This window comes from Chryseobacterium caseinilyticum (assembly GCF_014837145.1).
Classification (GTDB): Bacteria; Bacteroidota; Bacteroidia; order Flavobacteriales; family Weeksellaceae; genus Chryseobacterium; species Chryseobacterium caseinilyticum.
Map to the genome: position 1 here is coordinate 115,344 of NZ_JACYFS010000004.1, position 57,671 is coordinate 173,014.

Here is a 57,671-nt window from a genome sequence, read left to right on the forward strand (position 1 = left end):
CTGTACCGTCTTCCTATAAGAAAATTGAAATCAAATGATCAAAAGAATCAGTCTCATTCTGAGCATTCTCATCTTCGGATTTGTAAGTGCACAGAAAAGCAAGGAACAACTGCAGAAAGAAAGTGCAGATCTGAAGAAGCAGATTGCTCAGATCAATTCACAACTGGCAAAAACCAGAAATGAATCTAGACTATCTGTATCTTATCTTACCAATGTAAACCAAAAATTAGCACTTAGAGAAAAGGTCTATAATAATACTCAAAAGGAAAAAAAATTTATCGAGAACGAAATTTATCTGCGTCAGCTTGAAATCAACCGCCAAAACAAAGAGTTGGCTGTTTTGAGGTCAAATTATGCTGAAGTTTTGGTAAAAGCTTACAAAAATAAAGGTGTTCAGAATAAAGTGACATTTATTTTATCCTCAAAAAGCATAGGTGAGGCGTTGAGAAGAGTTCAGTATTTAAAGCAATATGCGGATTATCAGGATAAGAAAGCGGCCGAAATTACAAACGCAGCTGTAGAACTTAAAAAGTCTGTTGAATCGAAAAAGAGATCGGCTGATGCCAAAGAGAATCTTTTGGTCAACCAAAAGAAAGATCTTTCAACGATTGAAGTAGAAAGAAGACAAAAAGAGCAACTGGTATCTGAATTTAAAAAAAATGAAGGTGTTCTCAGTGCCGAGCTAAAGCAGAAACAGACCCGTTCTAAAGCATTGGAAGGTCAGATCAGATCTATTATTGCTGAAGAAATCAGAATCGCAAAAGCAGAGGAAGAATCACGTAGAAAAGCAGAAGCTGAAAAAATACGTCTTGCTAAAATAGCAGCAGAAAGAGAAAAAGCAAGGATCGAAGCAGAAAATAAAGCAAGAGCTGAGGCATTAGAACGAGAAAGAAAAATAGCAGAAGCAGAAGCAAAAAAAGCAAATGAGCTCGCCGCAAAAAGAGAAGAAGAAGAAAGAAAACGTACCGCTGATGCTGCAAAAGTCGCTGCAAATGCAAGAGATGAGGAAAGAAGAGTGGCCGCTAAAAAAGCATCAGATGAAGCTAACGAAAAAGCGAGGGAAGCTGCAAATAAATTAAAAGTTGCAAGAGATGCCGAAGCCGCATTAGACAAGAAAAAAGAAGACGAAAAGAAAGTTGCTGAAACAAAAGCTTACACCAATTTCGGAGTTTCATCTGGTATCGCAGGAAATAATTTTGCTGAAAACAGAGGGAAAATAGGTTTTCCTGTAGACAAAGGTCAGATTACCCACAGATTTGGAATTCAGCAGCATCCTGTTTTTAAAAATATTAAAGAAGAAAACAGCGGAATTAAAATTTCAGTTCCTGCAGGTTCAAGAGCAAAAGCTGTCTTTCCTGGAAGTGTAAATTCTGTAATTGCCAATAATGATGGTACTAAAACAGTGATTGTGAAGCACGGAGCATACTTTACCATCTATTCGAATCTTTCGAGTGTGAGTGTGTCAAAAGGTCAACAAGTATCAGCGGGATCCTCGGTAGGAGCAGTTGGTCAGGATTTTGATGGAGCTTATACACTTGACTTCCAGGTTTGGAACGGTACAACTCCGGTGGATCCTTTAGGTTGGATTTCATATTAAAAGATTAACTTTGTAAAAATTATACTATGTACGCATTAACAATATTAACTCCATTTGCTGCTTGGCATTGGATTATAGTAATCTTAGTAGTTTTACTACTATTTGGAGGAAAAAAAATTCCAGAACTAATGAGAGGTTTAGGATCTGGAATTAAAGAGTTTAAAGATTCTGTAAAAGAAGAAGATAAAACTGAGGTTAAAAAAGAAAATCCTACTACTAACAGCAGTAATACTACTGTTAACTAAATAGTTTTTTTTACATGAATTTTACCGAGACTGCTTGGAAAGTCTTCAATCAAAGTATTGAAGACTATCATGTTTTAGATAACGTTGATACTCCAATAAACAACCCTTACGAGCTCAACAGTTTGGAACGTATTTTGTATGCAAAGAATTGGATTGATACCGTTCAGTGGCATTTTGAAGACATCGTAAGAGATGAAAATATTGACCCTGCCGAAGCCCTAAAACTCAAAAGAAGAATTGATGCTTCAAATCAGCAGCGTACTGACCTTGTAGAATTTATAGACAGTTGGTTTTTAGACAAATACATAGATATTTCTCCGAAAACAGATGCGAAAATTAATACTGAAACTCCCGCTTGGGCTGTAGACAGATTATCTATTTTGGCACTTAAAGTTTATCACATGGCTTTGGAAGCAAACAGAGATACTGCATCCGAAGAGCATCGTGCAAACTGTCAGATAAAATTAGATGTACTTCTTACTCAGAAAGTAGATCTTTCAGTTTCAATAGATCAGCTTCTTTCAGATATTGAGAACGGGAATGTTAAGATGAAAGTGTACAAACAAATGAAAATGTACAACGATGAGAGTCTTAACCCAATCCTTTATCAAAAGGAGCAAAAATGAAAACGACTTTTCTATCTGTATCAATAATATTTATTTTGTGGTCCTGTGCTACTGAAAAAAGTAATACTTCACCAGTTCCGGCGGGCATCAGCTCAGAAAAAAAATCTGATGAGACCGGAGATATTTCTTTAAAAATTTCTGAAAATGCCAATGCTGCAGAAGTAAGTAATCTTTTATCTACATTTCCTGTTTTTTCTAAAAAAGAAGTAAATGAAGAAATTTCTGTCCTGAAATACAGTCTTCAGAATTACCTCTATGCATTGGATGCCGGAAACTCAAATGCCAAAAACAAACAGTTGAAAAGCATGCAGAAATCATACAGAAAGATACAGAAACTCAGAAAATCTCTTACCACAGACGAAAACGATATTCTCAACAGATATCTCGTGCGAATTAAAACAAATGTTGCCGTTATCGAAAATTCGGTAAATGGTAACAAAAAATAATAAATTCTATTAATGATTACAATTCAGGCGGAAGCTAATGTACCTACAGAGCATGGTACTTTCCGGATGATTGCATTTGCCGAAAATGCTGAAGACTGGATGCCACACATGGCGATAGTCGCTGAAAATACTGATTTTACTCAACCTATAAACGTTAGATTTCATTCTGAATGCATTACAGGCGAAGTTTTTCATTCTCAAAAATGTGAATGCGGGCAGCAACTTGACGCTGCAATGAAATATATGCACGAAAATGGGGGCATTGTAGTTTATCTCCGTCAGGAAGGTAGAAATATCGGAATCATTAATAAACTCCGTGCATACTCTCTTCAGGAAAAAGGATTGGATACGGTGCAGGCCAATTTAGAATTAGGACTTCCCGCAGACGACAGAAACTTTGGAGTGGCTATCGACATATTAAATAATCTCGGAGTAAAAAAAATTAATCTTTTAACAAACAATCCTGAGAAGGTAAGATTTGTACAGGAAAGCAACATAGAACTTAATTCAAGAGTTCCGCTCCAGATTCCGGCTAACGACAACAGCCGGGGATATCTTCAGACAAAAAAAGATTTCTTTGGTCATCTTCTTGATGGCAACGACATATAAAACAAAAGCTTCGGAAAAATTTCCCGAAGCTTTTTAATTATAAAAAATTGAAAAGATATTTTTCTTTTACTTTGGCTCTGTCAAACCATAGTATTTTACAACAGCGTTGTAATCATTAAAGTCAGGCTTGTTTGCATTTTTTGCAGGGTCTGCAGGAATTAAAACAATTCTGAAGGTCTGGTTGGTTTTAAACTCAGCAGCTTCAGCAGGTGACATTGTTGCAAGATCAAAATTTCCTTCGGAATAAATCTCCACGTTTGTAGGATCGAAAAGAAAATTAAATTCTAAAATTCTTCCGCTAGACAGGTAAAACGTTTTTGGCAACAGTTGCCATACGGGTGTTGTATTAGGTAAATTTGAATTGAAATTTCTATATACTAAGACAACATCGCTACTTAAGATGTTAATTCCTGTATTAATCGAATATGTATTTGCAGCTGTCAGTGTACCAGTCACATCACGCATCCTTGCGATATCTGTAGCTACTGGCTCTTGCACAACCACATCATCATTATTATCACAGCTCACTACGAAAATGCTTAGTAAAGCGAACATGAAAATTGGAAATAGTTTTTTCATTGTAAAAATTTTATATATTTTAATCATTCAAGGCAAATCAAATCTGAAACCAAAAAATTTAAAAACTTTGTTAATGCTTATTATTTAGTTGTATTTTTGTCTTAATTCTATTTAAATATGAAAAAATTAGCAAACGTAGCACTCATCGTTTTATTAATTTTAAATGTAAATCTTCATGCTCAGTATCAGCCAAAAAACTGGCCGAAAGCCGACATCAAAAAAGCTGAAAAATGGGTAGATGATAAATATAATTCTCTCTCCCAAAATGAAAAACTGGGACAGCTCTTCATCGTTGCGCTTTATACCAACAAAGGTGAAAATCACATAGATGAGATCAGAAATATCGTGAATAAAGAGCAGATTGGCGGTCTGATTCTGATGCAGGATGATGCGGCTAGAGAAATCAATCTCGTTAATGAATTTCAGCAAAAATCGAAGACACCAATGATGATTGGGATGGATGCAGAATGGGGATTGTACCAGAGAATTGCAACGGCTCACAAATATCCGTGGGCAATGACGTTAGGCGCTATTCAGGACAAAGATCTGATTGAAAAAATGTCTGCCAAAATTGCAGAGGACTGTCACAGAATGGGGATCAACTGGGACTTTGCACCCGTTGTAGATGTCAATACCAACCCTAATAATCCAATCATCGGGAACAGAAGTTTTGGTTCAGAGGTGAAGAATGTGACTAAATCTGCCCTCGCCTATTCAAACGGGCTCCAAAATAACAACATTCTTGCTGCTATCAAACATTTCCCGGGTCACGGCGATACCAGCACAGATTCTCACCTTGACCTTCCCGTAGTTTCACATAAAATTGAGAGGCTTAATGAAGTTGAAATTGCTCCTTTCAAAGCTTTAATGAATAAAAACATCGGCGGTGTGATGGTGGCTCACCTTTACGTTCCCGCTTTAGAATCAGGAAAAGGAATTCCGGCATCTGTTTCCAAAAATATTGTAACAAGATTACTTAAAGAAAAATTAGGCTACAAAGGTTTAATTATCACCGATGCTTTAAACATGGGCGCTGTAGCCAATAAATATAAACCGGGCGAACTGGATGCGATGGCATTCAGGGCAGGAAATGACGTCATGCTTTTTTCCCAAGGTGTGGCGGAAGGAAAAAGACTCATTCAGAAAGCGATTGACAGTGGAGAAATTACTCAGGCCCGCGTTGAGGAGAGCGTGAAGAAAATTTTGCTGACTAAATATTTCTTAGGTTTAAACCAATACACTCCCAAAAATCCACAAAACATTAATACTGATCTGAACAATGCTTCACACACGGCAATAGTTCAGGAAATGTATGCGAATGCTTTGACGTTAATTAAAGACGAGAAGAAACTTTTACCTTTAAAGGAAAACACATATTACGTACCTCTGGAAGAAGCATCATACCAGACTTTTGTCAATGAAATGGAAAGTTCTGTGATTTTCAAAAAAGCAAATGAAATTAAAACGATTCCAGCCGGCTCAACGGTTTTGGTTGGTTTTCATAAAGATAATTCTACGGCTTACAAACCTTACAAAATATCTGCAGAATCCAAAAGAATTCTGAATGAACTTTCAAAAAAGCACAACGTTATTTTAAATATTTTCGGAAGTCCGTATGCTTTGAAAGATATTGATTTGTCGAAAATTTCAACGGTTTTGGTGTCTTATGAAAACAACGAAGACTCAATGACAGCAACAGCAAATGCTTTGAAAGGAAAGTCGAAAATTCACGGCAGACTGCCTGTATTAGTCAATGACAACCTGAAGCCGGGATTGGGAATTGACCTTAAGGCAAAATCAAATTAAGTAACCCAAACTATAAATTAATAAGTAAAAATGAAAATAGGCATACTTTGCTATCCTACCTACGGGGGAAGCGGAATTGTAGCAACAGAGCTCGGAATGTCTCTCGCCAACAAAGGCTACGAGGTACATTTCATCAGTTCTGCACTGCCTGCAAGATTAGATATTACCAATCCAAATATATTCTTTCACAAGGTAAATGTTCAGACTTATCCGCTTTTCCAGTATCAGCCTTATGATATTGCATTGAGCTCGATGATTTACAGAGTTGTCAATCTTTACAAGCTGGATTTGCTTCATGCTCATTACGCAATTCCTTATGCTTATGCTGCGTTTACGGCAAAACAAATGCTGAAGGAAGACAACAATGATATTCCTTTGGTAACAACACTTCACGGAACCGATATCACTTTGGTAGGTCAGCACCCGAGCTATAAGCACGCGGTGGAGTTTTCTATTAACCAGTCGGATGCGATCACTTCGGTTTCGGAAAGTTTAAAGAAAGACACGCTTCAGTTTTTCAGAATTAAAAAAGAAATTCAGGTAATAACCAATTTCATAGACAACTCTGAATTTGATGAATGCAACGAATGCCAACGAACCCAGTTTGCCAATCCGGATGAAAAAATTCTCATTCACGTTTCCAATCTAAGACCGGTAAAACGTGTGGAAGAGGTATTGCAGATCTTCAAAAGTGTGGAGAAAAAAGTAAAATCTAAACTTATCATCATTGGTGAAGGTCCTGATATGGAAAAAGTGAATCAGTTTCTGGAGCACAATCCTGAACTGATTTCAAAGATCAGACTTTTGGGTAAGGTAAATGATCTTTACAGAATTCTTCAGCTTTCGGATGTCTTTCTTCTGCCTTCTGAGCAGGAAAGTTTCGGTCTTGCCGCTCTTGAAGCAATGGCCGCTAACACACCTGTCATCAGCTCCAATGCGGGCGGAATTCCTGAGGTAAACATTCAGGGGGAAACAGGTTTCCTTGCTGAGATCGGAAATGTAGAAGCGATGAGCAATTACTGCATCAAGCTTCTGAGCAACGAGGAACTTTTAGCCCAGATGAAAATTAACGCCAAGCAACAGGCCATAAAGTTTGATCTGAAAAACATTCTCCCGATTTACGAAGAAATGTACAAAACGACGATTGAGAATTTCAGGGGTGAACTGACGAAAGTGTAAAATAAGAAAGGGCGGAAACGCTCTTTTTTTGTTTTCATTTAAAATTAAATTAACCGTATTTCTATTATTCAGAAAAGCATCGATGCAAGAGTTTCAAACCAATATTTGAATATCTCTAATGAGCAAAGGCTTTTTTCCGGCAAACCTGACGCGGGGGTGCAGGAGACTTTCAAGCCTTCCGGCAAGTTCGTTGCTAGGGTGCGACAGGCTTTCCCGAAGCTCCGCAAGTCTGTTGCTAGGGTGTTTGAAGCTTGCGGAAGTTCCGCAAACCTGTTGCAGGGGTGCAGGAAGTCCTTGGAGTATGGATTTTTCAATTGTAGCAGCATTTATCATTCTAATCATTTATCAATGGCAGTTTATTTCGGTTTTTCTTTTTTAAGATTAAAATAATTAAGTTATCTAAATTTTTTCTAATTTTAATAAAGTAAAAACACACAAGCGATGACCGAAAAACTGCTTCAATACCTTTGGAACTTCCGGGTCTTTACTAATTTCGACTTTAAAGACACCGAAGGAAATCCTGTAGAGATCATCGATTTCGGACGATGGAATACAGATTCCGGACCCGATTTTCTGATGTCGAAAATAAAGATTAACGGAGTGACCTTAGCCGGAAACATTGAGCTCCACGTACGATCATCAGACTGGATTTTTCATCAGCACGCCAAAGATCCCAACTATGACAATATTATCCTGCACGTGGTTTACCAGAATGACGCAGACATCGAAGAATTTAGATTTAAAAATATTCCGACGCTTGAGCTGATCAGCCATATCGACAGATCTGTTTTTGCGAAATATGAAAAACTGGAAAAAGAAAGTCAGTTTATTGCTTGTGAAGATTTGTTTGATCCTAAAAGAATTCCCGTTCATTTCTACGAAGAAAGCCTGCTGAAAAAACTGGAAGAAAAATCGGTTGAAATTGAAGAAGATCTGAAGAGATTTAAAAATAATTATGAAGCAGTACTCTTTCATAGCATCGCCTACTCTTTCGGTTTGAAAGTAAATGCCCAGATTTTTAAACAGATTGCTGAAAGCATTGATTTTACGGTCTTCAATAAAATCAGGCAAAACAAAACGCAGCTCGAGGCCTTACTTTTCGGAATTTCGGGCTGGCTCGAAAAACCCGAAGACGCACAAATGCAGATTTGGAAAAGAGAGTTTGATTTCTTAAAAACTAAATTCGGTTTATCAGACCTCATCATCCGACCGAAATTCCTGAGATTGCGACCACCCAACTTCCCTACATTGCGGCTTTCACAATTGGCTGATCTCTACAACAGACATCAAAATCTGTTTTCGAAGATTATTGATGCCAGAAAAACGGATGAACTGATTGCGGTTTTTCAAGATATCAGGGCGTCAGACTATTGGGACAATCATTTTAATTTCAGAAAAATATCTCCGGTAAACCAGCCAAAAGTTTTAACTAAAGATTTAATTGACCTGATTATTCTGAATACAGTTTTGCCTCTGAGATACACCTATCACAAATATCAAAATGAAGAAATTGCTGATGAGATTCTGGCATTTTACAAGGATATTGTTTCAGAGAAAAACTCCATTTTAGACGGCTGGAAAAATTTAGGTTTAAAAATAAAAAATGCTTTACAGAGTCAGGGTTTGATTTATCACTATAAAAACTACTGCACAGCAAAAAATTGCCTAAATTGCGCTATCGGTTTTAAAATATTAAAAGAGCAGTAAAATGTTGAACAACTTACGTCACAAAATGGAAAGAGAATGGTTTGGAGTACTCACAAGAATGGGTGCCAAGCTGGGAATTCCGGTTTCTAAACTCCGGGTTTTCTTTATCTACTCTACTTTTGCCACGGCAGGTTTCTTCTTTTTAATTTATCTCGGACTCGCCTTTACGCTTTGGATAAAAGATATTTTTATAACGCGCCGACCGAGCGTTTTTGATCTTTAAAAATGGAATTCAATCATATTACTTCACCCGACGATTACAGAATCAAACAGATTTACAGTTCGTACACCTCCTCTTTTCCGGAAGATGAAAAACGCGACTGGATAAAGTTTGTACAGCTTTTCACTCAACCCAACGTGAAGTTTTTTTCAGTTTTTAATGAAAGTGAAAACATCGGTTATGTTATTATCTGGGAACTTTCAGATTTTATTTTTGTAGAACATTTTGAAGTGTTTGCTGAGTTTAGAAATCAAAAAGCAGGTTCAAAAATTATTGATCTTTTAAAAGAAAATCATCCAAGAATTATTCTGGAGATTGAGCCGGAAAACTTGAATGAAGATTCCAAACGAAGATTTTCGTTTTATCAGAAAAACGGATTCAGCTTAATTGACGAAATGTACATTCAGCCAAGCTACGGCAACGGAAAAAAGAAACTTAACCTGTGGCTTTTAGCTAATTTCCAGCCTACAAATTTAGGTGAGACAACAAACGAAATTCATGATGTAGTTTATCATTAATATTCGAGACTATTAGTCTTTCTATATTCGCCAAATGCTGACATCAGATCATTGGAGATCCTTACCTTGTCAAACTTTTTCCGATACTTTTTTGAGAGCATAAAAATGTCTTCTGCATACAGAAGAAAGCGGTCAATTCCCTCATCTCCCATCCCGAATTTCCTGTAATAACTGAGATCAATTTCAGACTTCAATCTGGCGAGAAAATCTCTGGTTTCATAATAATTGGCCTTCGTAGTTTTTTTGCTGAGGAGTTTTCCGATGGCATCAGCAACTCCGATAAGATTCACCTGTCCTTCCTTAAAATCGTGCGGCTGAAAAGATTTTGGCGTTGCATTTTCCGGTATGGCTTCGGTCATGGGCGATTTCATATACTCATCCATTTTCGAGTTTAATGCAGCAACTCTTTTGGAAACTCCAACATTTTGAGCATCTTTCTCAAGATTACCAGTTGGCTGGAATTTCAGTTCTACTTCGGGAATGAGAATTTCGACGTGCCTGATTATCACGCTGTTTTTCTCTGAGAAAGATTCTGCAGTTACTTTAAAGTCATACCGATAAAACCCATCTTTCACAAACCGAATTTCGTCGCTGACATCGGCTGTGATTGAGAAAAATCCATTTGCATCTGAAAAAACAGACTGGCTTTTATTAAAATTAAAAACCAAAACCTGACCCTGCAAAGTTCCGTTTTCATCCGAAACAGTTCCTGAAACTGTATTTTGAGCAGACAAAAACGCAGAAATAGAGACAAAAATCAGCAGTAATTTTATTTTCATTTGGCAGTCGTTAGTGGAGTTTTATAAGAAGTAATTCTCAGCAAAACGGCACTTTTAAATCTGTTCAGATCCGCGTCGCTGGCGTACCCGTACTTTAAAATACGTTTTCTCTCAAAGCCGCTGTTGAAAATATAATAAATGAAATGCTGAGTTTGAGAATTTTCAATCTTGAGTTCAGTGAAATAGTCATTTCCCAGAGCCTGAATCAAATAATTCATAAAATCGACATCATCCCATTTATCCTTGATTTTTCCAAAACTGAAAGTTCCTTTTGTTACGGGCTGTACAAATTCCCCGGGTTTTGCTGCCAGAACTCTCGGATCAGATTTTTGACTCATGTATTTTCCTAAGTCCGATTTTAATTTCTGAACCTTTGTTGGGGGATTATAATTTTTTACATCAATTGCGAGATCACCCGTCAGCCTTTTCTTCAGTACAACCTCCTCAATGGCCACAGCACTTTTTTGGAGGGTAACATTTAAGGGAGATTTTAATGTTTCCGCCGTTACCTTCGTCTGGAAACGTTCGTAGCCCAAGATTATAAAACGAAGATTGTCGCCTTGCCTTCCGGATATCATAAAGTGTCCGTCAGCATTCGTCATCACTCTTTCGTCTGTACGGATGTTGATTACGGTGACGTTGGGCATTTCAGCATTTTCTTCAGAAACTGTTCTCCCAAAAATATATTCCTGAGCATGGAAACTGAGGGAAAGGAGAAACGAAAAGAAAAAAAGTAATTTACATTTCACAGGCCATTGTTTTATTCAGCAAATCTAAAATATATTTAGGTTTAAAAATAAACTTTAACCTGCGTTAACACGTTTTATCAAAACTTACCAATTTTTGATTCAGAATTGTTAAAATACCAGTGCCGACTGTTAAAAATCAAGCAGAAAATATATTAACTTGCAGTTTTAATTCTCTTCAAAAAATGCAAAATTCATATACGGTAATCAATGCTTCCGCAGGTTCGGGGAAAACTTATGCTCTTGTGCAGAGGCTTCTGATGATCTGTTTGCGCTATCCCAATCAGCAGCAATCAATAAGAAACATTCTGGCTTTGACTTTTACCAACAAAGCGGCCAACGAGATGAAAGAAAGAATTCTTTCCTGGTTAGGAAGATTCACTGAAGACAATTATGCAGAGAATTCAGATTTAAAAAATATTCAAACTGCTTTTGAAGCTGATGGTTTGAAAATCGACATTCATGAACTTCATTACCGCTCCAAAAAGCTTTTGGATTACGTTTTACACAATTATTCAACGCTGAATATCGGAACGATTGACCGTTTTAACTCCCGTCTTGTTCGTAGTTTTTCCTACGAATTGGGTTTGGCTAAAAATTTTAATCTTGAAATTGATCCTGAACCTTTTTTAATTGAAGCTGTCGACAAAATGCTCGATCAGATCGGGGAAAACGACGTGATTTCAAATTCATTTATGGATTACGTGGATTACAGTCTTGAAAATAATGAAAGAATTAATCTCAATAAAAATCTGTACGATTCTGCAAAGGAATTCGTGAAAGACATTCATTATGAGAATCTTCAGAAAAATAAAGATTTTGATAATGAAAAATACGAAGACATTAAAAATACGCTTCGAAAAGAAATTTCAACCAATAAAAAGAAGTCGCTTGAACTTGCTTTAAATTCTATTCAGCTTTTCAAAGAAAGAGCAATTGAACTTGAAGATTTTGCTCAGGGAAAAAATGGTTTGGGTGGATTTTTTGTGAAAGTTGCAGATTATTATCAGAAAAACAGAAAAGATTTTCCTTTTCCAACCAATGAAGAATCTGCAAGAAATACTTTCGCAAAAGGCGCTGCAGCAAAATCGAAGCATAAAGAACAGGATATTCTGGAAATTCTGGATCAGCTTTTGGAAAACCGTCTTCAGCTCATTAAAATCTTTATTGAAACCCAGAAAAAAGAAAAGATTCTTTCTGCACTTCTGCCTTTAAAAGTAAATAAAGACATTCAGGATGAACTGAAAAAAATTGAGGAAGAAAACGATCTTGTTTTGCTTTCAAAATTTAATATTTTAATCAATGAAAATCTCAAAAGTGAGCCTTCAGCATTCATTTATGAAAAGGTCGGATCGCAGTTTCACCATTATTTCTTTGATGAATTTCAGGATACTTCCGAATTGCAGTGGCAGAATTTTCTTCCGTTGAGAGATCACGCCGTTTCGAGTGACAACACTTCTTTTACTCTGGTTGGCGATCCTAAACAAAGCATTTACCGTTTTCGTGGTGGTGAAAGTCAGTTGATGCTCGACATTATCAGCAAAAAAGAAATCACACCGAAAGAAGCATCACTTTTAGTTTTAAAAGACAACTGGCGGAGTGCAAAAAACATTGTTAATTTTAATAATGATCTGTACCGGTTTCATTCTGAAAATCTGAATGAAGAACATCAGAATATATTTGGAACTGATGGCGAACAAAACCCGAAATCATCTTTGGAAGGCCGCGTAAAAATAAACCTCATCGAAAATCTTACGAATGATGATTTTTACAGCGATACTTCCGAAAAAATGCAGAAAGACATTCAGGAAAGTCTGGATAACGGGTTTTCTTTTTCTGATATTACCATTCTGTGCCGTGGCAACTTTGATATTTTCAGTTATTCTCAAAAGCTGGGAAATCTTACGGTGAATTACAAAGGCGAAACTACGAATATCAAAACCATTTCTGATAAAGGACTGACTCTTGATCTTTCGAATACGCTGAAAGCGGTAATCGAATTTTTGAGATGGCAGAGCAACAGAAAAAACAAGACGAGCCTGATTATGATGATGTATTTTCTGAGAAAATCGGGAAGAATTGTGATGGATGATTTCACTGTAGGCATGCAGGAAATCCTCAATATTTCTGACCAGGATCTTATCGCGGAGCAAATCTACAAAAAGTATGGCGTCAAACTTCACCAGGATGATTTTCCGAAATTCAATCTCTATAATTTTGTTGAGTTTTACATCAATGAATTTTCGGTGGAAAATAAGGAAACCGATTTTCTTTTAAATTTCCTTGAAATGTTATTTAATTTTACTCAAAATGCCGGAGCCAGTACAAAAGAATTTCTGAAATACTGGGATGAGGAAGCTTCGAAACACACCATTCAGGCTTCGGATAATATTGATGCAATTCAGATTATGACAATCCACAAAGCCAAAGGTCTTGAATTTCCGATTGTTTTTATTCCGATGATCAATAAAAACCGGGATGCGGAATTTACCAATTGGTTTGATACCGGAGATCTGGACGTTTTACAGTCAGTTAACATCAGCCAGTTCAGCAAAAATCTGGAAGTGTATGATGAAGAAATCGGGATTTTTAATCAGGAAAATTCGTACAAAAATTTCGTCGACAGACTTTGCTTACAATATGTTGCAACCACAAGGCCTGTTGAGCAGTTGTTTTTTTACATTCAGAAAGCGAATAAAACATCCAATAATCTTGAAATCCTGGATTTTGTACAGTCGAAAAATGCTGAGAATGCTGACGAATTTGACCTTTATCCTGCTGAATCTGAAATGCTGAAGAAAAAGGTTTTTCATAAAAAATCGACATTTAAAACTAAAAATATTTCAGAACTTAAAAATCTTGGTGAGAAAACAACTTCTATAAAAGTTGCGACGCCATCAAAAAATTATCAGACAAGAATTGAGAAAGTAAGGATCGGACTTTTTGTGCACGAACTTCTGTCGAAAATTAATACCAAAAAAGATATTTCAAAAGTGCTTGAGAAGTATATTCTTGAAGGGCAAATTACGCTGGAGGAGAAAATTGATATCGAAAAAAATCTTCTTCAAATTATAGAAAAACATCAGGAATTTTTTGATGAAAAATGGGAAGTAATCAACGAAAAAGACATTATGATCACTGAAAACGGTATTACAAAAATTTACCGCCCTGACCGGATTTTGAAACACGGCAATGATTACGTAATCATTGATTTTAAAACCGGAGAAGAAAGCGAAAAGAACGATGCTCAGATAGAAAACTATAAAACCGTTTTGGAAAGTTTAGGACGAAATGTTGTGAAAACACAGTTGATTTATATTTGATTTTAAACATTTGCAAGCTTATATTTAAAAAAGAAATTCCGGTTGGAAATAACGCCTCCCAACGGAATCTCAAAACTAAATATGAAAAAAAAACTATTATTGTAGATCATTAACATTTTTCATTAAACGCTCTAAATAAGTAAAAATGTCTTCACCTTCTTTTGCTGGTAAAGTTTCGAAAGCAAGAGCGAAGTCATCAGTGAGGCGGTTATAAATCTGAAATTGTTTTTTCATTTTTTCCTCGTCATTGGTTTCCCAATAACCGCTTTCATCACTCAATTCAAAATCATCAAAATACTTATTACTTAAATATCTGAAAAACAAAATGATAACCTGATGAGTTTGTATTCCTGCATATTGAGTTTTGACAGAATTTGAATAAATATAACTCTGCTCTTCACTGTTTTCAGAAGAAGCAAAAAAGTGAATTCTTGCGGGACAAACCATTTTACCATTAGAAAGAAATACAATTGAAATTGTTTCGCAGTTCTGAGGTGTAAAGTTTATTCCGTAAAGTTTATCATAAACCGTTTCCTTACTGAAAGTATTGTCCGGAAAAGCAGAGTTGAAGACATGGAATTTCCAATGATGCGCTTCTGCAACATCAACTATTTCTTCAGTTAAATCTGTCAATAAATCTGCTTGTTTCAGCTTTCCGCTGTTCATCTTATTCAACAAATATAATTATTTAATATTTTTTTAAAATCCTGTTTGAATGGATACAAATGCATCTGGAAATCATGCTATTGATCATGTCAAAATATTTCCATACTAAAAAACCCTCTTCAAATGGAGAGGGTTTTAAGGTGAAACTATTCTGTAGGTCTAAAAACCAAACCTGTCTCTTCAAAATAATCCAAGGTAATTCTGTCGCCGTCATTTACGGTTCCTGCGAGGATTTCTTTTGATAATTTATTTAAAACTTCCTGCTGAATCACTCTTTTCAAAGGTCTTGCTCCAAAAACCGGATCGTAGCCTTTGTTGGTTAAATAATTCAAAGCGTCCTGTGTTGCAGTCATCATAATATTTCTCTTTGCAAGCATGTCATTGAAACCTCTCAACTGATACTGAACGATTTTTCCGATTTCTTTTTTTCGTAAAGGCTGGAACAACACCGTTTCATCAATCCTGTTAAGAAATTCCGGACGAAGCGTCTGTTTCAACAAATCAAAAACCTGAATTTTTGTTTTATCAACAATTTCATCCTGATTTTCCTCGGTAATATTTTCAAAATTCTCCTGAATAATATGCGAACCGAGATTCGAAGTCATAATTATAATTGCGTTCTTGAAATTCACCACACGACCTTTGTTATCGGTCAATCTTCCGTCATCCAAAACCTGCAGTAAGGTGTTGAAAACATCCGGATGCGCTTTCTCAATTTCATCCAAAAGCACGACTGAGTAAGGTCTTCTTCTCACTGCTTCCGTCAGTTGCCCACCTTCATCGTAACCCACATATCCCGGAGGCGCGCCAACCAGACGAGAAACCGAATGTCTTTCCTGATATTCACCCATATCAATTCTCGTCATATTGTTTTCATCATCGAATAAAAACTCAGCTAAAGCCTTTGCCAGCTCAGTTTTACCAACTCCGGTTGTTCCCAAAAATAAGAAACTCCCAATCGGTTTTTTCTCGTCGCTCAATCCTGCTCTGTTTCTTCTGATGGCGTCTGCAACCGCTTCGATGGCTTCTTCCTGACCTACAACTCTGTGATGAAGTTCAGTTTCAAGATGCAGTAATTTTTCTCTCTCAGACTGAAGAAGTTTGGTCACAGGAATTCCTGTCCATTTTCCAATCACCTCTGAGATATTATCAGCTGTAACTTCTTCCTTAATCAATTCATTCTGATGATTTTGCATCTCCAGTTCGAGTTTCTGCAAAGCATCTTCTTTTTCTTTTATTTTCCCGTACTGAATTTCGGCAACTTTGGCGTAATCTCCTGCTCTGGAAGCTCTTTCTGCTTCGAGTTTCAGGGACTCAATATCTTTTTTAATGGAGGTTAAATCCTCAGACTTTTGTTTCTCTTTAAGCCATTTGGCGTTGATTTCGTTTCTTTCTTCTGAAATTTTCGAAATATCTTCTTTTAAATGGTCGATTTTCGTCTGATTGCCTTCTCTCGAAATAGCCGCCAATTCGATTTCCATCTGCATCAGTTTTCTGTCGAGAACGTCCAGCTCTTCAGGCTTCGAATTGATTTCCATTCTCAATTTCGCAGAAGCTTCATCAATCAAATCAATCGCCTTGTCCGGTAAAAACCGGTCTGAAATATATCGCTGAGACATTTCTACCGCCGCAATAATCGCTTCATCTTTTATTCTTACTTTGTGGTGTGCTTCGTATTTATCTTTAATTCCTCGAAGAATTGAAATCGCCGATTCGGTATCCGGCTCTTCCACCATCACTTTCTGGAAACGTCTTTCTAAGGCTTTATCTTTTTCAAAATATTTTTGATATTCATTCAAAGTGGTGGCACCGATGGCTCTCAGCTCTCCTCTTGCCAAAGCGGGTTTCAGGATATTTGCTGCATCCATTGCGCCTTCACCACCGCCGGCTCCCACCAAAGTGTGGATTTCATCGATGAAAAGAATGATTTGTCCGTCTGATTTGATGACTTCATTCACAACAGATTTCAATCTTTCCTCAAACTCACCTTTGTATTTGGCTCCGGCAATCAAAGCACCCATATCCAAAGAGTACAAAGTTTTATCCTGCAAATTTTCAGGAATGTCTCCGCTGATAATTCTGTGTGCAATTCCTTCAGCAATCGCCGTTTTACCTACGCCTGGCTCACCAATCAGAATTGGATTGTTTTTTGTTCTTCTCGAAAGAATCTGCAAAACTCTTCTGATTTCTTCATCACGGCCAATGACCGGATCCAATTTTCCTTCTGCAGCGAGTTCGTTGAAGTTTTTAGCATATTTGTTTAAGGATTGATACGTCTCTTCTGAACTTGCAGAAGTCGCTTTCGAGCCTTTTCTTAATTCTTTTATTCCACCTTCCAAAAGACTTTTGGTTACGCCCATATCTTTCAGCGTTTTCGAAACTTCAGAACTGGTTTCCAAAAGTGACAACCAAAGATGTTCGATGGTCACGAATTCATCGGCCATTTTTTTGGCAATATTCGGTGCATCCAACAAAACTTTGTTTGCTGAATTTGAAAGATAAATATTCCCTCCCTGTACTTTCGGAAGTCTTTCTAAATTTTCTCTGTTTCGCTCTCTTACCAAAGTGGCATCTGCTTCAGATTTCTTCAGTAAAAAAGGCGATATGTTTTCATCTACCTGAAAGATTCCTTCCAATAAATGTTGCGGTTCGATCTGCTGATTGCCGAATTCCATTGCCACTTGCTGAGCGGCCTGGATGGCTTCCTGTGATTTTACGGTATATTGATTTAGATTCATACTATTTATAATTGATGGTTAATAATTGATTTTAAAATTGTATCAAATTTTGTTCAACTTTAAAACTGAATTAAATGAATTTGTCTTTAAAAAACATTAAGAAGTTAAATTTTTAAGGTTTAAATTCTTAATGTTCGGTCAATCATTTAATTCTACAAACCATTATCGCAAAAAGTATTCAATTGTTGATTTTATAAAAAATATGGTCAAAATTTCCGAATTTAACATTTTTATCAATTTTAGAGAAGACAATATTTCCGTTTTTGATTAAATTTGATAGATTTAATTATGAAAATTAGTCAGTCAACGGTTTTTAAATTTTATTTGAAAACGTAAAAGTTCACCGTTTGAAAATCATTCATCAAAAAGAATAGATTTAAATTCAGAATATTTACTTTTGTAACCAATCATGGAATTGAGAGAAAAACAACAGAAAATACTGGAAGTAGCCATTGAACTTTTCAAGGAAAAAGGGTATCCGGCGAGCTCTGTACGGGATTTAGCAACAAAACTGAACATCAAGGCGGCGTCTCTGTACGCCCACATCCGTTCGAAAGAAGAAATTCTGGAGTGGATCTGTTTCGGGGTGGCTCAGGAATTCTTTGATGAACTGCAAGTTATAAAAACCACCGATCTTCCACCAAAAGAAAAACTCAATCTGTTTATAGACAAACATCTTTCAATTGTCCTCAAAAACCGCGACGTAACGCACATTTACTCCAATGAATGGAAGCATCTGGAAGAACGGTTAAGCGAATTTGTCGCTCTCAGAAAAAATTATCAGCAGGAAGTTGAACAGTTGATTTCTGAAATCTACACCGCCGAAAACTGGGAACTGAAGTCTCCGACTTTCACCACGAGATTTATTCTGCACACTTTGAACAATTCTTATTTCTGGTTTAAAAGAAATATAGAATCCACCGATGAAATCAACGCAGAAATTAAGGAAAAACTGCTGTACGGCTTGCTTGGCAGAAACAGATAAGTTATTTTTTCGCCTTTCCACTCATATAAAATGTCAGTTTCCCACCATTCATAATATCTGAATGTTTTAAAGTAAAGTTTTTAATTTCCTTTCCGTTAAGAAGAATTTTCTGCACAAAAACATTTTTCGGACTTTGATTGATGGCTTCTATTTCAAAAGTTTTCCCGTTTTCTAAATTTAGAATTGCATTTTCGACAGCCGGACTTCCAATTGCATAATCTTCAGAGCCCGGAGCGACGGCATAAAAACCCAGCGAACTTAAAATATACCATGCACTCATCTGCCCCGCATCATCATTTCCGCCCAATCCATCGGGAGTTGCCTTGTACTGCATTTCCAGAATCTTTCTGATCTGTGCCTGAGTTTTCCAAGGCTGACCAGCCCAATTGTATAGATAGGCAACATGATGCGCCGGCTCGTTGCCGTGAACATAGCCACCGATAATTCCTTCTCTCGTAATATCTTCGGTATCGGCGAAAAACTCGTCCGGCAAATGCATAGTGAACAGCTGATCCAATTTTGAAGCGAATTTTTGCTTTCCACCCATCACATTGATCAATTCATCCGGATTTTGAGGAACGAAAAAACTGTAATTCCATGAGTTTCCTTCGATGAAGCCTTGCCCGTGCGTACTCAGTTCATTAAAATCTTTTTTGAAACTTCCATCTGCCAGTCGGGGACGCATAAATCCTATAGTTTTGTCGTAATTATTTTTCCAGTTTTCTGAACGTTTGATAAACCGGTTATAAATTTCCGTTTCGCCCAAATGCTTTGCCAACTGCGCAATTGCCCAGTCGTCATAGGCATACTCCAAAGTGTTTGATATTGAAGTTCCGCTTTTTTCTGCAGGAATGTAACCTTTGTCGATATAAAAACCAATTCCTTCGTAATCCCGCTTATTGGCAGTTTCCACGCAGGCCATCAACGCGGCTTTTGCATCGCCATCATAATTCCCTTTGATAACCGCATCTGCAACCACGCTTACACTGTGATAACCACTCATGCACCAGTTGTCGTTGGCATAATGCGACCAGATCGGCAACATCTTCATTGAAAACTGATTATAATGTGCCATCATCGATTTCACCATATCATTATTCCGTTTGGGTTGAATGATGTTGAAAAACGGATGCAGCGCACGGTAAGTATCCCAAATTGAGAACGTTGTGTAATTGATAAAACCTTCTGCCTTGTGAATATTTTGGTCTAAACCTCTGTACTCTCCATTGAAATCGGTATACGTCGTCGGGCTGATGAAGGTGTGATACATTGCTGTATAAAAGTTTGTTTTATCGGTTTCAGAAGCTTCAACGATTATTTTATTTAATTCTTCATTCCAGATTTCCTGAGTTTGTGTTTTGATTTGATCGAAAGATAAATTTCCGGTTTCTTTTTCTAAATTTTCTAAGGCATTGCTCTGACTTACGGGAGAAATTGCGAGTTTTAATTCGATCGCTTCATTTTCAGCGGTGTCAAAATCGAAATACATTTTCAGATTTTTTCCAGCGATTTCGGGGAAGTTTTTTGTCTGGTCAAATTTTCTCCAAAAACCATTGTAAACCTGCTTGCCATCGTAATTTTTCTGACCGTAAGATTTAAAAGACTTCGAAAATTTCATTGCAAAATATACTGTCCGCGTTCTTGCCCAACCGTTGGTCTGGCGGTAGCCTGTGATTGTATTGCCATTTTCAACACGCACATAAGTCCAGACATTTTTTCCGTCGTAATTGTAAATTCCGGCCATTAAATCTAAAATAATATGCGACTGATCAGACTTAGGAAAAGTGTACCGGTGAACGCCGACTCTTGTGGTAGCCGTCAGTTCAGCTAAAATATTGTGATCATCGAGTTTTACTTTGTAATATCCAGCCTCAGCCTTTTCATTTTTATGTGAAAATCTGCTTCTGTAGCCATTTTCAGGTTCAGCAGCAGTTCCGGGATTGAGCTGTAATTTTCCAACCGTAGGCATTACCAGAAAGTCTCCAAGATCAGAATGTCCTGTTCCGCTGAAATGGGTCGAACTGAATCCCACAATTGTTTTGTCTTCATATCTGTAGCCAGCGCAGTATTTGTAGACTTCTCCGTTATATTTTCCATTTAAAGCATAAGAAATCGTATCGGTTTCCGGACTCAGCTGTACCGCTCCAAAAGGTGCGGTTGCTCCGGGATAGGTATGGCCCATTTTCTCAGTTCCGATGAGCGGATTCACGTACTGAATTAACTTTTCAGTTTTTTGAGCATTCAGATTTAAACTAAAAATTAAAACGAAGATCAAAAAAGAAATTTCCGGCTTTTTCATGAAGTTTTATTAGGATCGTAAATTTAAATAAAAATCAGCCGTAAAATATTATGGATTAAATTTAAGTAAAATCAAATTTCAATTAAATTACTTTTCAGAAAAACGAAATCCGATTCCATGAATATTTTCAATTGTAAGATGCTCTTCATCAGCCAAAACCTTTCGCAGTCTTGAGATAAAAACATCCAGACTTCTTCCCATAAAATAATCATCATCGCCCCAGATTGCTTTCAGAATATCCTGTCTTTTGAGCACAGTATTTTTGTTTCGGATGAAGAAAAAAAGAAGTTCAGATTCACGCTGGGTAAGTGTAACAATATTTGAACCGTCATTTAATGTATAATTTTTAGGATCAAAACTGTATTTTCCGACCGTGAAATTCTGTGGAAGAGTTTCTGTTTTTTTGGAACGTTTCAGGAAAACTTCAATTTTCAGAATCAATTCTTCAATACTGAAGGGCTTTACCAGATAATCATCGGCACCGATCTTTAAACCTTTGATGCGGTCTTCCTTTAAAGCTTTCGCTGATGTAAAAATGATAGGAACCTCGGAATTTTTTTCACGGATCTTTTCGGCAAGGTCAAAACCATTCATCTCAGGCATCATGATATCCAGCAGACAAATATCAAACTGCTCATTATGAAAGGCATCAAGAGCGGTTTTCCCGTTTGAAAAACGTTTTATTTCATAAAAATTTTCAAGGCTGTCCTGAATGAGAAAAGCAATAGTCTCATCATCTTCAGCGTATAAAATTTTAGATTTCTCCATTGCTCAAATTAATTAAAAGGGATGAATATTGTAGTTGTGATTCCGCTGTCGTGATTATTTTCAACTGAAATCTTCCAGTGATGCTGCTGCACTACTTTTTTCACATAAAACAATCCCAAACCAAAACCATTGACCTCATCACTCTTTTTGGAATTTACCCTGTAAAATTTATCAAAAATGTGAGGCATATTTTTCTGTGGAATTCCCATCCCGTTATCCTGAAACTTTAAATATAAGCCTTTTGAATCTTTTACGGAAAAAATTCTGATCTCCGGAATTCCATCGCAGTATTTCAGAGAGTTGTCCAGAAGATTGTACACCACATTACTGAAGTGAAATTCATCGGCTTCAACAGTCAGATCATGATCAATTTTCAGCTCAGTTTTTATATTCTCATTCTTCTGTTTTATAACCATAAGAATATCTTCAATAAAACTGTAAAGATTTATTTTCGAAAGCTTTAAGTCAAATCCTGATGCATCGTGTTTGGCAATATTGAGAATTTTTTCAACGTGACTGTTCAGTTTTAATCCCTGACTGGTAATAATCGAAGTATAGGTCTGAAGTTTCGGATTTTCTGCTACAGACTGCTGCTTATTTAATGCTTCTGTTGCCAAAAGTATTGAAGACAGAGGCGTTTTGAACTCATGCGTCATATTGTTGATGAAATCCCGCTGCAGTTCTGAGAATTTTTTCTGCTGAATAATCGTGTAAATCGAATAAACGTAGACCAACAGTATAATGATCAGGGCAAAAGTCAGTAAATACCAAAACCTCAGCGAGCTGATGAGATAGGTTGTTTTATCCGGAAAACGGATCGAAAAATAATAGGTAAGATTGTCATGTTTTGGAAAACTGATTTTCTTATGTTCCGAAGATTTCGTTTCAGGGCTGATGTATTTTCCGTACAACATTTTGTCGCTGTGACAATTGTAGACAGCATAAACATAATTAGTATTAATTTGAAGGCGTGTAAACTCTGTTTTCAGATAATATTCCAGAACATCCGGATGAAATTCGTTGTTGATGTTTACCACGTAGTAATCATTGGCAATATTCTGGATTGGGCTTTTGGTAAAAGACGCTTCAGCTCCTGAAAGCTTTTCTACAACTTCCAGAAGAGCAATATTTACGGTTTGATTAAACTTTTTATTCTCAAGATTGTACGCCTGCCTGGTCCATAAAAGTTGGGCAATCAGAATACCTACAATGGCAACCAGACCAAGGCTGATGATGATATTTAGTTTCTTTATTTCCATTTACAGAAGCAATATTATCCAAAAATATCTATTTAATATTTATCATTAACAACTCATTAACAAAACTTTGAAAGTGATTAACAATAATTACCAAAATGTGTAGTAAATTTGTTACATCAAAAGTTTGAATCACATTCTTTAAATTTAATATTAACAATAAATATAATTTTATGAAAAAATTGAAAATCTCCGCTTTATTGGCAGTTTTAGCATTCTCAACTTTCTATGCTGAAGTTCTGCCTGTTGCAAACAATGCAATAGTGAACGTAATCGCTGACGCTGTAAAATGGAAAGCAGAAACGATTGACGTAGGAAATATTCCTCAGGGAACTCCAAAATTGATCAAATTTGAATTTACAAATACTTCAAAAGCACCGATCATCATTGAGAATGTTGCACCATCTTGCGGATGTACTACTGCCGATTACACTAAAACTCCAATTGCACCAGGCAAAAAAGGATTTGTAGCAGCAAATTACAATGCAGCCAGCCCCGGAGCTTTTATTAAAACGGTAACCGTTACAACCAGCGACAGCAAAACTCCTAAAACTCTTTCTTTCAAAGGAACTGTTGTAGCAAAATAAAAAATGTTCTATATATAAAAGTGTTGACAGCTCTGTAATCTTTACAGGGCTGTCTTTGCATCTGCCGGTGAAATCCGGCAACAGCTATTCACCACATTATTTATCTGAAATTTTTAAACTTCATCCGCTCAATATTTATTATTTTTAAGAAAAATAAATTTATGAATCAATATACACAGCCGATGCTGCGCGAAGGTGCCCTGAAAGATAAAGTCGCCATCGTTACCGGCGGAGGCAGCGGTCTTGGCAAAGCAATGACCAAATATTTCCTTGAATTGGGAGCCAAAGTAGTGATTACCTCAAGAAATCTGGAAAAACTGCAGGTGACAGCAAAAGAATTGGAAGAGCAAACTGGCGGAAAGGTTCTCTGTGTTGCCTGCGACGTTAGAAACTGGGATGAAGTGGAAGCGATGAAAGATGCGGCATTAAAAGAATTTGGTAAAATTGATATTCTTCTAAACAACGCAGCCGGAAACTTTATTTCGCCCACCGAAAGACTCACTCATTCCGCATTTGATTCTATTTTGGATATTGTTTTAAAAGGAACAAAAAACTGTACGCTGTCAGTCGGAAAACACTGGATTGATTCCAAAACTTCCGGAACAGTTTTAAATATTGTAACCACTTATGCCTGGACAGGTTCTGCCTACGTAGTACCGTCTGCCTGTGCCAAAGCAGGCGTTCTCGCAATGACCAGAAGTTTAGCCGTTGAATGGGCTAAATATGGAATCCGGTTTAATGCTATTGCTCCGGGACCTTTCCCTACCAAAGGCGCTTGGGACAGGTTGCTGCCTGGTGATTTACAGGAAAAATTTGATATGAGAAAAAAAGTTCCGTTGAGAAGAGTTGGTGAGCATCAGGAACTCGCGAATCTTGCGGCTTATCTGGTTTCGGATTATTCGGCTTACATGAATGGTGAAGTGGTAACCATTGACGGCGGAGAATGGCTTCAGGGCGCAGGGGAATTCAATATGCTGGAAGATATTCCTCAGGAAATGTGGGATGCATTGGAAGCCATGATTAAATCTAAAAAATCAAACTAAAACTATTTGCAGCTATTTGTTCCGGGATCTGTAACGATTCCGGGATTTTTTTTACTTATCATTTTAAATTAAACCTTTCCAGATGAATTTTAAATTCCCTACAAAAATTTTTGTTGCTGCTGTTTTTGCAGTTTCAGCTCAGTTTTCGGCTCAGGAAACACCAAAAGAATCTCCAAAATATGATTTCGTTGAAGCTTTTAAACCATTTTTCTATCCGCAAACCGGAACAGAAACGAGGTCAGCGAGCGGCCAGCCTGGTCATGCCTACTGGCAAAACTCTGCGGACTACAAACTTGACATCAGCCTTGATGAAAAGAAAAATGAACTTACCGGAAGTGCAGAAATCACTTATACCAATAACAGTCCGGATCAGTTAAGTTTTCTTTGGCTTCAGCTTGATCAGAATTTATTCGCTAAAGATTCGAGAGGAAATTCTGTTGTGCCTTTATCGGGAAGCAGAAACGGTGCTAAAGGAGAAGTTTTTGAGGGTGGATATAAAATCAAATCTGTCACTTACGATGGCAAACCTGTAAAATATACAGTTACTGATACAAGAATGCAGATTGATCTTGCGCAACACCTTGCAGCTAAAGGAGGAAAAGCAAAAATTAAAGTTGAATATTCTTTCGTTTCTCCAAAATACGGTTCAGACAGAATGGGAATTGAAGAAACCAAAAACGGAAACATTTATACAATCGCTCAATGGTATCCGAGAATGTGCGTTTATGATGACGTGATGGGCTGGAACACACTTCCTTACCTCGGAGCTTCAGAATTTTATCTTGAATATGGTGACATTACAGCCAATATTACCGTTCCTTCAAATCATTATGTTGTAGCTTCCGGAGAGCTTTTAAATTCGAAAGATGTTTATTCTAAAGAAGAAAATGACCGTTGGGACAAGGCAAGAAACTCTGATAAAACAGTGATGATCAGAACTGAATCTGATATCAAAAAAAATCAGGCTTCAGGAACCAAGACCTGGAAATTTAAAATCAGTCAGACGAGAGATTTCGCATGGGCATCTTCTGCAGCATTTGTTTTGGATGCGGCAAAAATCAATCTTCCAAGTGGTAAAAAATCGATAGCAATCTCTGCTTACCCTGCAGAAAGTGCCGGTGATAAAGCCTGGGGAAGATCTACAGAATACACCAAAGCTTCCATAGAACATTATTCTAAAAAATGGTATGAATACACCTATCCTGCAGCTACCAACGTTGCCGGAAATGAAGGTGGAATGGAATATCCCGGAATCGTTTTCTGCCACATGGATTCTAAAGGTGAAGATCTGTGGGGCGTTACAGACCACGAGTTTGGGCACAACTGGTTCCCGATGATTGTAGGTTCCAATGAAAGATTATTTGCATGGATGGATGAAGGTTTCAATACATTCATCAACGAACTTTCTACGGAAGCATTCAACAAAGGCGAATATTATCAAAAGAAAAATATTGCACAGATGGGCGCATTTCTGACGAGTGATAATATTGAACCGATTATGGTCGGTCCTGATAACATGAAAGAAAGAAACATCGGAACTCTGGCTTACTACAAACCGGGAATGGGGCTTGGGATTTTGCGTGAATCTGTTTTAGGCCCGGAAAAATTTGATAAGGCTTTCAGAACCTATATCGAAAGATGGGCATTCAAACACCCTACTCCATGGGATTTCTTCCATACGATGGAAAATGTATCGGGTGAGGAGCTGAACTGGTTCTGGAGAGGCTGGTTTATCAACAAATGGAAAGTTGATCAGGCAATTAAAACTGTTAAATATGTAAACGGAGACTTTAAAAACGGTGCACAGGTTACCGTTGAAAACTTAGGACAATTACCGATGCCTACAACAGTTCAGCTTAAATTTAAAGATGGCACAACCGATATGGTAAAACTTCCGGTTGAAGTTTGGAAGAGAAATAACGAATGGACTTTCAAAGTGAATTCCACAAAGGAAATCAGCGAGGTGAAACTTGATCCTAATGGTGAAATTCCTGACGTCAACTCAAAAAACAATACGTGGAGCTCCGCTCAGGCAGCACCGGTAGAGAAAATCAATCCTAAAGATTTTGTCGGTACTTTCAGCAATAAACAGGTTCCGGTTAAAATAGTTCTAACCGAAAAAGACGGACAGCTTTTTGCTCAGGCAACAGGTCAACAGGCTTTTCCATTGGAATATTTGGGCGACAACAAGTTTTCTTTTGAGATGGCTCAGATCGAAATTGTTTTCAGCAAAGACAAAAAATCTTTCAACATTGCACAAGGCGGTACAGATGTGAAATTTACAAAAGAGTAACAGCACATTCGTATGATCATATATAACTCCGGAAATTTCCGGAGTTTTTATTTTTACAACTTTTAATCTTTCTAAATATTAGTTGTAAGTATGTTTTGATTAGAACAACCGAATTTCTTTTTCTAAACGTCAGTATCTTTCTGTCAAAACGTCCGTATCTTTTCACTAAAACATCCGTATCTTTCTAACAAAACGCACGGACGTTTTTTACACATTGTAAAAGGCCTTTAATCCAAAAGGATGAAGGATGATTTAATTATTTAATAATATATTTTAAAAGTCGGATTTCGATGCTAAGTTTTATTTTTGTTTTAAATTTAAAATATGAAGAAATTAATAATGCTGTTCTCCGTTCTGAGTTTTTCAATGGCATTTTGTCAGGATTTAAAAGTAATGTCATTTAATATCAGACTGAATGTTGAATCTGATCAGGACAATGCGTGGCCGAAAAGAAAAGAGGAAGCGCTGGCACTTCTAGAATATTATCACCCAGATGTTCTGGGCGTTCAGGAAGCCTTACCTGAACAGATGAAAGATATGAAAACAGGTTTAAAAAACTATGATTTTGTAGGAGTCGGTCGCGATGACGGTAAGGAAAAAGGAGAATTTTCAGCAATATTTTTTGATACGCAAAAACTTCAGATTGTAAAATCAGGAACTTTCTGGCTTTCTGAAACTCCGGAGAAACCGTCAAAAGGCTGGGACGCTGCACTCAACAGAATCTGTACTTACGCCATCTTTAAAGATTTAAAATCTAAAAAAGAATTTCTGGCGATGAACATTCATTTTGATCATGTAGGAAATTTGGCAAGAGTAAAATCTTCAGAATTGATCTTGAAAAAGGCTGAAGAATTGAATCCCGAAAACCTTCCTTTGGTTCTGACTGGAGATTTCAATTTAACCGAAGATACTGAGCCTGTAAAAATATTATCTCAAAATCTGAAAGACACTTTTTACCATTCAGAAAAGAAACATTACGGTCCGAAGGGTACGTTTACCGGTTTTAATGTCAGTGAAGTTCCGAAAGACAGAATTGACTATATTTTTGTGAAAGGATTTAAAATTAAATCTCACCGTCACATCAATGACAGACGTGAAAATCTGCTGTATCCGTCAGATCACTTTCCGGTTTTGTCTGAACTGAGTTTTTAAATAAAAAAAAAGTTGCTTTCTTTGAGCAACTTTTTTTATGTTTCGGCAAAACCGTTTTTTATCGCAAATATGGCGAGGCCAACGCGGGTTTTCAGATCAAATTTTTCACAAAGTGCATCGCGGTAACTCTCAACAGTTCTCGGACTGCAGCCCATTTCGATAGCAATTTCTTTGTAACTCAATTCTGTAGCAGCATAACTCAGAAATTCCTTTTCACGCTCTGAAATTTTTGTTCCTTTGATGCTTTTCGTTTGACCTTTAGCATTTGAAAATATAATTTTCGAAGCCCAGTCAGGATAATAAAATCCTTCTTTCACAAGCTCTGAAAGTGCATTTTCGAGATCTTTAGGATGTGAGTTTTTCAGAAGATAACCTTTGGCTCCGTTCTTAATCATTCTGATAACACTCTGGTCATCATCCTGCATACTGAGCGCCATCACCTTTATTTCAGGATGATTTTCTGTAAGCCAAAGTGCGGTTTCAAAGCCATCCATGACCGGCATACTGATGTCAAGAAGGATGATCTCGGGAATTCTCCGGTTAACAGCAAATTTATCGATGAGATCCTGCCCGTTTTCAGCACAGTAAATGACTTCAAAATCTGCGAAGTGATCGATAATTCCTTCCAGCGCTTTTGCGATCAGAGTATGATCGTCTACAAGAACAATTGTTTTTTTCATGGTTATTTGTTTAAAACAATTTTAAGCGAAGTTCCAATATTTTTTTCACTTGTCAAAGTAAAATCAGCACCAATGATTTTTGCACGGTTTTTCATATTGGTAAGTCCAATTCCATTGGATTTAATCTCGTCGGTATCGAAGCCTTTTCCGTCATCTTTTATTGAAAGTTCCCACTCTGTTTCTTCATCAGATTTTAGATTGATAAAAACATTTTTGCATTCAGAATGCTTCATACTGTTTTGGATAAACTCCTGAATAATTCTTAATACGACGCTTTTATGTTCAAAATTCAAATCTGAATCCTCAAAATTATGCTCAAATGAAACTTTGCATTTTTTCACAGCATTGGCAACGCTCACCTCATCCCGAATCAGATCAGTAATTTTGATGCGACTGATTTTATTATCGGTAAGTGATTTGGAAAGACTCCTGAGCTCATCAATCGACTGGTTCACAATCTCTGAAACCTGCTCAATTCTTTCGTTCACATCAGGAACTTTATTCTCGTGCAGAAGCTGTTGGGTGTAAAGACTGACAAGGGTGAGTTTCTGCCCGATATTGTCATGCAGCTCACGCCCGATCTGACTCATGGTAGACTGCTGAATTTCAAGCTGGGTAGCCAGAAGTTCTTTCTGATGAATTTCATTTTTAATCTGAATTTCTGCGAGATACTCCTTCTTTCTCTGTTTGTATTTTCTGATGTAGACCATTATTGCTATAATAAATCCTAAAAAGAAAAAATTAAAAAGTATAACGGTGATTAAGAGCTCTGTTTTTTCCATACCTCAGCATTTTCTTTTCCTAAAATAAATGAAACCGCAAATAAAGTGTACATCACAATACCTGAAATCTGAAAGTAAATATAGTAAATACTGAATAAATCTTTAAGCTGAGCAAACACGCTCCAGAAAGAAAACAGAGGCAATGTTCCGATATAAAAAACAGTCACTCCCCAGTTGATATAAAAGAATCGGTTATCACTGAAATTCAGGATATTTGATGAATTTACCTGCCGGTAATATTCAAGAATGACGAGGTAAAGCAAAAACAGCGAGCCTAAAGTATAATTGAGGGAAAATACAATCTTCTTTGAATTGAACAGGATTTCATGTGGTATAAACGAAAGAATATATAAAACTGAAAATGTATAAAAAAGTTTCGGCCTTTTAAATAATTTTGCGGCATATAGCCAGTAGAAAAAAAGGAACTGTGCAGGAATCACAAGATAATTGTAAAACTGAACTTTACCATCTCTTGAAAATATATTTTGCTCTGCCAAGGTCTCGCTGAGGAAGATAAAGACAAGATATATGGCAAAATATTTCCAATACGTATTTTTCAACCTTGGAAGATACAGTAATGCCACCAAAGCTGCCAAGCCCTCGCTTCCGTAAAAAACATAATCTAAAATATGCCGAAAAAATTCCATGTACTGTTAATTTTAATATGATTCTCCATCACAATTATCTGGAGGCGCAAGACTGCCGTGATTTTGAGCCATTGCATTCACTGTAGCTAAAGCAAGTCTCCTTTCGTCAGTGCTTTCTAATGGGTTAAAATCTCTGTGAATTGTCTGCCCAGATGAACTGTCTTTTTTGGTCGGAATCATAATGAGGGTATGGCATTTGTGATACTCTTTTTTAATATCTGCATCCTCACAATTCTCAGGATAAGCTGCGTAATACATTCTTATTCCCAGATCTGCATCCGTAACCGATGAATCTGAACTTCCTGCCAAATTTTCTATATCAGCTATAAATTTTTTGAGCTTTGGCAGATCAAACCAAATCGAATGAGCATCTTTTACTCCCAGATGATCAGCTGTACATTGCAGCTGATTGGTTCTGTACTGTTCTACTGCGGCTTTGATAAATTCTGCACTCAGGCTGTTTGCACCGCCTCTTTCTCTTCTGTCAAATTCTTGTCCCATGATGTTAATTAGTTTTCTACAAAAATGAAGAAAATTCAGTTACTAAAAAACAGTATTTTCCCTATTTCACTACCGTATTTTTACGGATATCATTTTTAATTTAAATCCAGATAAAGAAAAACCCCGAAAAATGAATTTTCAGGGTTTAGAATATTTAATTTTAAAATTTTACGCTTTTGTGTCCGGAACAAATTTTCTTGTTGCCAGCTCCTGGTCAAAAAGGTATAAAGCTGAAGGGTTGTCGCAAACCATTTTGATTTTGGTCACATATTGTGAAGCACTTGCTTCCTCTTCTACCTGCTCGTTGATGAACCACTGAAGGAAAGATGTTGTAGCAAAATCTCCTTCGTCATTGGCATTTTTCACGATATTGAAAATACTTCTTGTTACTTTCTTTTCGTGCTCCAAAGCTTTTTCGAAGATATCTGTAGCATTAAGAAACTCGTGAGGAGGTTTTGCAATTTCCCCGATGATGATTTCTCCGCCTACGTCATTTAAATAGTCAAACATTTTGTCTGCGTGCATCAGTTCTTCTTTGCTCTGAACTCTGAAGTAATTGGCAATTCCGTCAAGATCTCTTGCAGAAAACCATGCAGACATTGAAAGATAATATTGAGCAGCATATTGCTCGTGTGCTATTTGTTCGTTTATAAGTTGTGCAATTTTTTCGCTTACCATAATTTTTAATTTATCCTCAAATTTACGGAATATAAGGCGGTTGGTAAAACGATGAAAGAAATTTAATTTTAGATTAGATAAAAACTAGGGTTCAGATTTTCCTTCATCCTACTTTCTGATTTGAGTAAAAAAAAAGAGCGGAAAATAAATTTTCCGCTCAAACCACACATTAAAAAATCAAATTATGAACTCACTATTTGGTAGGCTCCACTGCCGGTTTCATTGGCTTATGGTGAGGTCTGTCGCCTTTTTTTCTGTCTTTCATTGCCATTTTTCGCTGTTCCATCTTTGCGTTTCTGTCGGCTTCCCATTTTTTGTACTGTTCAGGATTCAGAATGCTTTTCATTTCGTTATCCATTTGTGCTCTTTTGTCTTTCATCTCCTTCATCTTCGCCATTCTCATGTCTTTATTTTTATCGAATTCAGCCTTTCTTTCTGCTCTTTTCTTATCATGAAGTGCCTGAACTTTGGCTACCTGATCTTTAGATAAATTCAGATCTTTCTGCATTTTATCCAAATGATCCTTTTCTCTCTGTTGCATCTTCTGCTGCATTTCAGCTCTTTTAGCTTCTCTCTGCTCAGGTGTAGGTGCTTGCTGAGCCATTGCCAAACTTCCGAATCCTACTAATGCGATTGATAATATTAATTTTTTCATTTTATTAAAGGTTTAATTAATTGTTTTGTATTGGTTTGATATAGATTTTATTTAAAAGTTAAAAATTAATTTCATAAAAAATGTTAAATTTAATTATTAATAATTCACCCATAATTAAAAATAAAAAGAGAGTAGGCAACAAAACCCACTCTCTACACCACTCAAATATAATATATGAAAACTAATTTCCTGCTAAACGGGTTCTGAACCCTCCACTTCTTTCTCCACCACCGGAATTTCCTCTTCCAGAAGGACTTTCACTTCTCTGTGGCTTCGATTCTCCTCCATTTCTAAAACCTCCACCTGATCTAGGTGCACTACTCTCGTTTCTTGGCGCACGGGTTTCATTTCTGAATCCTCCACTTCTCGGTGTGCTGCTTTCAGTTCTCGGCTGACTGCTCTCATTTCTGAAACCACCACCTCTCGGCTGGCTGTTCTCTGATCTTGGCTGACTGCTTTCATTTCTAAAACCGCCGTTGCTGCGTGGTTGCGATGTTGTATTATCTCTGAAACCACCGTTACCTGGTCTCGTTCCCGAGTTACTGTTGTCTCTGAAACCGCCGTTCGGATTTCTTGTCCCTCCGTTTCCTGCATTTCCTCTAAAACCTGATTCGCTATTATTTCTGAAGCCAGAACCTCTCACCACATTTAGTGTTGGATTTGCTGTTCTTCTGAATTCTGTTCTGTTGACTTTATAAATATTGATATTTACATTTCGGTATCGAGGCATCACTCTGAATCTTGGCGCATAATAACTTCTTCTGTAATTCTGGAAGTAGACGATCGGCGCGTTTCCTCTGTAATAGTTATTCTGGAAAACCACAAAAACTCTCGGTCCCATAATTCTTTCTAAAGCGTAGAATCTGTCGTAATACCACCTGTCCGGATTGTAGCTGTAGAAATTATTCCATGTTGCAAAATTACTGTAGAGGCTGTTCAGATATAAAATCTGGTCGATTTGCCATCTCGTTAATCTGTTTTGTCTGAAAAACACATTCCAGTTGATATTGGTAACCGAGTTTCTGTAATCGTTGTAATAGCTCTGATAATAATCCTGTGGATAGTAATCCTGCGGATAATTGTAGTAATAATCATCAGGGAAATAATTCTGATCGTCTTCATCACTGTAATATCCGTCAGAGTAACCATTATCTCCGTATCCGTAATTTGGATATTGCTGAGCCATCGACAAAGTCGCAAATCCCAAAGCAAATCCCAAAAGTATTTTTTTCATTTCTATAATCATTAATTGTTTATAATGTTTTGAATCTCTCAATTCTATCTTTTGGATATAGGAAAAAAAAAGAAGTTAAATCTTACGATAAAACTTCTTTTAATTTAAATTTAAATAACTGATAATCAGTTGTTAAATTTATAATCTTCCACTGTCTTCAATCCAGTTTTTAATCTTTGAATTGAAGTTTTCTTCTTTATTGAGTTCTTCAAGACCCACATGCATTCTGTATCTCCAGTAGTGCGGGAAAACAGCAGGATTATTAATTCTTTCATTATCAATCTTTGGATTTGAAAGTGATTCCTCCGTCGCCAAAAACTCCTGAATCGGAAATATCGCCAACATAGAATCATTGTAAAGATGCTGCTTCATAATGATTTCAGCCAAGTAGGGTTCTAAGCTGTCGGGAGCCTTTCCGTATTGGTTGAGCTGCTCATTGTAGTACTTTTGTGTAAGTTCCGAATCCTCTTTCCACCACTGTCTCAGGGTAGAACTGTCGTGTGATGACGCTGTTACCACATTCATATAATCCGCACGCTTGGGATTGTAAAAAGGCACATTGTCTGAAGGCATTCTCTGTACTTTTAAAGCCACTATTGCCAGCTCATCCATCACCACAGGCACACAGTCCGGAACAAGACCAAGATCTTCACCGCAGATAAGCATTTCTGTAGCATTCAGAATTACAGGAAGTTTTTCCATCGCTTTTTCGTACCATAAACCATCCTGTCTTTTGAAGAAATAATCGTTATAAAGATGGTAGATCGTCCGTTTTTCCCAATCAGATAAATACTGGTAAGACTCTGTTTTATATACATTAAATCTTGGATGGTAAACCGTTTCTCCATCTTTTTCTTCCGTTAAAAAAAGAACATTTGCCGCCAGAGAAATTAACTGCTCACTGATATCTTCATTAGGTTTCTTCTTAAAATGATCTGACAGCTTTCTTTGAGTATCAAATTCAGGTTTAAAAGTGTACGTACCGTCAGGATTATGATTCAGATACTCCAAAGCTTTCGTGTGGTTGTCACCAAAATATTTCCAGAGCATATGATCGTTAATATACGGTTTGCAGTAACGGTCAAAATCAAACGGCAGATGAAGATTTCTGAATTCTTCTCCAGTCACAGGAACCGCAGGATAAAAATACCCCAAAATCCCCTGTGTAGCTGAAATCGGCATTCTCCAGATTCTGAAAAATCCGAGAATATGATCAATTCTCATCGCATCAAAATACTGTTCCAAGGCTTTGAATCTGTTTTTCCACCACTGGTAGCCATCATTTTTCATCGCTTCCCAATTGTAAGTTGGGAATTCCCAGTTTTGACCTAAATCTGTAAACTGATCCGGCGGTGCTCCGGCCTGAAAATCCATCCCGAATAATTCAGGTTCAGTCCACGCTTCCACGGAATAACGGTAAATTCCGATCGGCAGATCTCCTTTAATGGAAATCCCCAGACCGTGCATGTAATCAACCGCATCTTTCAACTGTTTATGAAGCTGAAACTGCACCCATGAATGAAGCATAACCGCCTCGTAATCTTTATTTTTAGCTGTAAAAAGCTGAGAAATTTTTCCTGCGATATACTTTTTATGCGTTTTCCACTCTCCGAAATTCGGGGTTTTGTATTTGTCTCTTAAGACACAAAACGAGGCATAAGGCACAAGCCAGCTTTCATTATCTTTAATGAAATTTTTAAAATTTCTGTCCTTAAAAATCTTTTCTTTCTGCTCCTCAAAAACCGCTTTTATAAATTTCCATTTCCCGGAAATCATTTTTTCGTAATCGATGAGTTCGAGGGAATTTAATTCTTCTTTCTGAACACTGTATTCTTTAACTAAATCCTTCGGCAGAGCATAATCAAGCTTTTCTAGAGAAAGATATTGTGGATGCAGAGCGTAAACCGACACCGCCGCGTAAGGATAAGAATCTGTCCACGTGTAATTTGCCGTCGTATCGTTAATCGGTAAAATCTGAATAATGCCTAAACCTGTTTCATTGTTCCAGTCAGCAAGTTTTTTCAAGTCCGGGAATTCACCTACACCGAAACCATCTTCTGTTCTCAGCGAAAAAACGGGTACCGCAACACCGGCGTCGTGATACATCTGATAAGATTTAAACTTAAAATAATGATCTGAAACGATGTGCAGAACATCCTTGTTTGAATTTGGGTAAACCAATCTGTTAGCACCCGATTCTACATCGATGATTTTATTCTGCTCACTGTCAAAAATGCAGTATTTATACTCTACAGGATAATGTTCTGAAATTTCTACCGAAGCTTCCCAAACACCAAAATCGGTCTGAGAAAAAACGACTGCCCTGTTGTAATCCCAATTTCCAAGTGATTCTGAGCTACCGAAAAGTGCTATCTTCCAGTTAGCATGATAAACCGGTGCAGCTATTTTGAAAAGATGGGTATGTTTTTTTAGAATGCTGTTTTTTTCAGGTTTAAAACCTGTCAGCTTGTTTTTTAAAATCTTGTTGGTAAGATAATTTTCCGGAAAGTTTTTTTTATTCCAGAAATCAGAGATCACAAACTCTTTGTATGTGTGCGGAAATGATAGTTCATGATTAACCCCCTCTTCAGAAATAACGTTGCCCTGTTCATCTTTAACGCAATATTTGTATGAGATGTTTTTAGAAAAAAAGTCAACTTCCGTTTTCCAGACATCAAATTCGGTTGTCTGCATCTGGTGATCGTGCTTCCCCTGATCATCGGAATTGATTGAAACAAATAAATTTTCTCCCTGTTTTGTAATATATCTTATACTAAAATATAATTTCATCTATCTATTTTTGGATAAAAATAGTGTTTTATTACGTAAAACAACTGATTTTCTGCATCAATTATTTATTAAAAAGCCCCTCAAATTAAAATTTGAGAGGCACACATATAAATGGCAAAATTGAAGCTATTTAGTTTTCAGAACTTTTTTCGAAGCAATTACTTTTCCTGAATTATCAAAAATACTTACGAGATAAGCACCCTGAGAAAGATTGGACAATTCAATTTTTTCATTGAGATTTCCGTCTTTCACAGAGATTTTTCTGCTCAGAACATTTTTACCAGAAAGATCAAAAATGTCAACTTTTATATTTCCCTTGATTTTTGTCTGATTTAAATTGACGTAAATGAAATTCTCATCTACTCTTGTCGGATAGATTTCAGCATTGATTATCGGAGTAGTTTCCACTGCTTTTCTGTCATTCAGAAAATATTTGCTCGCCAGATCATAAATATGAAGATTGGTTTCTCCAGCCAGTTGATTTGCTTCCAGACTTTCGAAATTCACTTCAAATAAAGCATTACCTTTAGCACTTGCCACCACAATTTTTCCTTTAGAATTTACTGCAGCACCATTAACTGAATAATTTTCAGGAAGACCGGAGATTTTACCTAAAAAGTAAGCTTCCAGATTTTTAGGAGACACTTTAAACACGTTTCCTGAAGCAGCAAAAACATATAAATTACCTTCTGCATCCGAAATCATATCCCCACCAAAACCAGTCTCCATTGCTGTAAACGAGTTTTTACCATTGGAAGCGGCATCTTTCACAATACCTAAATCTAAAACAGAAAACTGTCCGTTTTTCTTTGAAATCTGCAGCAATTGTGTTCCGGCATTATTCAGTGCATAAACAGCTCCATCGTAGCCCAAAGTCATTCTTGTAATGTGAGAATTAATGTCGCAAGATGTTACTTTTGCTACACCATTTTCAACCAAAGTAATTTGCTTTGTTTTCTGATTCAAAACATAAATATTTGAAGAAAACATAGGCATATAAATCAGATTTTCCTGTGATAAATCTGTAGCGAGTGCAGCCAGATTCATCGCCTGCGAATTTCCGTACGAAGTTTTATCTTCAGCAACTTTGGTTCTGGAATTTTGCGAAAACACTTCAGATTGAGAAACAGATGTAAAAATCTGTGTACCGGAACTGCCATCCGTATTCATCGCGCGGATATCACTGAATTCAATTCTTGGAGAATCTTTACCTGCCAGTGCAAAAAAGTCCTGCTGTGCATTGACTGTATTTCCGAGTAGCAACAGAACAATAGGGAATAAAAGTTTTTTCATATTTTCAATATTTAAATTGTAATTGTTTTAGTCTTACTAAGTTAAACATTTTTTGAATTGGAAAGAATTTTTTTTTAGGTTGAGGTTGAGGTTGAGGCCATGATTGAGAATATTTCATTTGTTAATGGCACAAAAAATCCCGCAGATTTTAGAGCTCAGGCAACAAATTACTTTTTTAAATCTGCTGCATGCATAAAATCTGCGGGAGATGTATTTAGGAGAAATCCTTTTAATTTAAAACATATGAAGTTCCGTCTCTTCCATCTTTCAGTTCAATTCCTTCAGCCAAAAGTTTATCTCTGATCTGATCTGAAAGTTCAAAGTTTTTAGATTTTCTGGCCTGATTTCTCAGTTCGATTAAAACCTGTAACGTCTGGTCGAGTTTTTCATTATTATTTTCTTCAATTGCCTGAAGACCCAGAACATCGAATATCAAAGCATTTAAAGTTGATTTTAAATCTGCTAAATCGTCAGTAGAAACTGTTTCTTTTTCCTCTTTTAATGCAAAGATAAATTTCACGGCTTCAAATAAATGTGCAATCAAAACCGGTGAGTTGAAATCGTCTGTCAGAGCATCATACGCTTTGGTTTTCCATTCTTTGAGATTAAAACCAGATTCTTTCTGATCATTTGGTGTAATTGAATTTAAAACTTTTACCGCTTCCATCATTCTTGTAAAACCTTTTTCACTGGCCAGCATTGCGTCATTGGAGATATCCAAAACACTTCTGTAATGCGCCTGAAGAAAGCAGAAACGAACGATTGTAGGATGAAAAGGTTTTTCGAAGAAATCGTTTTCACCTGAAACCAACTGTTTAGGTAAAATATAATTTCCGGTCGACTTGCTCATACGCTGTGAATTCATGGTCAGCATGTTGGCGTGCATCCAGTAGTTTACCGGTTCTACGTCGTTACAAGCTTTTCCCTGTGCGATTTCACACTCGTGGTGAGGGAATTTTAAATCCATTCCACCTCCGTGGATATCGAATTTGTCGCCCAAATATTTTGTACTCATCGCAGTACATTCGAGGTGCCATCCCGGAAAACCTTCTCCCCAGGGAGAATTCCAACGCATGATGTGTGCGGGAGAAGCTTTTTTCCACAAGGCAAAATCCTGTGGGTTTTTCTTTTCGCCCTGTCCGTCAAGATCTCTGGTGTTGGCAAAAAGTTCTTCTATATTTCGTTTTGAAAGTTCACCGTAATTCAAACCTCTTTTGTTGTATTCCAAAACATCAAAATAAACTGAACCGTTGCTTTCGTAAGCAAAACCTTTTTCGATTAATTTTTGAGTCAGTTCGATCTGTTCAACGATGTGACCGGTTGCTGTCGGCTCAATATTTGGCGGCAGAAGATTGAACATTTCAAGAACTTTATGAAAATCGACTGTATATTTTTGTACGATTTCCATGGGCTCTAATTTTTCCAGACGGGTCTGCTTCACGAAACGGTCGTTGTTGACGTCTCCATCGTCAGTTAAATGTCCAGCATCAGTAATATTTCTTACATATCTTACTTTATATCCCAAATGCATTAAGCTTCGGTAAATAAAATCGAAAGAAAGAAAGGTACGCACATTTCCCAAGTGCACGTTGCTGTAAACCGTCGGTCCACAAACGTACATCCCGACATTATTTTCGTGGATTGGTGTGAATATTTCTTTTTCCGCTGTGAGCGAATTGTATATTTTTAGTTGCATTATTTGATTTGAAATTTGAGGTTTGAAATTTGAAATTTGAAATTAATTCATTACAAATTAGCCACAACAAATAATGGTTGTGATGAAAATCTGGCTTGAAACTTTTCTAAATTTTATCATTGCTTATATTTATTACATTAGATTTTGAAGCTCCAATGTCGTCTCTTAAAATTAAAATATCTTGATAAAGTTCTGTTAAAACTCTATTTCCCCCTAGATCAGAATAATTAACTTCTGAATTTATAAGGGATGTAAGTTTTTCTTCGAATTTACTTAAACATCCAAACTCTTCTTCAAGATCAGCCAGATTTAAAGGATCCATTGGATTTAAATTCACTTTTTCTAATTCTTTTCTTCGGAAAATTTTGATTAACAGATCATAAACTTCAAAATCCTGAATTTCAATCTCTAAAGTTCCCTTTTCAAAATTATATTTAACTTCAATATAATCTTTAACTTTGGAGAAAATTTCAATGAAATTCTTTTCATTTTTTATCAAAACTACATTCTTGAAATAAGATATTTCATATCCATATCTTTCGGAAAGTAATCTGATATTTCTTTTTATAATCTGATTAATCATCGCATTTAATAATCCAGTTTCGCGTGGCTTCCTACATAATGCAGAAACTCCTGTCTGGTAATCGGATTGGTTCTGAAAATTCCACTTAATTCAGCAGTAATGGTTGAACTTGCGGTATCTTTTATTCCTCTGCAATTTACACAAAGGTGTTTTGCATCGATGATGCAGGCAACATTCTGAGTTCCTAAAGCATCTTTCAAAGCATCAACAATCTGCATCGTCAGTCTCTCCTGAACCTGAGGTCTTTTCGCATAGTAATCAACAATTCTGTTAATTTTCGAAAGTCCGATCACATCACCACTCGAAATATACGCAACGTGTGCTCTTCCGATTATTGGCAGGAAGTGATGCTCGCAGAATGAGTAAACGGTGATGTCTTTTTCCACCAACATCTGGCGGTATTTGTATTTGTTTGAAAATGTAGAAATTCCGGGTTTGTTTTCAGGAAGTAATCCACCGAAAATTTCATTGACATACATTTTGGCAACTCTTTTGGGAGAATCTTTTAATGAATCATCGGTCATATCAAGACCAAGTGTTTCCATGATTTCTCCGAAGAGTTGGGTAATTTTTTCTATTTTTTCCTGTGGCGATTTCTCAAAGGCATCTTCACGAATCGGCGTATGCTCTTTCCCTGTGAAAATATCATCATCGTTATCGGTAAAATCAACCATTTTTATTTATTTTGCAACAAAAATACGGATAAAATTAATTCTATATTTTAATTTAAACCTAAATTGAATTACCTTTCCCATCTAAAGCCGATAAAAAATATGGTCATTGCAGAAGAAGTACTGAATAACGCACAAAAGAAAGAATTTTTGGAGTTTCCCGCGAGACTTTACAAGAATGATGAAGCGTACATTCGACCATTAGATAAAGATATTGAGTTCGTTTTTGATCCTCAGAAAAACAAGTTTTTTGACAACGGTGTCTGCAAACGTTTTTTATTTTTAAATGAAAATGGCGATACCGTAGGAAAAGTTGCCGTATTCAATCATCAACTTTATCTTCAGGATCAACCAACCGGTGGAATTGGTTTTTTTGATTGCATTAATGATCAGGAAACAGCAAATTTCATTTTTGATTTCTGTAAAAACTGGCTTAAGGAAATCGGAATGGAAGCTATGGATGGCCCTATAAATTTTGGAGAACGGGATAAATTCTGGGGCGTTTTAATAGATGGTTTTACTCCACCTTTGTACGGAATGAACTATAATTTCCCTTATTATAAAGATCTTTTTGAGAATTATGGATTTCAGGTGTATTATGATATGCTGTGTTTCAGCAGAAAAGCACACGCTCCTACTTCCAGAATTTTTAACCTGATGCACGCAAAGCATTCTAAAAACGAAAATTTTTCTTCAAAGCCAGTGACCAAAGCGAACATGGATAAGTTTGCCCAGGATTTTTTTGAACTTTACAACAAAACTTGGGAAAGCCATGGAGGCGGTAAGCAGATGAATTTAAAGGAAGTCAAAAAAATGTTTGATAAGATGAAACCAGTAATGAATGAGCACATTGCGTGGTTTGCATACGAAAACAACAAACCGATAGCAATGTGGATCAACATTCCGGATTTAAACCAATGGTTTAAATATTTGAACGGAAAATTCGGATTTTTAGATAAACTGAAATTTTTATATTACAAAGCCACAAAAACCAATACCAAGTTTGTCGGACTGATCTTCGGAGTGGTTCCTGAATGGCAGAATAAAGGCGTGGAAGGTTATTTGATTGTGGAAGCGGCCAATCACTTCAGAGTTGCTACGGAATTTTTAGATTTTGAAATGCAGTGGATTGGGGATTTTAACCCTAAAATGCTGGGGCTGGCAAAACATCTGGAGACTGAAGTAACAAGAAAACTGGCAACCTACCGATATTTATTTGACCGCACAAAAGAGTTTGAAAAGCATCCGACAGTTTAAAATTTAAAAAAATAAAATCATGGAACCATTAATTTTTGTCGTTATCTTATTTTTCATTTTTCTGTTGTCTATTCCTGCAATTATTTTTCTGATTGCTTATTTAGCGGCACAAAGCAGAAAGAAAAAACAGAAAATTCTTCTGGAACAAATAGGCACTCCGGAATATCATGCTTTTGTAAGGTACAATATGGGAAATACGCAAAATGAGTTCTTTAAACTGAAAGCGTTTCAGGGAAGCGGAATGATTTATATTGAAGACCGTAAGATCATTTTCAGAGATACTTTAAATCAGAATCCGCATACATTCAATTTGGATGAATCGTCAATAAGATGGGAAGATATCAATCTGGTAAATGGACTGTTGAAATGGTTTTCGGTGAGCGATGATACAAAAAAATATTTTTTTAATATCGACAGCGGAATGTTTATTTTCAATACCAATTCTTCAAAACCGACGACGAAAAGTGTTTTTGATCAGTTGATTCAATATCAGACAGAATATAAACAATAAGGCTTCAGAAAATCTCTGAAGCCTTATCTTTTTCACTTTTACTAACTATTTAAAACAGCTCTCCAGCCACTTTTTTAATATTATCACTTTTACCCATCGAGTAAAAATGCAGTACAGGAACACCAAAATCAAGCAATTCCTTGCATTGGCTGATGGCCCATTCCACGCCGATCTGTTTTACGGCTTCATTGTTTTTCGCACTTTCCACGGCATTAATCAAATCTTCAGGAAGATCAATTTTGAAAACCTGCGGCAGTAATTTTAAATGCTTTTTAGTTGCAATCGGTTTAATTCCCGGAATAATGGGAACTGTAATTCCCATTTCACGGGCTTTGGTTACAAATTCGATGTACTTTTTATTGTCAAAAAACATTTGGGTTACGATATAATCTGCGCCGGCATCTACTTTTTGCTTGAGCCATTTCAGATCGTAATTCATTGATGGGGCTTCCATGTGTTTTTCGGGATAACCGGCAACTCCGATGCAGAATTTGTTGTGCTCATCGCAGGCCTGATCGTCGTGAAGATACTTTCCTCTTCCCAAATTATTGATCTGATTCACCAAATCCATAGCACTTGAATGACCGCCTGGAGTGGCTTCAAAATACTGATGACCTTTCATCGCATCGCCACGAAGTGCCATAATATTGTCTATTCCCAAATACATACAGTCTACCAAAAGATATTCTGTTTCTTCTTTGGTAAAACCTCCACAAAGCAGGTGTGGAACAGTATCTACATTGTATTTATGCTGAATTGCCGCACAAATTCCCAAAGTTCCGGGACGCATTCTCGTGATTCTGCGCTCCATCAAACCGTTTCCTTTGTCGATGTAAATATATTCTTCTCGTGAAGTCGTGACGTCAATAAATGGAGGTTTAAATTCCATTAACGGGTCGATATTTTTATATAAATCTTCAATCCCGATTCCCTTTTGAGGCGGAACTACCTCTAAGGAAAATAGAGTTTTGCCGTTGGCGTTTTTTATGTGGTCTGTGATTTTCATTTTATTTTTAAATATCTTTCTTTAAAGTTTCGTTTTTGATTTTCTGAATCTCTCCAATTCCAATAATTTTTGAACCCTCTATAAATTCGAATTTTAATCCTTCAAATAATTTATTTTCGAAAAATTGTGGAGATAGTAATGTTATTTCTGCTTCGACCGCATCACCAGGGAAAACCCATTCTTTATTAATGAAAACCTGTCTCCCAGATGAAGTTATTTTCTCAAAATCAAACCTCATTTGAGGCCTATATCCTGATTTTGCGGGAGTCATTCTACCACCTTCATCGGTTGTTCTATATCTTAAATAGGCAATAAAGTCGAAATCATCTTTCATAATCTTAATTAAATTCCATCTGCCAAATTCGGGTTCAGCCATTTTTTGGCTTCCTGTAAAGAAATTCCTTTCCTTACAGAATATTCTTTCAACTGATCTTCTGAAATTTTTCCTAAACCGAAATATTTGGCGTGCGGACTTCCAAAATAATATCCGGAAACCGCTGCTGTAGGGAACATCGCTAAACTTTCAGTAAGATAAACACCGATTTCTTCTTCTACATTTAAAAGATCCCAAATCGCATGTTTCTCCAAATGATCCGGACAAGCGGGATAACCCGGTGCAGGACGAATTCCTTTATATTTTTCGGCAATTAAATCTTCGTTGCTTAAATTTTCCTGATTGGCGTAACCCCAATATTCTGTACGCACTTTTTTATGTAAAAATTCTGCGTAAGCTTCTGCAAAACGGTCGGCGATGGCTTTTACCATGATGGCGTTGTAATCGTCGTTATCTTTTTCATACTGATCAGACAGTTCATCCGTTCCGAAACCTGTGCAAACACAGAACGCACCCATGTAATCGGTCTTTCCTGAACTTTTAGGTGCAATAAAATCACTCAGCGCGATATAATCTTTACCTTTTGATTTCTGAACCTGTTGTCTCAGCGTTAAAAATTTGACTTTTTCCTGATCATTTTCATCAAAAATTAAAATGTCATCAGTCTCGGTTGAATTGGCTTTGAAAATTCCAAAGATCGCTTTGGCAACCAAAAGTTTTTCATCTACAATTTTCTTCAGGATTTTCTGTCCGTCTGCAAATAATTCTTTTGCCTGCTCGCCTACAACCTCATCATCAAAAATATTCGGATACTTTCCGTGGAGATCCCAGCTTCTGAAAAACGGTGACCAGTCGATGAAAGGTATTAATTCTTCCAAATCCTGATTTTCGAAAACCTGAATTCCTAAGTTATTGGGTGTGAAAATTTCTTCATTTTCCCAATCGATTTTAAACTTATCTTTTCGGGCATCTTCAATGGAAACATAGTTTTTATCAACCTGTCTGTTCAGGAACTTTTCCCTGAAATCTGAATAATCACTTTTCAGATCATCCACATATTCTTTATTTCGGTCTCCAAGCAATGAACTCACCACGTTTACCGCTCTGGAAGCATCATTCACGTGAACGACAGCGTTTTTATATTTTAGATCAATCTTAACAGCTGTGTGCGCTTTCGAAGTTGTTGCACCACCGATTAATAAAGGGAAATTTAAATTTTGTCTTTCCAGTTCTGAGGCAATGTAGACCATTTCATCCAAACTTGGCGTGATCAATCCACTCAAACCAATAACATCCACGTTGTGATCAATGGCTGCCTGAATAATTTTCTCGGCAGGAACCATCACTCCCAAATCGACAATATCATAATTATTACAACCCAAAACCACACTCACAATATTTTTTCCGATATCGTGAACGTCGCCTTTAACGGTTGCCATCAGAATTTTTCCATTCGGTTTCTGGGCCACATCTTTTTCGGCTTCGATGAATGGCTGAAGATAAGCTACAGCTTTCTTCATTACCCTCGCAGACTTTACCACCTGTGGGAGAAACATTTTTCCGCTTCCGAATAAATCTCCGACAACGCCCATTCCGGTCATCAGATTGACTTCAATCACGTGGAGTGGCCTTTCAGACTGCAATCTGGCTTCCTCAACATCTTCTTCGATAAAACGGTCGATTCCTTTAACCAAAGAATGCGTAATTCTGTCCTGCAAAGGATGAGTACGCCATTCGAGTTCTTCTACTTTTTCTTTTTTAACCGATTTATTCCGTTCAGAATAATCTAAAAGGCGCTCAGTAGCATCTTCTCTTTTGTCGAGAATTACGTCTTCAACCAGTTCTAAAAGTTCTTTATTGATTTCATCATAAACCTCAAGCATGGCCGGATTTACAATACCGATGTTCATCCCAGCCTGAATCGCATGATAAAGGAAAACTGAGTGCATCGCTTCACGCACCGTATCATTTCCACGGAACGAGAACGAAACATTGGAAACGCCACCACTCACCGAAGCGTAAGGAAGATTTTGCCTAACCCAACGTGTTGCTTCAATGAAATCGATTGCGTTGCGACGGTGTTCATCCATTCCTGTTGCAACGGGGAATATATTTAAATCGAAAATAATATCTTCAGCAGGAAATTTAACCTCATCCACCAAAATATCGTAAGAACGTTTGGTAATTTCAAGTCTTCTTTCGTAATTATCAGCTTGCCCGACCTCATCGAATGCCATAACAATTACCGCAGCTCCATATCTTTTAATGGCTTTTGCGTGTTTTACAAACTCTTCTTTTCCTTCCTTTAAACTGATCGAATTCACCACACATTTCCCCTGAACAACCTGTAAACCAGCTTCCAGAATTTCCCATTTGGAAGAATCGACCATGATTGGAATTTTGGAAATATCCGGTTCGGAACCAATAAGGTTCAGGAATTTGATCATGGAAGCTTTTCCGTCGATCAAACCGTCGTCAAAATTCACGTCAAGGATCTGAGCACCGCCATCCACCTGATCTCTTGCGATATCTAAGGCTTCAGAAAATTTCTCTTCTTTTATTAATCTTAAAAACTTTTTAGATCCGGCAACATTGGTTCTTTCACCAACGTTGATAAAATTTGATTCCGGAGTAATAATCAGTGGCTCAAGCCCTGATAATCTTAAATATTTCATGTTTTTTTTAATCTAACAATTGATCAGTTTAACAGTTACCAATGTTTGGAATCTCTAAATTGATTTGTTTTTAATTTAAATTTTTATCATCATTTTGAACACTAAGTTTTTTTTAAATACTTACTGTTTTGAGTTTTACAAAACCTTAACGTTGTAAAAGCACACTAAGTTCTTAAATATCAACTGTACTCAATATTCAGCTTCTATTTTAACCCATTTATTCTTCTAAAATAAAATAAGCGTTGTTTGCATTTTGCTTCAGCAAATCGACATGTTTACCCAAAGCGGTAAAAATTGGAAATCGTTTGTACCCCAGATTATTTTCTCTGGCGAACTGCTCAATTTCCTCTGTGATTTCATTATAATACATATAGCTGTAATTTGGGAAAAGATGATGGGCAACGTGAAAGTTGAAATTTCCCAAAACGTTTCTCACGAACCAGTTGTTTTCTTTTAAATCATTGGTCACCTCAAGCTGATGACGGATCCAGCTGAAAGGAAGTCCGTTTTTTTCATCCAGTTTAGGAAAAGCATTGTCTGGCAGCGGATGCAGTGGCAACAGTACAAAAAGTGCAAAAACACTTGCCGCAATCACTTGTAAAAACCAAGCAGCCAGAGCCAAACCTATTGAAACTTTAAAAAATAAAACAGGAACGGCAATCTGATAGAAAAAGTAAAATAATTTGAAACTGATCATTTTAATTTTTTCCGAAACCGGAATTTTTCCCTGCGTTTTTAAAATCACTCTTTCCTTATCAAAAAAATCCCTGAAATCTCTGATAAACATCCAGTTGAACAAATATAGAGGATACACCAAAAAGAAAAAGAAGTGTTGGAATTTCTGAATTCCTTTAGCCTTAATCCATGGAACGATCAGTAAAAGTCCGCTTTGCTCGATGTCAGTATCCCAGCCATCTACATTTGGGTAGGCGTGATGCGCTGCGATGTGACGCTTCTTCCAGATGTAGGAATTGGCACCGACAACATCGAAAATCTGCAAAACGAGACTGTTGAGTTTTTTATTTTTAAAGATATTGTTGTGCGCCGCTTCGTGAATTAAATTTAAATAAATTAAAACCAGAGAAATCCCCATCAACACAAAACTCGAAATATAAACCCAAGGCCTATCTGCATTGAAAAGCGCAAACACATACAAACCAAAATAGACCAAAGGCAAAATAATGGCTTTGATCTGAATGTAAACATCTCTGTTTTGCGGAAGTGTTTCTACACGCTGGTTCACTCTTTTTCTTAATTCATTAAACAGTTTGGTATCGTCGGAATTTTTAAGGTAAAATGGCTTTTCCATAAGATCGTTGATTTGGATTTAAAAAAAAGTTTTTATACTCGTTCTAAATTTTCAACAATCAAAAATCATACAAAATCCTTCACTTTTCTCGGCTCGTATTTGTCCACCAAGTCAGCAATGGCTTTGATGTGTTCCGGCGTTGTACCACAGCATCCACCGATGATATTGATCAATCCTTTTTCTACATATTCTTTAATCTGAGCAGCCATCTGATCCGGAGATTCATCGTACTGCCCGAAAGCATTCGGAAGACCAGCATTGGGATAAGCCGAAACGTGGAATTCTGAATTGTGCGCCAGTGTTTCCAAATACGGCGTTAACTGATTGGCTCCCAACGCACAGTTGAATCCAACACTCAGTAAATTCAAATGCGAGACTGAGATCAAAAATGCTTCAGCGGTTTGTCCGCTCAATGTTCTACCTGAGGCATCTGTAATCGTTCCAGAAACCATGATTGGAATTTGAATTCCTCTTTCTTCCTGAATTTCGTCGATGGCAAATAATGCTGCTTTTGCATTCAGTGTATCGAAAATTGTTTCTACTAAAAGAATATCTGAACCACCGTCCAGCAATGCTTCTGACTGTTGTTTGTATGCCAGTCTCAAGTCTTCAAAAGTGATCGCACGGTAACCTGGATCGTTCACGTCCGGACTTAAACTTGCTGTTCTGTTGGTCGGTCCGATAGAGCCAGCCACAAATCTCGGTTTATCAGGATTTTGAGCCGTGAACTCATCACAAACTTTTCTGGCGATCTTCGCAGATTCGTAGTTGAGTTCGTACACCAGATCTTCCATGTGATAATCTGCCATTGCGATGGTTGTTCCGGAAAATGTGTTGGTTTCCAGAATATCGGCGCCGGCGTCCAGATATTTTCTGTGAACTTCTTCAATTGCGTGAGGCTGCGTCAGAGAAAGCAGGTCGTTGTTTCCTTTTACGGGATGTTCCCAGTCTTTGAAACGCTCGCCGCGGTAATCTTCTTCCTCAAATTTGTAACGCTGAAGCATGGTTCCCATTGCTCCGTCAAGAATCAGGATTCTCTCGGAAAGGGCTTTGTATAGTTGTGCTGAATTTTTCATTTTTTTTAATACTAATTACACGAATTATATTCTAATTTTTCTAATTTTTGCGCTGAATCTCTTGCAGCCCGACTTGAACGGAGCTCTTTTTGCCGCAGCGCAGCGGAGGCAAAAAAGCGGGAGTGGAAGGCGGATACAGCTGCCCAAATCATCCTACCCTAACGCCTGCTTCAAATCTGCAATAATATCATCCACATTTTCCAGACCTACCGAGCAGCGAACCAATCCTGCGGTGATTCCCACTTCATTTCTTTCCTCATCAGACAGCTTGGAGTGCGTTGTAGATGCCGGATGCGTCACAATCGTTCGGGTATCGCCCAGATTGGCAGACAGCGAGCACATTTTTATTTTATCTAAAAAGTTTCTGCCACCTTCAATGCCGCCTTTGATTTCGAAAGCGACCACATTTCCACCCAGTTTCATTTGTTTTTTGGCAATCTCATAGCTCGGATGCGATTTTAAAAACGGATATTTTACCAATTCAACATTGGGATGATTTTCTAAAAACTCTGCGACTTTCAATGCATTCTCGCAGTGTCTTTCTACACGGATCGCAAGCGTTTCCAGGCTTTTTGATAAAACCCAAGCATTAAAAGGCGACATTGCAGGACCTGTATTTCTGGCAAAAAGATAAATTTCTCTGATTAAATCTTCTCTGCCAACCGCTACTCCACCCAAAACACGACCCTGACCGTCAATAAGTTTCGTCGCAGAATGAACAACCAGATCAGCTCCGTATTTGATTGGCTGCTGAAGATAAGGCGTCGCAAAACAGTTGTCTACAATGAAAATTAGATTGTGTTTCTTTGCAATCTTACCAAAATATTCCAAGTCTAAAATTTCTATGGCCGGATTGGTAGGTGTTTCCAGATACAGAATTTTTGTATTGGGTCTGATGTAATTTTCTACATTTTCAGAATCTTCGGCTTTGAAATAAGTCGTTTCAATATTCCATTTCGGGAAATACTTTGTGAACAGCGTGTGCGTAGACCCGAAAACCGACTGGCAGCTCACAATGTGATCTCCCGCATTCAGCAATGTTGCAAAGGTAGAGTAAATCGCAGCCATGCCGGTGGCAAAAGCGTACCCAGCTTCTGCGCCTTCCATTTTTACAATTTTATCTGTAAATTCTGTGACGTTCGGATTTGAAAACCGGCTGTACAGATTTTTGGATTTCTCCTCAGCGAAACTCGCTCTCATATCTTCCGCATCCTCAAAAATAAAGCTTGACGTAAGATACAAAGGTGTAGAATGCTCGTCAAACTGGGTTCTCTCAGTTTGAGTTCTTATTGCAAGCGTTTCGAAATTTTCGTTTTCCATAAATTTAATCTAATGTAACAATGTACCAGTTTAACAGTTTACCAATATTTACTGCATTTCACGATTGGTACATTAGTACATCGTTATATTGGTACATTTATTTATTTTGTTTCACTCAATCTTAAAATATCACCAAAAACGCCGCGGGCAGTCACTTTCGCTCCGGCTCCGGCTCCCATGATGACGATTGGGTTTTCACCATAACTTTCGGTGTAGATTTCAAAAATTGAGTCTGAACCTTTCAGTTGTCCTAAAGCTGAAGTTGCAGGAACAGAAATTAATTTCACATCCAGCTTACCTTTTTCTTTCTGTAAATCTCCATGCAGGTCACCAACATATCTTAAAACATGATTCGGCTCCTGATTTTTCTTTATTTTGTCGTATTCTTCATCCAGTTCTTCCAGTCTTGAAAGGAATTCCTGTTTTGAAACTGAAAGCAATGCTTCAGGAACTAAATTTTGAATATTAATGTCACTGAATTCATTAATTAAATCTAATTCTCTCGCCAAAATCAAAAGTTTTCTGGCAACGTCGTTTCCTGATAAATCTTCTCTCGGATCCGGTTCTGTGAAGCCTTTTTCTAAAGCTTCATTTACGATGGTAGAAAATTTATCATCGCGCAAAGAAAAATTATTGAACACATAACTCAATGTTCCAGAGAAAACCCCTTTGATTCTGGTAATATTTTCTCCTGAAAGGTGTAGCAATTTAATTGTATCAATTAGCGGTAAACCTGCACCCACATTGGTTTCGTAAAGATAACGTTTGTTATTTTTGTTCAACGTATATCTTAGTTTACGGTATTCTTCAATCGGAAGTGTATTGAAAATTTTGTTGGATGAAACCAAATCAAATCCATTTTCAGCCAAGGCCTGATAGTTTTTAACGAAGTCTACACTTGCTGTGTTATCTACAACAATCAGGTTTTCAAGCTGATTTTCTTTTGAGAAATTAATTAATTCCTCAACATTTGAAGATTTTTCAGCTGCGAAAACCTCATCGCTCCACGTGTTATCAAATCCTTTTTTATTGAAAGCAATTTTTCTGGAATTCGCCACTGCCACGACTTTCAGGTGAATATTTTTTCTTCTTTTAATTTCTTCGGAAGAATGCAAAACCTGCTCGATTAAAGTTTTCCCAACATTTCCGTGACCGATAATGGCCAGGTGAACCGTTTTTGGTTTCTTGAAAATTTCCGATTCAATGATGTTTTTAGTTTTCTCATCCTGAGAAGAAGTCACCACAATATTGATACGCTTCTCGCTTGAGTTTTGATTCAAAAGCAACGGGAAAACATTGTTTCTCGCCAGTTCTGAAAGTATTTTATTTAAATCATCTGCCACAAAACCAATGACAGACACATTGTTGATGCTGTAAATCTGAGAAACTTTTCCTGATTTTCTTTCGGGAGCAAACTCCTCGATTAGGCAGGTTACTGCTTTTTCAGAGTCGTCTTCGTGTACAAGAATAGACAATCCGTTCTCAACGGCCTGCTGAGAAATCACTCCTACACTGATTCGCGCCAGAGTAAGTGCCTTAAAAACCCTTCCGTCAATCCCGATTTCACCTAAGAAATCTGCTCCCTCAAATTTGATGATTGATCTGTTTTTAAAAAATTTTATTTCGCTTGCATTCGCTTTCATCTACAAAATATTTTTTATGATATAATTTAACTGTTCGTATTCCATTAAAAAGGCGTCGTGCCCGTGAATTGATTTGATCTCGTGATAGAAAACATCGTCTTTCTCAGCTTTCAGCTTAGTAAAACACATTCGGATTTCAGAAGCCGGAAAAAAAAGATCTGTATCTACAGAGATCATGTGCATTCGTGCTTTGATTTTACCTAAATCTTTATCGTTTGCATTGATGTTCATCAGTAAATGGTTCATCAACTGATAAGATTTTAAACTAAATCTTTCGGCAAGCGATTTCCCATGATAATTCAGCCAGTCTTCCGATTCTAACTTTTGTTTGTCCTGATTATATGTATTTTGAAATCTGTCGTTTAAAGACTGTGGTGTTCTGTAGCACAGCATCGCATGAATTCTTGCTTTCTGCAGTGGCTCATCATTTCCGTTTAATAAAAATTTCTGAACCAGACATTGGGCGTGTAACCAATCATGGGTTTTAGAATCACATGCAATCGGAATAAAAAGCTCTGACAGATCAGGATTTTTAGCCAACATTTCCCAGCCAATTCCACCTCCCAGAGAGCCTCCGATAATAGCGTAAACGTTTTTAATATTTAAAATTTCAAGACCTTTCAGAAAAATATTTGCTATGTCTGAAGGCGTGAAATCTGACCAGTCGTCAATTAAAAAATCATCATATCCGTTTCCGGGAATATTGAAACAGAGTACTGTATATTTATTGGTATCAATCACCTGATTTTCACCAATCAACCGTTTCCACCAACCTTTTTCTCCGGCCACGTTTGAATTTCCGGTTAATGCATGATTGATTAAAATGATGGGTGCAGAAAACAGGTCTTGCCCAAAAAGCTGGTAGCTTAATGAGATCTGGTATTCCTTGTGGGAATTGGTTTGATACGGAAAATTAATATGTTGCAGTTCTGTTTTCAATTCTATTATACTTTTTGATAATACAATTTGAAAATGCCATGAGAAATGGCTGAAAAGAACTTCAGTAAGTTATCTGTCCAAAAAATAAAAACTTTTGGTAGAACGTAGCACCTTCTTCGCTTGCGCAAAGGGTTGCTAAGGTTTCACAGGGTCTGTCCCTCAACCTTTCTTGATAACATTTTCAATATGTGAATGATCGAATGATGCAAAGATATATCATTATTTTTAAATACTAAAATAATTTAATTTAACATTCGAAAATACCTTTAATAAAGCATTAATAAACTCTGTTAACAATAATTCAGATAGTAAAAATTGGTTTTCTATCACAAAAAAATTAAATTCGTAAAGAAAAAGGAGCTTTATGAGTGTAGAAAAAGAAAGATTAGACAGTCACGACTGGCAAAACTGGGGACCATACGTAAGCAACAGGCAATGGGGAAATGTGCGTGAAGACTATAGCCCGAACGGTAACGCATGGACTTTCACCAACCACGATATTGCTGAAAGCTATACCTACCGGTGGGGCGAAGAAGGTATTGCGGGAATCTCCGATCACAAACAGCTGCTGTGTTTTGCCCTGTCTTTCTGGAACGGGAAAGACAAAATGGTAAAAGAGAGGTTTTTTGGGCTCAGCAATCCACAGGGGAATCATGGCGAAGATGTGAAAGAGCTTTTTTATTATCTCGACAATACGCCGACTCACAGCTACATGAAAATGCTGTACAAATATCCCATCAACGAATTTCCTTACGATGATATTCTGAATGAAAACGCAAGCCGCAGCAAAAAAGAACGTGAATATGAAATTATAGACACAGGAATTTTTGACAATGATGAATATTTTGACATTTTTATTGAATACTGTAAGGCCGGGAAAAATGATATATTAGTCAGAGTAACCGTACATAACAGAAGTGCAGCGGATGCGCCTCTTACTGTATTGCCTACGCTTTGGTTCAGAAACAACTGGAAGTGGGGTTATAATGAATACAAAGGGCAGCTCAACTCTTATTCAAGCAATCACATCAACATCTACCACGACAGTATTGGTATTAAGAAACTTTATACTAATTCTTCAGGCGAGACTCTTTTCTGCGAAAACGAAACCAACAGACCAAAAGTCTATGGTTGCCCGGAGAAAGAAAACACCTACTACAAAGACGGGATTAACAATTACATCACCAAAAAAGAAGCAACTGTTAATCCTGAAAAACGCGGTTCCAAGGCTGCAATCTCAATTAATAAGATTATCAAAGCCGGTGGATCCGAAGTTTTTGAGTTTAATCTTTCTTCGGAAGAGACAGACAGTCCGTTTGAAAATTTTGATCAGATTTTTGCAGAAAGAATAAGTGAAGCTGATGATTTTTATAAAAACATTCAGGAAGAAATTTTAAATGAAGATGAAAGAAACGTGCAGAGACAGGCTTTTGCAGGTCTTCTCTGGAACAAACAGTTCTATCACTACAACGTTGGAAAATGGCTTAAAGGAGATCCAAATTTTGAAGCTCCAAGAAATTTTAACGACTACGTAAGAAATGTGGAATGGGATCATCTTCACAACAAAGATATTATCTCCATGCCCGACAAGTGGGAATATCCCTGGTATGCAACGTGGGATCTGGCATTCCATTGCGTTCCTTATGCTATTATTGACGCTAATTTTGCAAAAAACCAATTACTCCTGCTTACCAAAGAATGGTACATGCATCCCAACGGACAGATGCCTGCCTATGAATGGAACCTGAGTGATGTAAATCCACCCGTTCATGCCTGGTCCTGCTTCAGGGTATTTAAAATTGATGAAAAACATAACGGGAAACCCGATCTCCTGTTTTTGGAAAAAGTATTCCAGAAGCTGCTTCTGAATTTCACATGGTGGGTGAACCGTAAGGATAAAAACGGTAAAAATATTTTTGGCGGAGGATTTTTAGGCCTTGATAACATCGGTGCTTTCGACCGGAATATGGAACTCAGAGACGGCGAACATCTTGAGCAGGCCGATGGTACAAGCTGGATGGCAATGTACGCACTCAACATGATGAGAATGGCGATGGAACTGGCTCAGTATTATCAGGTTTATGAAGATATGGCCATTAAGTTTTTCGAGCATTACCTCTATATTGCCGAGGCTATGGAAAATCTTGGTGAGGGCACAAAAGGTCTGTGGAACGAGGAAGACGGCTTTTTCTACGATGTTTTACAGTTACAGAACGGCGATTCAGTATCGCTGAGACTGAGAAGTATTGTGGGATTAATTCCTTTATTTGCCGTAGAAATTATTGACCATCATCTCCTTGAAAAAATGCCGAATTTCCAGGGAAGAATGGAATGGATTCTTAAAAACAAACCAGAACTCGCAAAACTGGTTTCTCACTGGGATGAGGAGGGTCACGGCCGTAAACATTTAATGAGCATTGTAAGAAGAACCAGACTGACCAAAGTGCTGAGCAGAATGCTTGACCAGAAAGAGTTTCTTAGCGATTACGGTATCCGCGCAATGTCGAAAGTTTATGAGGAAAATCCATTTATTTTTTCTGTTCACGGCACCGAAAATGTAGTTTATTATACTCCTGCAGAAAGCGACAGCCGAATGTTTGGAGGAAATAGTAACTGGCGCGGACCAATTTGGTTTCCTATCAACTTTTTGATTGTGGAAAGTCTTCAGCGTTTTCATTTTTACTACGGCAACAGCCTGAAAGTTGAATTCCCGACAGGAAGCGGAGAAAAGAAAAATCTTGACGAAGTGGCACAGGATATCAGCCACAGACTTTGCTCGATATTCCTTAAAGATGAAAACGGAAGAAGAGCTTTCAACGGAGATTACGACAAATTTAATTTTGATGAAAATTTCAAGGATTACATTACATTTTTTGAATATTTCCATGGTGACAACGGCCGCGGCGTGGGAGCTTCGCATCAGACAGGATGGACGGCTACCGTGGCGAAACTTTTGAAACCGAGATTGAATTTTTAATTTAAATCAATTTCTTATCAAATTTTAAATCCTCTTTCAGTTATGAGAGAGGATTTTCTGTATTTAAATCTTATGAAAATAATTTTTAACTGTTATCATTTTAGATTTAGACACCCAATCATCGATTACACGAAAAATAACAATAAGTGAATTATTTTATTAAAATAGAAAAATTATCGCAAAACAATTGTTATATTAGCACCAACAATCTTCTAAATACTATTTATGAAAACAAAACTACTTCCTGTTGTTGGATTTCTTGTGTCCAGCATGTTTGTTAATTCTTTACAAGCTCAGGAATACCAGCCGATCCCATTATCTGGCTTTAATGCTGATGTAATTGCAAACGGTGTTGGAACCTCAGCAACGTCTACAAATAATGATGTAGACGGAGTAAGCTACAATTTCATATCAAGAGACTTTCAGCTGACAGCAACAAGCACTCCACTCACCTATGGCTTACCTACAAACGGAATTATAACTACTGCTGCAGCTTCAACAGCCGGACTTCAGTATCAGCTTGCTCCTTACAGCTCCAATAATTCTCTCAGATTAGAAACTGCTGGCAGTACAGGAACATTAACACTGTCTACTCCCACAGCAGCATTAGGTTTATATATGCTGGCAACTGGTGGTAGCGGAGCGTGTACAGTAGATGTTACAGTAAACTTTTCTGACACTACAACCCAAACTTTTACAGGATTAAGTATTTCAGACTGGTATGGAGGTAGTAATTATGCAATTCAGGGAATCGGAAGAATTAATAGAACCAATGACAATCTGGAATCCGGAAACGGTACAAATCCACGACTTTATCAGATTCCTTTGGCGATTTCCGCGGCCAATCAGTCAAAACTTATTCAAAGTATTATGGTAACTAAAACCGGAACAGGCGGAATACCTAATATTTTTGCTTTCTCAGCCGATCTGTATACAAGTTGCCCTGCTCCTACAAATTTTACTTCTACTACCACAATGAATGGTGCTTCCATTAACTGGACAGCTCCCTCAACGGCTCCTTCAGCAGGCTATCAATACTATCTGACAACTTCTTCCACTGCACCTACAGCAACAACAACACCTACAGGAAGTGTTGCAGCAGGAACTACATCACTCACTTTACCCGGACTTCAAACCGGACAGACTTACAACCTCTGGGTACGTTCAAACTGTGGCACATTACAGGGATTCTGGAAAATGACCAGCTTTACGACCGGACAGATTTCAGTTACTTACACAGCAGGTGATATTAATACAGAATATAATAGTACAGGCTTAGATACTACCAGCACAACCAGTTGCCCGGGAACTATGTCTATTACAATTCCTGCCGGATACAAAATTAATTCAACAAGCGTATCTTACAATATGTCTACCGCAGGCAACGGATGGATGTCTGAACAAAAAAGTATTTTGGTTTGTTCTACCAATGGAAATACAGAGTCTGCCATATCCTCTGGAAGCGGTAGTAACACGGGAACATTTTCTTATAACAGAACAGGCCTGGCACTTGCTAATGATCTCACAGGAACAGTAAATTTTGATCTTCGCACATGGAGAACGTACGGTGGATCAGGATGTTCTCCAGATTACAATAAGGTAGACAACAATACCTGGAAAGTAACCGTTACCTTGGCGGCTCTTCCTCAACTGGCAACCGCCGAAACCCAAAATAAGACAAAAGAAATTTCTGCATATCCTAACCCTTTTCAGAATGTTTTGAATATTAAAAATCATGAAAACATCAGAAAAATAACAATCACTGATTTCTCAGGAATTGCTGTAAAAAGTATTGATAAACCATCTTCTTCAATTCAGTTATCTGATTTAAAAGCCGGCGTTTATATCCTTACTTCAATTATGAATGACGGTTCTGTAAAGAGCATGAAAATTATTAAAAAATAGATTTTCTTACAAAAGATAAAATCCGTTCTGCAAAACAGAACGGATTTTTTTATGCTGAATAATCTGATTTATCCGGTTTTTTTACGAAGTTACCTTTTCTCCATTCACAAAAACTTCGTAGCTGATTTCCACATTCGGTTCGAGTGTTTTTGAGACGGAGCAGTATTTTTCAAAAGATAATTCCGAAGCTTTTAAGGCTTTTTTAGGATCGATATTTCCTTCCAGAAAGAATTTTACTACCATTGATTTAAAAGGTTTTGCATCGTCTACAGGAATTCTTTCACCTTCAACTTCAGCTTTAAAATCTGTAATTTCCTGTCTCTGTTTTTTTAAAATTGAAAC

50 protein-coding genes and 1 riboswitch (2 of these 51 cut by a window edge) are annotated in these 57,671 nt (G+C 37.2%); of the genes, 21 read left to right on the top strand and 29 right to left on the bottom strand.

The genetic code is table 11. The features are described from left to right. The 6 genes in view from IC610_RS13435 to ribA are tightly spaced (at most 26 nt apart) and all read left to right on the top strand, a layout consistent with a single transcriptional unit that may run on beyond the window. Nucleotides 1-38 carry the 3' end of a DUF4292 domain-containing protein gene (locus IC610_RS13435; RefSeq protein WP_191737332.1) on the top strand. It extends 808 nt beyond the left edge of the window, so the window shows 38 of its 846 coding nt (coding positions 809-846); its start codon lies off the left edge, out of view; its stop codon occupies nucleotides 36-38. Further along, nucleotides 35-1,597, top strand: coding sequence for a murein hydrolase activator EnvC family protein (locus IC610_RS13440; RefSeq protein WP_191737333.1), 1,563 nt, complete (start codon nucleotides 35-37; stop codon nucleotides 1,595-1,597). Before IC610_RS13435 ends, IC610_RS13440 begins: the two co-directional genes overlap by 4 nt. Nucleotides 1,598-1,623: 26 nt before the next feature. Beyond that, nucleotides 1,624-1,842: a twin-arginine translocase TatA/TatE family subunit gene (locus IC610_RS13445; protein ID WP_191737334.1), complete on the top strand. Its 219-nt coding sequence runs from the start codon at nucleotides 1,624-1,626 to the stop codon at nucleotides 1,840-1,842. A 14-nt stretch (nucleotides 1,843-1,856) separates the two neighbouring features. Then, nucleotides 1,857-2,468, top strand: coding sequence for a DUF4254 domain-containing protein (locus IC610_RS13450; protein ID WP_191737335.1), 612 nt, complete (start codon nucleotides 1,857-1,859; stop codon nucleotides 2,466-2,468). Then, a complete protein-coding gene (locus IC610_RS13455; RefSeq protein ID WP_191737336.1) occupies nucleotides 2,465-2,914 on the top strand; it encodes a hypothetical protein in 450 nt (149 codons plus the stop codon). The genes IC610_RS13450 and IC610_RS13455 overlap by 4 nt, the downstream gene beginning before the upstream one ends. Before the next feature lie 12 nt (nucleotides 2,915-2,926). After that, nucleotides 2,927-3,523, top strand: coding sequence for a GTP cyclohydrolase II (gene ribA, locus IC610_RS13460; protein WP_191737337.1), 597 nt, complete (start codon nucleotides 2,927-2,929; stop codon nucleotides 3,521-3,523). A 66-nt stretch (nucleotides 3,524-3,589) separates the two neighbouring features. Here ribA and IC610_RS13465 read toward each other — a convergent pair whose 3' ends face one another. Further along, nucleotides 3,590-4,102 (bottom strand): hypothetical protein, encoded by a 513-nt coding sequence (locus IC610_RS13465; RefSeq protein ID WP_191737338.1) that lies wholly within the window; start codon nucleotides 4,100-4,102, stop codon nucleotides 3,590-3,592. Between the two features lie 117 nt (nucleotides 4,103-4,219). Between IC610_RS13465 and IC610_RS13470 the strand changes: the two genes are divergently transcribed. From IC610_RS13470 to IC610_RS13490, 5 genes are all read left to right on the top strand, one after another. After that, entirely contained in the window at nucleotides 4,220-5,908 is a 1,689-nt protein-coding gene (locus IC610_RS13470) for a glycoside hydrolase family 3 protein (RefSeq protein ID WP_191737339.1), read from the top strand. Between the two features lie 30 nt (nucleotides 5,909-5,938). Beyond that, nucleotides 5,939-7,087, top strand: coding sequence for an N-acetyl-alpha-D-glucosaminyl L-malate synthase BshA (gene bshA / locus IC610_RS13475; protein WP_056076277.1), 1,149 nt, complete (start codon nucleotides 5,939-5,941; stop codon nucleotides 7,085-7,087). A gap of 441 nt (nucleotides 7,088-7,528) precedes the next feature. After that, nucleotides 7,529-8,794: a DUF2851 family protein gene (locus IC610_RS13480; RefSeq protein ID WP_191737340.1), complete on the top strand. Its 1,266-nt coding sequence runs from the start codon at nucleotides 7,529-7,531 to the stop codon at nucleotides 8,792-8,794. Nucleotide 8,795: 1 nt separating this feature from the next. Continuing rightward, a complete protein-coding gene (locus tag IC610_RS13485; protein WP_056076258.1) occupies nucleotides 8,796-9,017 on the top strand; it encodes a PspC family transcriptional regulator in 222 nt (73 codons plus the stop codon). A gap of 2 nt (nucleotides 9,018-9,019) precedes the next feature. Continuing rightward, nucleotides 9,020-9,532 (top strand): GNAT family N-acetyltransferase, encoded by a 513-nt coding sequence (locus IC610_RS13490; RefSeq protein ID WP_191737341.1) that lies wholly within the window; start codon nucleotides 9,020-9,022, stop codon nucleotides 9,530-9,532. Here the strand turns inward: IC610_RS13490 and IC610_RS13495 are convergent. Continuing rightward, nucleotides 9,529-10,311, bottom strand: coding sequence for a carboxypeptidase-like regulatory domain-containing protein (locus tag IC610_RS13495; RefSeq protein ID WP_191737342.1), 783 nt, complete (start codon nucleotides 10,309-10,311; stop codon nucleotides 9,529-9,531). The two genes, IC610_RS13490 and IC610_RS13495, sit on opposite strands and share 4 nt — an antisense overlap. Further along, nucleotides 10,308-11,060, bottom strand: a complete 753-nt coding sequence (locus tag IC610_RS13500) for a carboxypeptidase-like regulatory domain-containing protein (RefSeq protein WP_191737343.1) — start codon at nucleotides 11,058-11,060, stop codon at nucleotides 10,308-10,310. Before IC610_RS13500 ends, IC610_RS13495 begins: the two co-directional genes overlap by 4 nt. 182 nt (nucleotides 11,061-11,242) lie before the next feature. Here IC610_RS13500 and IC610_RS13505 point away from each other — a divergent pair, with 182 nt between their 5' ends. Continuing rightward, complete coding sequence (locus IC610_RS13505; RefSeq protein WP_191737344.1) at nucleotides 11,243-14,380, top strand: UvrD-helicase domain-containing protein; 3,138 nt, start codon at nucleotides 11,243-11,245, stop codon at nucleotides 14,378-14,380. Nucleotides 14,381-14,476: 96 nt separating this feature from the next. On the opposite strand, the gene IC610_RS13510 is transcribed toward IC610_RS13505, so the two are convergent. Further along, nucleotides 14,477-15,046, bottom strand: coding sequence for a hypothetical protein (locus IC610_RS13510; RefSeq protein WP_191737345.1), 570 nt, complete (start codon nucleotides 15,044-15,046; stop codon nucleotides 14,477-14,479). A gap of 146 nt (nucleotides 15,047-15,192) precedes the next feature. Then, complete coding sequence (clpB, locus tag IC610_RS13515) at nucleotides 15,193-17,784, bottom strand: ATP-dependent chaperone ClpB (protein WP_191737346.1); 2,592 nt, start codon at nucleotides 17,782-17,784, stop codon at nucleotides 15,193-15,195. Between the two features lie 409 nt (nucleotides 17,785-18,193). Here clpB and IC610_RS13520 point away from each other — a divergent pair, with 409 nt between their 5' ends. After that, nucleotides 18,194-18,769, top strand: a complete 576-nt coding sequence (locus tag IC610_RS13520) for a TetR/AcrR family transcriptional regulator (RefSeq protein WP_191737347.1) — start codon at nucleotides 18,194-18,196, stop codon at nucleotides 18,767-18,769. 1 nt (nucleotide 18,770) lies between these two features. Here the strand turns inward: IC610_RS13520 and IC610_RS13525 are convergent, their stop codons facing one another. The 3 genes from IC610_RS13525 to IC610_RS13535 form a co-directional block, all read right to left on the bottom strand. Continuing rightward, complete coding sequence (locus IC610_RS13525; RefSeq protein ID WP_191737348.1) at nucleotides 18,771-21,068, bottom strand: GH92 family glycosyl hydrolase; 2,298 nt, start codon at nucleotides 21,066-21,068, stop codon at nucleotides 18,771-18,773. A gap of 87 nt (nucleotides 21,069-21,155) precedes the next feature. Next, nucleotides 21,156-21,836, bottom strand: a complete 681-nt coding sequence (locus IC610_RS13530) for a response regulator transcription factor (RefSeq protein WP_191737349.1) — start codon at nucleotides 21,834-21,836, stop codon at nucleotides 21,156-21,158. A gap of 8 nt (nucleotides 21,837-21,844) precedes the next feature. Further along, complete coding sequence (locus IC610_RS13535; RefSeq protein WP_191737350.1) at nucleotides 21,845-23,095, bottom strand: sensor histidine kinase; 1,251 nt, start codon at nucleotides 23,093-23,095, stop codon at nucleotides 21,845-21,847. 170 nt (nucleotides 23,096-23,265) lie between these two features. Between IC610_RS13535 and IC610_RS13540 the strand changes: the two genes are divergently transcribed. The 4 genes from IC610_RS13540 to IC610_RS13555 all read left to right on the top strand — a co-directional run bounded on the left by IC610_RS13540 (nucleotide 23,266) and on the right by IC610_RS13555 (nucleotide 28,167). After that, nucleotides 23,266-23,679, top strand: a complete 414-nt coding sequence (locus IC610_RS13540; RefSeq protein WP_191737351.1) for a DUF1573 domain-containing protein — start codon at nucleotides 23,266-23,268, stop codon at nucleotides 23,677-23,679. A 161-nt stretch (nucleotides 23,680-23,840) separates the two neighbouring features. After that, the gene (locus tag IC610_RS13545) at nucleotides 23,841-24,722 is read left to right on the top strand and encodes an SDR family oxidoreductase (RefSeq protein WP_191737352.1); all 882 of its coding nucleotides are present in this window, start codon (nucleotides 23,841-23,843) and stop codon (nucleotides 24,720-24,722) included. 82 nt (nucleotides 24,723-24,804) lie between these two features. After that, the gene (locus IC610_RS13550; RefSeq protein ID WP_191737353.1) at nucleotides 24,805-27,015 is read left to right on the top strand and encodes a M1 family metallopeptidase; all 2,211 of its coding nucleotides are present in this window, start codon (nucleotides 24,805-24,807) and stop codon (nucleotides 27,013-27,015) included. Between the two features lie 324 nt (nucleotides 27,016-27,339). Further along, complete coding sequence (locus tag IC610_RS13555; RefSeq protein WP_228462928.1) at nucleotides 27,340-28,167, top strand: endonuclease/exonuclease/phosphatase family protein; 828 nt, start codon at nucleotides 27,340-27,342, stop codon at nucleotides 28,165-28,167. 35 nt (nucleotides 28,168-28,202) lie between these two features. Here IC610_RS13555 and IC610_RS13560 read toward each other — a convergent pair whose 3' ends face one another. From IC610_RS13560 to folE, 12 genes are all read right to left on the bottom strand, one after another. Further along, nucleotides 28,203-28,847 carry a response regulator transcription factor gene (locus IC610_RS13560; RefSeq protein WP_191737354.1) on the bottom strand — a complete coding sequence of 215 codons (645 nt, stop codon included), beginning with the start codon at nucleotides 28,845-28,847 and terminating at the stop codon, nucleotides 28,203-28,205. Nucleotides 28,848-28,849: 2 nt separating this feature from the next. After that, a complete protein-coding gene (locus IC610_RS13565) occupies nucleotides 28,850-29,629 on the bottom strand; it encodes a sensor histidine kinase (RefSeq protein ID WP_191737355.1) in 780 nt (259 codons plus the stop codon). Further along, on the bottom strand, nucleotides 29,608-30,276 hold the full coding sequence (locus IC610_RS13570) for a hypothetical protein (protein WP_191737356.1): 669 nt from the start codon (nucleotides 30,274-30,276) through the stop codon (nucleotides 29,608-29,610). Before IC610_RS13570 ends, IC610_RS13565 begins: the two co-directional genes overlap by 22 nt. Nucleotides 30,277-30,288: 12 nt before the next feature. Next, complete coding sequence (locus IC610_RS13575; RefSeq protein WP_191737357.1) at nucleotides 30,289-30,777, bottom strand: hypothetical protein; 489 nt, start codon at nucleotides 30,775-30,777, stop codon at nucleotides 30,289-30,291. 168 nt (nucleotides 30,778-30,945) lie between these two features. Continuing rightward, on the bottom strand, nucleotides 30,946-31,455 hold the full coding sequence (locus tag IC610_RS13580) for a ferritin (protein WP_056076193.1): 510 nt from the start codon (nucleotides 31,453-31,455) through the stop codon (nucleotides 30,946-30,948). Nucleotides 31,456-31,648: 193 nt separating this feature from the next. Further along, nucleotides 31,649-32,110, bottom strand: a complete 462-nt coding sequence (locus IC610_RS13585) for a hypothetical protein (RefSeq protein WP_191737358.1) — start codon at nucleotides 32,108-32,110, stop codon at nucleotides 31,649-31,651. Between the two features lie 181 nt (nucleotides 32,111-32,291). Then, entirely contained in the window at nucleotides 32,292-33,344 is a 1,053-nt protein-coding gene (locus IC610_RS13590) for a hypothetical protein (protein ID WP_191737359.1), read from the bottom strand. Between the two features lie 138 nt (nucleotides 33,345-33,482). Beyond that, nucleotides 33,483-36,134, bottom strand: a complete 2,652-nt coding sequence (locus IC610_RS13595) for a 4-alpha-glucanotransferase (RefSeq protein WP_191737360.1) — start codon at nucleotides 36,132-36,134, stop codon at nucleotides 33,483-33,485. 126 nt (nucleotides 36,135-36,260) lie between these two features. Beyond that, complete coding sequence (locus tag IC610_RS13600; RefSeq protein WP_191737361.1) at nucleotides 36,261-37,427, bottom strand: T9SS type A sorting domain-containing protein; 1,167 nt, start codon at nucleotides 37,425-37,427, stop codon at nucleotides 36,261-36,263. 229 nt (nucleotides 37,428-37,656) lie between these two features. Then, nucleotides 37,657-39,123: a cysteine--tRNA ligase gene (cysS, locus tag IC610_RS13605; protein WP_191737362.1), complete on the bottom strand. Its 1,467-nt coding sequence runs from the start codon at nucleotides 39,121-39,123 to the stop codon at nucleotides 37,657-37,659. Nucleotides 39,124-39,229: 106 nt separating this feature from the next. Then, complete coding sequence (locus IC610_RS13610; RefSeq protein ID WP_056076176.1) at nucleotides 39,230-39,706, bottom strand: hypothetical protein; 477 nt, start codon at nucleotides 39,704-39,706, stop codon at nucleotides 39,230-39,232. A 5-nt stretch (nucleotides 39,707-39,711) separates the two neighbouring features. Then, complete coding sequence (folE, locus tag IC610_RS13615; RefSeq protein ID WP_047447041.1) at nucleotides 39,712-40,380, bottom strand: GTP cyclohydrolase I FolE; 669 nt, start codon at nucleotides 40,378-40,380, stop codon at nucleotides 39,712-39,714. A gap of 99 nt (nucleotides 40,381-40,479) precedes the next feature. On the opposite strand from folE, the gene IC610_RS13620 reads away from it, so the two are divergent. Both IC610_RS13620 and IC610_RS13625 read left to right on the top strand, forming a co-directional pair. Continuing rightward, nucleotides 40,480-41,634 carry a hypothetical protein gene (locus IC610_RS13620; protein ID WP_191737363.1) on the top strand — a complete coding sequence of 385 codons (1,155 nt, stop codon included), beginning with the start codon at nucleotides 40,480-40,482 and terminating at the stop codon, nucleotides 41,632-41,634. A 19-nt stretch (nucleotides 41,635-41,653) separates the two neighbouring features. After that, nucleotides 41,654-42,145 (top strand): hypothetical protein, encoded by a 492-nt coding sequence (locus tag IC610_RS13625; protein WP_191737364.1) that lies wholly within the window; start codon nucleotides 41,654-41,656, stop codon nucleotides 42,143-42,145. 49 nt (nucleotides 42,146-42,194) lie between these two features. Here IC610_RS13625 and metF read toward each other — a convergent pair whose 3' ends face one another. From metF to IC610_RS20025, 8 genes are all read right to left on the bottom strand, one after another. Beyond that, on the bottom strand, nucleotides 42,195-43,151 hold the full coding sequence (gene metF, locus IC610_RS13630; RefSeq protein WP_056076163.1) for a methylenetetrahydrofolate reductase [NAD(P)H]: 957 nt from the start codon (nucleotides 43,149-43,151) through the stop codon (nucleotides 42,195-42,197). A 7-nt stretch (nucleotides 43,152-43,158) separates the two neighbouring features. Continuing rightward, nucleotides 43,159-43,527 carry an EF-Tu C-terminal domain-related protein gene (locus tag IC610_RS13635; protein WP_191737545.1) on the bottom strand — a complete coding sequence of 123 codons (369 nt, stop codon included), beginning with the start codon at nucleotides 43,525-43,527 and terminating at the stop codon, nucleotides 43,159-43,161. After that, the gene (gene metH / locus IC610_RS13640; RefSeq protein ID WP_191737365.1) at nucleotides 43,494-46,160 is read right to left on the bottom strand and encodes a methionine synthase; all 2,667 of its coding nucleotides are present in this window, start codon (nucleotides 46,158-46,160) and stop codon (nucleotides 43,494-43,496) included. Before metH ends, IC610_RS13635 begins: the two co-directional genes overlap by 34 nt. 217 nt (nucleotides 46,161-46,377) lie before the next feature. After that, nucleotides 46,378-47,469, bottom strand: a complete 1,092-nt coding sequence (locus IC610_RS13645) for a fatty acid desaturase family protein (RefSeq protein ID WP_191737366.1) — start codon at nucleotides 47,467-47,469, stop codon at nucleotides 46,378-46,380. Nucleotides 47,470-47,534: 65 nt separating this feature from the next. After that, nucleotides 47,535-48,545: a homocysteine S-methyltransferase family protein gene (locus IC610_RS13650; RefSeq protein WP_191737367.1), complete on the bottom strand. Its 1,011-nt coding sequence runs from the start codon at nucleotides 48,543-48,545 to the stop codon at nucleotides 47,535-47,537. Nucleotides 48,546-48,698: 153 nt separating this feature from the next. After that, nucleotides 48,699-49,865, bottom strand: coding sequence for an O-succinylhomoserine sulfhydrylase (locus IC610_RS13655; RefSeq protein WP_191737368.1), 1,167 nt, complete (start codon nucleotides 49,863-49,865; stop codon nucleotides 48,699-48,701). A 101-nt stretch (nucleotides 49,866-49,966) separates the two neighbouring features. Further along, entirely contained in the window at nucleotides 49,967-51,508 is a 1,542-nt protein-coding gene (locus IC610_RS20020) for an ACT domain-containing protein (protein WP_228462929.1), read from the bottom strand. Next, entirely contained in the window at nucleotides 51,509-52,447 is a 939-nt protein-coding gene (locus tag IC610_RS20025; protein ID WP_228462930.1) for an alpha/beta fold hydrolase, read from the bottom strand. 66 nt (nucleotides 52,448-52,513) lie between these two features. After that, nucleotides 52,514-52,626, bottom strand: a riboswitch (SAM riboswitch). A 185-nt stretch (nucleotides 52,627-52,811) separates the two neighbouring features. On the opposite strand from IC610_RS20025, the gene IC610_RS13665 reads away from it, so the two are divergent. After that, nucleotides 52,812-55,424, top strand: coding sequence for an MGH1-like glycoside hydrolase domain-containing protein (locus IC610_RS13665; protein ID WP_191737369.1), 2,613 nt, complete (start codon nucleotides 52,812-52,814; stop codon nucleotides 55,422-55,424). 225 nt (nucleotides 55,425-55,649) lie between these two features. Beyond that, nucleotides 55,650-57,329, top strand: a complete 1,680-nt coding sequence (locus IC610_RS13670) for a T9SS type A sorting domain-containing protein (protein WP_191737370.1) — start codon at nucleotides 55,650-55,652, stop codon at nucleotides 57,327-57,329. A gap of 81 nt (nucleotides 57,330-57,410) precedes the next feature. Here the strand turns inward: IC610_RS13670 and IC610_RS13675 are convergent, their stop codons facing one another. After that, nucleotides 57,411-57,671 carry the 3' portion of an OsmC family protein gene (locus IC610_RS13675; protein WP_191737371.1) on the bottom strand. 165 nt of this gene lie beyond the right edge of the window, so only the last 261 of its 426 coding nucleotides appear in the window; the start codon falls outside the window, past its right edge — the gene reads right to left on this strand; it ends in the stop codon at nucleotides 57,411-57,413.

Bases quoted from the DNA above. Each gene is read 5' to 3' on its own strand.
- IC610_RS13620 (WP_191737363.1), top strand. From the start codon at position 40,480: ATGGTCATTGCAGAAGAAGTACTGAATAACGCACAAAAGAAAGAATTT.
- IC610_RS13455 (WP_191737336.1), top strand. From the start codon at position 2,465: ATGAAAACGACTTTTCTATCTGTATCAATAATATTTATTTTGTGGTCC.
- IC610_RS13650 (WP_191737367.1), bottom strand. From the start codon at position 48,545: ATGAAAAATTCAGCACAACTATACAAAGCCCTTTCCGAGAGAATCCTG.
- IC610_RS13555 (WP_228462928.1), top strand. From the start codon at position 27,340: ATGAAGAAATTAATAATGCTGTTCTCCGTTCTGAGTTTTTCAATGGCA.
- IC610_RS13645 (WP_191737366.1), bottom strand. From the start codon at position 47,469: ATGGAAAAGCCATTTTACCTTAAAAATTCCGACGATACCAAACTGTTT.
- IC610_RS13560 (WP_191737354.1), bottom strand. From the start codon at position 28,847: ATGAAAAAAACAATTGTTCTTGTAGACGATCATACTCTGATCGCAAAA.
- IC610_RS13655 (WP_191737368.1), bottom strand. From the start codon at position 49,865: ATGGAAAACGAAAATTTCGAAACGCTTGCAATAAGAACTCAAACTGAG.
- IC610_RS13595 (WP_191737360.1), bottom strand. From the start codon at position 36,134: ATGAAATTATATTTTAGTATAAGATATATTACAAAACAGGGAGAAAAT.
- bshA (WP_056076277.1), top strand. From the start codon at position 5,939: ATGAAAATAGGCATACTTTGCTATCCTACCTACGGGGGAAGCGGAATT.
- IC610_RS13635 (WP_191737545.1), bottom strand. From the start codon at position 43,527: ATGGCTGAACCCGAATTTGGCAGATGGAATTTAATTAAGATTATGAAA.
- IC610_RS13510 (WP_191737345.1), bottom strand. From the start codon at position 15,046: ATGAACAGCGGAAAGCTGAAACAAGCAGATTTATTGACAGATTTAACT.
- IC610_RS13450 (WP_191737335.1), top strand. From the start codon at position 1,857: ATGAATTTTACCGAGACTGCTTGGAAAGTCTTCAATCAAAGTATTGAA.
- IC610_RS13445 (WP_191737334.1), top strand. From the start codon at position 1,624: ATGTACGCATTAACAATATTAACTCCATTTGCTGCTTGGCATTGGATT.
- IC610_RS13505 (WP_191737344.1), top strand. From the start codon at position 11,243: ATGCAAAATTCATATACGGTAATCAATGCTTCCGCAGGTTCGGGGAAA.
- clpB (WP_191737346.1), bottom strand. From the start codon at position 17,784: ATGAATCTAAATCAATATACCGTAAAATCACAGGAAGCCATCCAGGCC.
- IC610_RS13440 (WP_191737333.1), top strand. From the start codon at position 35: ATGATCAAAAGAATCAGTCTCATTCTGAGCATTCTCATCTTCGGATTT.
- IC610_RS13575 (WP_191737357.1), bottom strand. From the start codon at position 30,777: ATGGGACAAGAATTTGACAGAAGAGAAAGAGGCGGTGCAAACAGCCTG.
- folE (WP_047447041.1), bottom strand. From the start codon at position 40,380: ATGGTTGATTTTACCGATAACGATGATGATATTTTCACAGGGAAAGAG.
- IC610_RS13565 (WP_191737355.1), bottom strand. From the start codon at position 29,629: ATGGAAAAAACAGAGCTCTTAATCACCGTTATACTTTTTAATTTTTTC.
- IC610_RS13535 (WP_191737350.1), bottom strand. From the start codon at position 23,095: ATGGAAATAAAGAAACTAAATATCATCATCAGCCTTGGTCTGGTTGCC.
- IC610_RS13485 (WP_056076258.1), top strand. From the start codon at position 8,796: ATGTTGAACAACTTACGTCACAAAATGGAAAGAGAATGGTTTGGAGTA.
- IC610_RS13530 (WP_191737349.1), bottom strand. From the start codon at position 21,836: ATGGAGAAATCTAAAATTTTATACGCTGAAGATGATGAGACTATTGCT.
- IC610_RS13585 (WP_191737358.1), bottom strand. From the start codon at position 32,110: ATGAAAAAATTAATATTATCAATCGCATTAGTAGGATTCGGAAGTTTG.
- IC610_RS20020 (WP_228462929.1), bottom strand. From the start codon at position 51,508: ATGAAAGCGAATGCAAGCGAAATAAAATTTTTTAAAAACAGATCAATC.
- metH (WP_191737365.1), bottom strand. From the start codon at position 46,160: ATGAAATATTTAAGATTATCAGGGCTTGAGCCACTGATTATTACTCCG.
- IC610_RS13670 (WP_191737370.1), top strand. From the start codon at position 55,650: ATGAAAACAAAACTACTTCCTGTTGTTGGATTTCTTGTGTCCAGCATG.
- ribA (WP_191737337.1), top strand. From the start codon at position 2,927: ATGATTACAATTCAGGCGGAAGCTAATGTACCTACAGAGCATGGTACT.
- metF (WP_056076163.1), bottom strand. From the start codon at position 43,151: ATGAAAATCACAGACCACATAAAAAACGCCAACGGCAAAACTCTATTT.
- IC610_RS13495 (WP_191737342.1), bottom strand. From the start codon at position 10,311: ATGAAAATAAAATTACTGCTGATTTTTGTCTCTATTTCTGCGTTTTTG.
- IC610_RS13570 (WP_191737356.1), bottom strand. From the start codon at position 30,276: ATGGAATTTTTTCGGCATATTTTAGATTATGTTTTTTACGGAAGCGAG.
- IC610_RS13470 (WP_191737339.1), top strand. From the start codon at position 4,220: ATGAAAAAATTAGCAAACGTAGCACTCATCGTTTTATTAATTTTAAAT.
- IC610_RS13465 (WP_191737338.1), bottom strand. From the start codon at position 4,102: ATGAAAAAACTATTTCCAATTTTCATGTTCGCTTTACTAAGCATTTTC.
- IC610_RS13665 (WP_191737369.1), top strand. From the start codon at position 52,812: ATGAGTGTAGAAAAAGAAAGATTAGACAGTCACGACTGGCAAAACTGG.
- IC610_RS13625 (WP_191737364.1), top strand. From the start codon at position 41,654: ATGGAACCATTAATTTTTGTCGTTATCTTATTTTTCATTTTTCTGTTG.
- IC610_RS13525 (WP_191737348.1), bottom strand. From the start codon at position 21,068: ATGAAAAAGCCGGAAATTTCTTTTTTGATCTTCGTTTTAATTTTTAGT.
- IC610_RS13550 (WP_191737353.1), top strand. From the start codon at position 24,805: ATGAATTTTAAATTCCCTACAAAAATTTTTGTTGCTGCTGTTTTTGCA.
- IC610_RS13590 (WP_191737359.1), bottom strand. From the start codon at position 33,344: ATGAAAAAAATACTTTTGGGATTTGCTTTGGGATTTGCGACTTTGTCG.
- IC610_RS13610 (WP_056076176.1), bottom strand. From the start codon at position 39,706: ATGATTAATCAGATTATAAAAAGAAATATCAGATTACTTTCCGAAAGA.
- IC610_RS13600 (WP_191737361.1), bottom strand. From the start codon at position 37,427: ATGAAAAAACTTTTATTCCCTATTGTTCTGTTGCTACTCGGAAATACA.
- IC610_RS13580 (WP_056076193.1), bottom strand. From the start codon at position 31,455: ATGGTAAGCGAAAAAATTGCACAACTTATAAACGAACAAATAGCACAC.
- IC610_RS13520 (WP_191737347.1), top strand. From the start codon at position 18,194: ATGGAATTGAGAGAAAAACAACAGAAAATACTGGAAGTAGCCATTGAA.
- IC610_RS13490 (WP_191737341.1), top strand. From the start codon at position 9,020: ATGGAATTCAATCATATTACTTCACCCGACGATTACAGAATCAAACAG.
- IC610_RS13480 (WP_191737340.1), top strand. From the start codon at position 7,529: ATGACCGAAAAACTGCTTCAATACCTTTGGAACTTCCGGGTCTTTACT.
- cysS (WP_191737362.1), bottom strand. From the start codon at position 39,123: ATGCAACTAAAAATATACAATTCGCTCACAGCGGAAAAAGAAATATTC.
- IC610_RS13540 (WP_191737351.1), top strand. From the start codon at position 23,266: ATGAAAAAATTGAAAATCTCCGCTTTATTGGCAGTTTTAGCATTCTCA.
- IC610_RS13545 (WP_191737352.1), top strand. From the start codon at position 23,841: ATGAATCAATATACACAGCCGATGCTGCGCGAAGGTGCCCTGAAAGAT.